The sequence below is a fragment of the Bacillus sp. FF-1 genome (assembly GCF_028548245.1).
In the GTDB taxonomy this organism is placed as follows: domain Bacteria; phylum Bacillota; class Bacilli; order Bacillales; family Bacillaceae_G; genus Bacillus_A; species Bacillus_A paranthracis.
Genome location: NZ_JAQQGG010000009.1, coordinates 1 through 57671, shown reverse-complemented (window position 1 = coordinate 57671; position 57671 = coordinate 1). Strand labels below are relative to the sequence as shown.

54 protein-coding genes, 1 tRNA gene, 1 other RNA gene, 1 riboswitch and 1 other annotated feature (1 of these 58 running past the window's edge) are annotated in these 57671 nt (G+C 35.6%); of the genes, 19 read left to right on the top strand and 37 right to left on the bottom strand.

All coding sequences use genetic code 11. From position 1 onward, the window contains the following. Positions 1 to 272: the end of an NAD(P)-dependent oxidoreductase gene (locus PQF83_RS23595; protein ID WP_000689898.1), read on the top strand. It extends 367 nt beyond the left edge of the window; 272 of the gene's 639 nt are visible here — the last part of the coding sequence; the start codon falls outside the window, past its left edge; the stop codon is at positions 270 to 272. A 41-nt stretch (positions 273 to 313) separates the two neighbouring features. Here the strand turns inward: PQF83_RS23595 and PQF83_RS23590 are convergent, their stop codons facing one another. The 4 genes from PQF83_RS23590 to PQF83_RS23575 all read right to left on the bottom strand — a co-directional run bounded on the left by PQF83_RS23590 (position 314) and on the right by PQF83_RS23575 (position 8330). After that, positions 314 to 4717, bottom strand: a complete 4404-nt coding sequence (locus PQF83_RS23590) for a putative mucin/carbohydrate-binding domain-containing protein (protein WP_000038276.1) — start codon at positions 4715 to 4717, stop codon at positions 314 to 316. A 563-nt stretch (positions 4718 to 5280) separates the two neighbouring features. After that, complete coding sequence (locus PQF83_RS23585; protein ID WP_001022550.1) at positions 5281 to 6201, bottom strand: thioester domain-containing protein; 921 nt, start codon at positions 6199 to 6201, stop codon at positions 5281 to 5283. 109 nt (positions 6202 to 6310) lie between these two features. Continuing rightward, positions 6311 to 7150, bottom strand: a complete 840-nt coding sequence (locus PQF83_RS23580; protein WP_000793541.1) for an aldo/keto reductase — start codon at positions 7148 to 7150, stop codon at positions 6311 to 6313. 16 nt (positions 7151 to 7166) lie between these two features. Further along, the gene (locus PQF83_RS23575; RefSeq protein WP_163262942.1) at positions 7167 to 8330 is read right to left on the bottom strand and encodes an MFS transporter; all 1164 of its coding nucleotides are present in this window, start codon (positions 8328 to 8330) and stop codon (positions 7167 to 7169) included. A 373-nt stretch (positions 8331 to 8703) separates the two neighbouring features. Here PQF83_RS23575 and PQF83_RS23570 point away from each other — a divergent pair, with 373 nt between their 5' ends. The 3 genes from PQF83_RS23570 to PQF83_RS23560 all read left to right on the top strand — a co-directional run bounded on the left by PQF83_RS23570 (position 8704) and on the right by PQF83_RS23560 (position 11147). Beyond that, positions 8704 to 9048: a winged helix-turn-helix transcriptional regulator gene (locus PQF83_RS23570; protein WP_000816344.1), complete on the top strand. Its 345-nt coding sequence runs from the start codon at positions 8704 to 8706 to the stop codon at positions 9046 to 9048. A gap of 435 nt (positions 9049 to 9483) precedes the next feature. Continuing rightward, positions 9484 to 9924, top strand: a complete 441-nt coding sequence (locus tag PQF83_RS23565; RefSeq protein WP_001115309.1) for a DUF1641 domain-containing protein — start codon at positions 9484 to 9486, stop codon at positions 9922 to 9924. Between the two features lie 44 nt (positions 9925 to 9968). Next, complete coding sequence (locus PQF83_RS23560) at positions 9969 to 11147, top strand: NAD(P)/FAD-dependent oxidoreductase (RefSeq protein WP_000043203.1); 1179 nt, start codon at positions 9969 to 9971, stop codon at positions 11145 to 11147. 460 nt (positions 11148 to 11607) lie between these two features. Here the strand turns inward: PQF83_RS23560 and tyrS are convergent, their stop codons facing one another. From tyrS to PQF83_RS23535, 5 genes are all read right to left on the bottom strand, one after another. Next, positions 11608 to 12867, bottom strand: a complete 1260-nt coding sequence (gene tyrS / locus PQF83_RS23555; protein ID WP_001021076.1) for a tyrosine--tRNA ligase — start codon at positions 12865 to 12867, stop codon at positions 11608 to 11610. Between the two features lie 51 nt (positions 12868 to 12918). Beyond that, positions 12919 to 13134 (bottom strand) — a binding site (T-box leader). 96 nt (positions 13135 to 13230) lie between these two features. Next, positions 13231 to 14148 (bottom strand): UDP-N-acetylmuramate dehydrogenase, encoded by a 918-nt coding sequence (murB, locus tag PQF83_RS23550; protein WP_001057091.1) that lies wholly within the window; start codon positions 14146 to 14148, stop codon positions 13231 to 13233. A gap of 389 nt (positions 14149 to 14537) precedes the next feature. Next, positions 14538 to 14933 (bottom strand): SET domain-containing protein, encoded by a 396-nt coding sequence (locus tag PQF83_RS23545; RefSeq protein WP_000573649.1) that lies wholly within the window; start codon positions 14931 to 14933, stop codon positions 14538 to 14540. A 166-nt stretch (positions 14934 to 15099) separates the two neighbouring features. Continuing rightward, entirely contained in the window at positions 15100 to 16602 is a 1503-nt protein-coding gene (locus tag PQF83_RS23540) for a DUF4077 domain-containing protein (protein ID WP_000455054.1), read from the bottom strand. Between the two features lie 25 nt (positions 16603 to 16627). Continuing rightward, positions 16628 to 17686: an endonuclease/exonuclease/phosphatase family protein gene (locus PQF83_RS23535; RefSeq protein WP_000734834.1), complete on the bottom strand. Its 1059-nt coding sequence runs from the start codon at positions 17684 to 17686 to the stop codon at positions 16628 to 16630. A 217-nt stretch (positions 17687 to 17903) separates the two neighbouring features. Then, positions 17904 to 17963, top strand: a riboswitch (Fluoride riboswitch). Positions 17964 to 18017: 54 nt separating this feature from the next. Between PQF83_RS23535 and crcB (PQF83_RS23530) the strand changes: the two genes are divergently transcribed. Both crcB (PQF83_RS23530) and crcB (PQF83_RS23525) read left to right on the top strand, forming a co-directional pair. Beyond that, on the top strand, positions 18018 to 18422 hold the full coding sequence (gene crcB, locus PQF83_RS23530) for a fluoride efflux transporter CrcB (RefSeq protein ID WP_000639335.1): 405 nt from the start codon (positions 18018 to 18020) through the stop codon (positions 18420 to 18422). After that, complete coding sequence (gene crcB / locus PQF83_RS23525) at positions 18419 to 18775, top strand: fluoride efflux transporter CrcB (protein ID WP_000568597.1); 357 nt, start codon at positions 18419 to 18421, stop codon at positions 18773 to 18775. Before crcB (PQF83_RS23530) ends, crcB (PQF83_RS23525) begins: the two co-directional genes overlap by 4 nt. Positions 18776 to 18807: 32 nt before the next feature. Here crcB (PQF83_RS23525) and PQF83_RS23520 read toward each other — a convergent pair whose 3' ends face one another. The 4 genes from PQF83_RS23520 to PQF83_RS23505 all read right to left on the bottom strand — a co-directional run bounded on the left by PQF83_RS23520 (position 18808) and on the right by PQF83_RS23505 (position 21225). Beyond that, the gene (locus tag PQF83_RS23520; protein WP_033671843.1) at positions 18808 to 19047 is read right to left on the bottom strand and encodes a DUF3947 family protein; all 240 of its coding nucleotides are present in this window, start codon (positions 19045 to 19047) and stop codon (positions 18808 to 18810) included. A gap of 103 nt (positions 19048 to 19150) precedes the next feature. Beyond that, on the bottom strand, positions 19151 to 19666 hold the full coding sequence (gene speG / locus PQF83_RS23515; RefSeq protein WP_001071086.1) for a spermidine N1-acetyltransferase: 516 nt from the start codon (positions 19664 to 19666) through the stop codon (positions 19151 to 19153). Between the two features lie 142 nt (positions 19667 to 19808). After that, complete coding sequence (gene psiE, locus PQF83_RS23510; protein WP_000834704.1) at positions 19809 to 20213, bottom strand: phosphate-starvation-inducible protein PsiE; 405 nt, start codon at positions 20211 to 20213, stop codon at positions 19809 to 19811. Positions 20214 to 20262: 49 nt separating this feature from the next. Next, on the bottom strand, positions 20263 to 21225 hold the full coding sequence (locus tag PQF83_RS23505) for a nuclease-related domain-containing protein (RefSeq protein ID WP_046198744.1): 963 nt from the start codon (positions 21223 to 21225) through the stop codon (positions 20263 to 20265). Positions 21226 to 21665: 440 nt separating this feature from the next. Between PQF83_RS23505 and PQF83_RS23500 the strand changes: the two genes are divergently transcribed. Then, complete coding sequence (locus tag PQF83_RS23500; RefSeq protein WP_001036619.1) at positions 21666 to 22631, top strand: DUF4822 domain-containing protein; 966 nt, start codon at positions 21666 to 21668, stop codon at positions 22629 to 22631. A 219-nt stretch (positions 22632 to 22850) separates the two neighbouring features. Here the strand turns inward: PQF83_RS23500 and PQF83_RS23495 are convergent, their stop codons facing one another. The 7 genes from PQF83_RS23495 to PQF83_RS23465 form a co-directional block, all read right to left on the bottom strand. After that, positions 22851 to 23603: an iron ABC transporter ATP-binding protein gene (locus tag PQF83_RS23495; RefSeq protein ID WP_000590073.1), complete on the bottom strand. Its 753-nt coding sequence runs from the start codon at positions 23601 to 23603 to the stop codon at positions 22851 to 22853. Further along, complete coding sequence (locus PQF83_RS23490) at positions 23600 to 24664, bottom strand: iron chelate uptake ABC transporter family permease subunit (RefSeq protein ID WP_000631129.1); 1065 nt, start codon at positions 24662 to 24664, stop codon at positions 23600 to 23602. Before PQF83_RS23490 ends, PQF83_RS23495 begins: the two co-directional genes overlap by 4 nt. Beyond that, positions 24661 to 25677 (bottom strand): ABC transporter permease, encoded by a 1017-nt coding sequence (locus tag PQF83_RS23485; RefSeq protein ID WP_000041830.1) that lies wholly within the window; start codon positions 25675 to 25677, stop codon positions 24661 to 24663. Before PQF83_RS23485 ends, PQF83_RS23490 begins: the two co-directional genes overlap by 4 nt. Positions 25678 to 25696: 19 nt before the next feature. Continuing rightward, entirely contained in the window at positions 25697 to 26710 is a 1014-nt protein-coding gene (locus PQF83_RS23480) for a siderophore ABC transporter substrate-binding protein (RefSeq protein ID WP_000753457.1), read from the bottom strand. A 346-nt stretch (positions 26711 to 27056) separates the two neighbouring features. Beyond that, positions 27057 to 27734, bottom strand: coding sequence for a response regulator transcription factor (locus PQF83_RS23475; protein WP_001250242.1), 678 nt, complete (start codon positions 27732 to 27734; stop codon positions 27057 to 27059). A 272-nt stretch (positions 27735 to 28006) separates the two neighbouring features. After that, entirely contained in the window at positions 28007 to 29032 is a 1026-nt protein-coding gene (locus PQF83_RS23470; RefSeq protein WP_000021844.1) for a sensor histidine kinase, read from the bottom strand. Next, positions 29029 to 29700, bottom strand: a complete 672-nt coding sequence (locus PQF83_RS23465; protein ID WP_000866334.1) for a response regulator transcription factor — start codon at positions 29698 to 29700, stop codon at positions 29029 to 29031. Before PQF83_RS23465 ends, PQF83_RS23470 begins: the two co-directional genes overlap by 4 nt. 136 nt (positions 29701 to 29836) lie before the next feature. Between PQF83_RS23465 and PQF83_RS23460 the strand changes: the two genes are divergently transcribed. Further along, a complete protein-coding gene (locus tag PQF83_RS23460) occupies positions 29837 to 30604 on the top strand; it encodes an ABC transporter ATP-binding protein (RefSeq protein WP_272792347.1) in 768 nt (255 codons plus the stop codon). After that, positions 30591 to 32513, top strand: coding sequence for an ABC transporter permease (locus PQF83_RS23455; protein WP_000187481.1), 1923 nt, complete (start codon positions 30591 to 30593; stop codon positions 32511 to 32513). Before PQF83_RS23460 ends, PQF83_RS23455 begins: the two co-directional genes overlap by 14 nt. 28 nt (positions 32514 to 32541) lie before the next feature. On the opposite strand, the gene PQF83_RS23450 is transcribed toward PQF83_RS23455, so the two are convergent. Continuing rightward, positions 32542 to 33678: a VanZ family protein gene (locus tag PQF83_RS23450; RefSeq protein WP_000501568.1), complete on the bottom strand. Its 1137-nt coding sequence runs from the start codon at positions 33676 to 33678 to the stop codon at positions 32542 to 32544. Between the two features lie 367 nt (positions 33679 to 34045). Between PQF83_RS23450 and PQF83_RS23445 the strand changes: the two genes are divergently transcribed. The 6 genes from PQF83_RS23445 (at position 34046) to PQF83_RS23420 (ending at position 39898) form a co-directional block, all read left to right on the top strand. Next, on the top strand, positions 34046 to 35101 hold the full coding sequence (locus PQF83_RS23445) for a DUF418 domain-containing protein (RefSeq protein WP_001100769.1): 1056 nt from the start codon (positions 34046 to 34048) through the stop codon (positions 35099 to 35101). 12 nt (positions 35102 to 35113) lie between these two features. Then, a complete protein-coding gene (locus tag PQF83_RS23440; protein ID WP_272792346.1) occupies positions 35114 to 35875 on the top strand; it encodes an ABC transporter ATP-binding protein in 762 nt (253 codons plus the stop codon). A gap of 16 nt (positions 35876 to 35891) precedes the next feature. Next, positions 35892 to 37742 (top strand): FtsX-like permease family protein, encoded by a 1851-nt coding sequence (locus PQF83_RS23435; protein WP_000924824.1) that lies wholly within the window; start codon positions 35892 to 35894, stop codon positions 37740 to 37742. Between the two features lie 130 nt (positions 37743 to 37872). Next, on the top strand, positions 37873 to 39009 hold the full coding sequence (locus tag PQF83_RS23430; RefSeq protein WP_033671959.1) for a hypothetical protein: 1137 nt from the start codon (positions 37873 to 37875) through the stop codon (positions 39007 to 39009). Between the two features lie 185 nt (positions 39010 to 39194). After that, on the top strand, positions 39195 to 39314 hold the full coding sequence (locus PQF83_RS23425; RefSeq protein ID WP_000662451.1) for a DUF4027 family protein: 120 nt from the start codon (positions 39195 to 39197) through the stop codon (positions 39312 to 39314). A 206-nt stretch (positions 39315 to 39520) separates the two neighbouring features. Then, positions 39521 to 39898: a YxeA family protein gene (locus PQF83_RS23420; RefSeq protein ID WP_000734548.1), complete on the top strand. Its 378-nt coding sequence runs from the start codon at positions 39521 to 39523 to the stop codon at positions 39896 to 39898. A 168-nt stretch (positions 39899 to 40066) separates the two neighbouring features. On the opposite strand, the gene ssrA is transcribed toward PQF83_RS23420, so the two are convergent. The 7 genes from ssrA to PQF83_RS23385 all read right to left on the bottom strand — a co-directional run bounded on the left by ssrA (position 40067) and on the right by PQF83_RS23385 (position 46114). Then, positions 40067 to 40421, bottom strand: a transfer-messenger RNA (tmRNA) gene (gene ssrA, locus PQF83_RS23415). Positions 40422 to 40547: 126 nt separating this feature from the next. Beyond that, positions 40548 to 41015 (bottom strand): SsrA-binding protein, encoded by a 468-nt coding sequence (gene smpB, locus PQF83_RS23410; RefSeq protein ID WP_001123901.1) that lies wholly within the window; start codon positions 41013 to 41015, stop codon positions 40548 to 40550. 248 nt (positions 41016 to 41263) lie between these two features. Then, positions 41264 to 43684 carry a ribonuclease R gene (rnr, locus tag PQF83_RS23405; RefSeq protein WP_000391094.1) on the bottom strand — a complete coding sequence of 807 codons (2421 nt, stop codon included), beginning with the start codon at positions 43682 to 43684 and terminating at the stop codon, positions 41264 to 41266. A gap of 142 nt (positions 43685 to 43826) precedes the next feature. Next, a complete protein-coding gene (gene estA / locus PQF83_RS23400; RefSeq protein WP_000761976.1) occupies positions 43827 to 44567 on the bottom strand; it encodes a carboxylesterase in 741 nt (246 codons plus the stop codon). A 161-nt stretch (positions 44568 to 44728) separates the two neighbouring features. Next, the gene (gene secG, locus PQF83_RS23395; RefSeq protein ID WP_000557262.1) at positions 44729 to 44962 is read right to left on the bottom strand and encodes a preprotein translocase subunit SecG; all 234 of its coding nucleotides are present in this window, start codon (positions 44960 to 44962) and stop codon (positions 44729 to 44731) included. A gap of 94 nt (positions 44963 to 45056) precedes the next feature. Next, positions 45057 to 45749, bottom strand: a complete 693-nt coding sequence (locus PQF83_RS23390) for an LrgB family protein (RefSeq protein ID WP_000078304.1) — start codon at positions 45747 to 45749, stop codon at positions 45057 to 45059. Then, positions 45746 to 46114: a CidA/LrgA family holin-like protein gene (locus PQF83_RS23385; RefSeq protein ID WP_000673222.1), complete on the bottom strand. Its 369-nt coding sequence runs from the start codon at positions 46112 to 46114 to the stop codon at positions 45746 to 45748. Before PQF83_RS23385 ends, PQF83_RS23390 begins: the two co-directional genes overlap by 4 nt. A 275-nt stretch (positions 46115 to 46389) precedes the next feature. On the opposite strand from PQF83_RS23385, the gene PQF83_RS23380 reads away from it, so the two are divergent. Then, complete coding sequence (locus PQF83_RS23380; RefSeq protein WP_001125027.1) at positions 46390 to 47340, top strand: nucleoside hydrolase; 951 nt, start codon at positions 46390 to 46392, stop codon at positions 47338 to 47340. Positions 47341 to 47390: 50 nt separating this feature from the next. On the opposite strand, the gene eno is transcribed toward PQF83_RS23380, so the two are convergent. The 9 genes from eno to PQF83_RS23335 all read right to left on the bottom strand — a co-directional run bounded on the left by eno (position 47391) and on the right by PQF83_RS23335 (position 56447). Next, positions 47391 to 48686 carry a phosphopyruvate hydratase gene (gene eno, locus PQF83_RS23375; RefSeq protein WP_000103957.1) on the bottom strand — a complete coding sequence of 432 codons (1296 nt, stop codon included), beginning with the start codon at positions 48684 to 48686 and terminating at the stop codon, positions 47391 to 47393. A 30-nt stretch (positions 48687 to 48716) separates the two neighbouring features. Continuing rightward, positions 48717 to 50246, bottom strand: coding sequence for a 2,3-bisphosphoglycerate-independent phosphoglycerate mutase (gene gpmI / locus PQF83_RS23370; protein WP_001231150.1), 1530 nt, complete (start codon positions 50244 to 50246; stop codon positions 48717 to 48719). Beyond that, complete coding sequence (gene tpiA / locus PQF83_RS23365) at positions 50243 to 50998, bottom strand: triose-phosphate isomerase (RefSeq protein ID WP_001231036.1); 756 nt, start codon at positions 50996 to 50998, stop codon at positions 50243 to 50245. Before tpiA ends, gpmI begins: the two co-directional genes overlap by 4 nt. Positions 50999 to 51030: 32 nt before the next feature. Further along, positions 51031 to 52215: a phosphoglycerate kinase gene (locus tag PQF83_RS23360; protein ID WP_001036343.1), complete on the bottom strand. Its 1185-nt coding sequence runs from the start codon at positions 52213 to 52215 to the stop codon at positions 51031 to 51033. Positions 52216 to 52354: 139 nt separating this feature from the next. Beyond that, positions 52355 to 53359: a type I glyceraldehyde-3-phosphate dehydrogenase gene (gene gap, locus PQF83_RS23355; RefSeq protein WP_000161231.1), complete on the bottom strand. Its 1005-nt coding sequence runs from the start codon at positions 53357 to 53359 to the stop codon at positions 52355 to 52357. A gap of 26 nt (positions 53360 to 53385) precedes the next feature. Further along, positions 53386 to 54414: a gapA transcriptional regulator CggR gene (gene cggR, locus PQF83_RS23350; protein ID WP_001258187.1), complete on the bottom strand. Its 1029-nt coding sequence runs from the start codon at positions 54412 to 54414 to the stop codon at positions 53386 to 53388. 135 nt (positions 54415 to 54549) lie between these two features. After that, positions 54550 to 54795 carry a glutaredoxin family protein gene (locus PQF83_RS23345; RefSeq protein WP_000869738.1) on the bottom strand — a complete coding sequence of 82 codons (246 nt, stop codon included), beginning with the start codon at positions 54793 to 54795 and terminating at the stop codon, positions 54550 to 54552. 9 nt (positions 54796 to 54804) lie between these two features. Next, positions 54805 to 56112, bottom strand: a complete 1308-nt coding sequence (rpoN, locus tag PQF83_RS23340) for an RNA polymerase factor sigma-54 (RefSeq protein WP_000647974.1) — start codon at positions 56110 to 56112, stop codon at positions 54805 to 54807. A gap of 259 nt (positions 56113 to 56371) precedes the next feature. Continuing rightward, positions 56372 to 56447: transfer RNA gene (locus tag PQF83_RS23335), tRNA-Arg, on the bottom strand. Between the two features lie 205 nt (positions 56448 to 56652). Between PQF83_RS23335 and PQF83_RS23330 the strand changes: the two genes are divergently transcribed. The 3 genes from PQF83_RS23330 to PQF83_RS23320 form a co-directional block, all read left to right on the top strand. Beyond that, positions 56653 to 56859, top strand: coding sequence for a DUF1657 domain-containing protein (locus tag PQF83_RS23330; RefSeq protein WP_000216166.1), 207 nt, complete (start codon positions 56653 to 56655; stop codon positions 56857 to 56859). 91 nt (positions 56860 to 56950) lie between these two features. Then, a complete protein-coding gene (locus tag PQF83_RS23325; RefSeq protein WP_001170598.1) occupies positions 56951 to 57436 on the top strand; it encodes a YhcN/YlaJ family sporulation lipoprotein in 486 nt (161 codons plus the stop codon). Positions 57437 to 57465: 29 nt separating this feature from the next. Further along, positions 57466 to 57671: SpoVA/SpoVAEb family sporulation membrane protein (locus PQF83_RS23320; RefSeq protein ID WP_000095400.1), on the top strand; the 206-nt coding region annotated here is incomplete at its 3' end.

Here is a 57671-nt window from a genome sequence, read left to right as displayed (position 1 = left end):
AAGAATACCTTGCAACAGCTCAAAACCAAGGTAAAAACTTAGAAATTCTGCAACAAACTAACGATATTACTTGGACATTCATCAGCCCTTCTGCACTATTCGCATTAGGAAAACGCACTGGTTCTTATACAGCTGGTAAAGACAACCTTCTTGTGAACGCAAAAGGTGATAGCTACGTAAGTTACGAAGACTTCGCAGTAGCAGCACTTGATGAAATCGAAAATCCAAAACACGTAAACGAACGCTTCACAGTTGTTTCTGAAGCTGAATAATAAAAAAAGCTCGTAAAACATAGTGTTTTACGAGCTTTTTATTATTGTACTTGTTCTAAACCATTTGGAGTAATCTTGAAGGAAATCTCTTTAAATTTCTTCGCATCTCCTTTTCCAAGTAACTCACCAGTTTTATACCAACTTAAACGATCAGATTCTGCATGATACACTTTTATCGTATCCCCATACTGGAATGGCGTACCGTTTACTTGCTCAGCAAAATTCTTTGAAGTTTCTTGTCCTTCTGCTGTTACATGTTTTTTCTCTTTTCCATTTCCATCATAAATTGTAAGACCTATATACTGTTCATTTACAAAACGGTAATGGATCGTATCATTTGTAAATGTTGCATGTAATTTCTTTTCATCATGGTTTAATGTAACAATCGAACGCGTTACATTGGACACACCTTGATATACTATACTATCTCCATATGTAACTTCTACAGGAACTTCTGTCACTTTCTTATTTCCAAAGCGATCTTTCGTTTCTACTTTCGCTGTTTGTTTACTAATCTTCGATGTATCTAGCATCCCTACAAAACCGACTACTTCTCCACCTTTTACTTCAACAAACTTCTTCGCATCTAATGTTTCACTGTTTGTTCCGATTACCACTTTTTGTGGCAACGCTTTTACTTCTTGCTGCGCTCCCATTTGTTCAAAACCTTGCGTTGTCACTTTAAAGAACACTTCGTTAACACCATACTTCGCATCAATGAATTCATTCTTTTTATACACTTTAAAACGATCAAATTCTTTTTGATAAATTTTTACTATATCACCATATTCAAAGGCCATACCGTTGAATTGTGCTGCAAATTCTTTTGTATTTTCAGATGCTCTTACTGATAAAGCTTTCTTTTCTTTTCCATCTTTATCATATACATTCATTCCCATATACTTCTCATCTGCAAATGAAGTATGCATTGGACCTTCTGAATCTGTTGTACTGAATTTCTTTTCTTCATGATTTAATGTAACAATCGATTTAATATTCGTTCCGTCGTGCCATGTACCGAAGAACATAATGCTATCTCCGTAAATCACTTCTACTGGCACTTCTGTTATTTGCTTATTTCCGAAACGATCTTTCGTTTCTACTTTTACTGTTTGTTTACCGATTTTTGTTGTATTTGGTTTCTCCGCAAATCCAACTACTTCTCCGCCTTTTACTTCAACAAAGTTTTTCGCATCTAGCTTTTCAATTTCTGTTCCGACTACTACTGTTTGTGGCTTTGCTGTTACTTCTTGTAGCATGTCCATTCTCTCAAAACCTTTTTCTGTCACTTTGAAGAATACTTCTTTCGTTCCTTGTTTCTCACCTTGACCAATAAGATTGTTATTTTGATACCATTTCAAACGATCTGGTTCCGCATGAAATACTTTCACTACATCTCCATACTCGAACTGCATACCATTCACTTGCTTCGCAAAGTCCTTTGAAGTTTCTTGCCCTTCTGCTGTTACATGTTTTTTCTCTTTTCCTTCTCCATCGTATAACGTCATTCCCATGTATAGCTCTTTATTAAAATATTTATGGATTTGACTATCCATATCAGTCGCATGGAATTTCTTATCATCATGCTTTAAAGTTACGATTGAAGCAATGTCATTGTTATATCCCACATATGCGATACTATCTCCATACGTCACTTCTAATGGTACTTCTGTCACTTTCTTATTTCCGAAACGATCTTTCGTTTCTACTTTTACTTTTTGTTCACCGATTTTTGTTGTATTTGGTTTTTCTACAAATCCAATTACTTCTCCATCTTTCACTTCAACAAAAGCTTTTGAATCTAACTTTTCAACATCTGTTCCGACTACTACTTGTTGCGGTTTCGCTGTTACTTCTTGCAACATATCCATTCTCTCAAAGCCTTTTTCTGTCACTTTGAAGAATAGTTCTTTTGCCCCTTTTTTCTCACCTTGACCAGTAAGGTTATTATTTTGATACCATTTCAAGCGATTCGGTTCTGCGTGGAATACTTTCACTACATCTCCATACTCGAACTGCATACCATTCACTTGCTTCGCAAAGTTCTTTGAAGTTTCTTGCCCTTCTGCTGTTACATGTTTTTTCTCTTTTCCTTCTCCATCATATAACGTAATCCCCATGTATAGCTCTTTATTAAAATACTTATGAATTTCGCTATCCATATCAGTTGCATGGAATCTCTTCTCTTCGTGCTTTAAAGTTACGATTGAAGCAATATCATCGCCATATCCTGCATATGCAATACTATCTCCATAAACCACTTCTACTGGAACTTCTGTTACTTGCTTATTTCCAAAACGATCTTTCGTTTCTACTTTTGCTGTTTGTTTTCCGATTTTCGTTGTAGTTGGTTTTTCTACAAAGCCAATTACCTCTCCGTCTTTCACTTCAACAAAGTTTTTCGCTTCTAGCTTTTCTACTTCTGTTCCGACTACTACTGTTTGTGGCTTTGCTGTTACTTCTTGCAATGATTTTACTCTTTCAAATCCATTTTCAGTAATTTTGAAGAATAATTCTTTTATTTCTTTGTTTTTCCCTTCTCCCACATATAAACCTTTTTGATACCAATGTAAACGTGAAGACTCTGCATGATATACTTTCACCACATCACCATATTCAAATGCTAGCCCATTTAATTCCTTGGCAAAAGCTTCTGTATTCTCCAAGCCTTTTACCGCTACATTTTTCTTCTCTCTTCCTTCTTTATCGTACAGCGTGAACTCAAAATACTTTTCATCTTTAAAGTAATCGTGAATTAAATTTTTTGTATCTGTTGCACTAAATGTTTTCGTACCATGATGTAGAGTTACGGTTGACTTCAAGTCTCCCCCCCAGGTATAGTTCAATCCATATACAAGTAGGCTATCCCCATATCCAACATTCACTACAACTGGAATGAAATTCTTATTTCCTTTTCCATCTACAATTTCTACTTTTACAGTTTTTTCTCCAACTTCAGGCTTATCTTGCATAATCACACCTGTTGTCTTTACACCTTCTCCTAAATTCTGTACAAGTTCCTTTGCTTTTTCCTCATCATATGTAGTACCGATTACTATATTTTGTATTTTTTCATTATTTGGCTCGCCATATGGAGCTTCGTATAACTCAATTTGTTTTTCACGAATTGGATTACTATCTGTAGATAACCAAATTTCTTTTTCTAATTTTGGTAAATTTAATTTTGCAATTTTTTCTCTTGTAGCATCATTTGCACTTAATCCCCATTTATCAAAGAAAGGAATTAAATTTTGTCCTGCCACTTTTGACGTCATATAAATAAACATCTGCTTTTTCTCTTCATCCGATTTAGGCCGTTCCGTATCATGTAACAAACGATACATTTGATGTAAATTCGGATAGAATTGATCCCCATAGGCTAAATGCAACTGCCAAAACATAACTAATTTCTCAAATTCATTCATCTTTTCTTGTGCATCCGGTTTACCTAAATAAGCAAATGCAGCTTCATAGCGCCCCTCTTGCTCTAACCTTGTTTTATGCCCGAATGTAGTTTGAACTGCCAAAGAATAAATATTAACGGTTACTTCTCCAAGTCCATCCCATAACCAAGTTTCTTGTTGATGTTGATGTCCAACTTCATGCCAAGGCCCCCATCCATCATTAGTTAACTCTTCTAGATTTAGTACTGACCCTAAATTGCCTTTACTATAGGCTGTTCGATAATAAGTCGCATACATATAATCGTCTGTATACCAGTCTTCAACAAAATGAATGGAATGTTTACCTTGATTCGCAACACCCGCACCATCTTTTGATAAACCTGATATCTTATGTTCTATATTAATTATTTCATCGTGCTTCTTTAATAGCGCAGCTGGATCTTCTTGCTTCAAATGTTCCGCCACAGTTTCAGGATGCATAGTTAATAAACTATTTTCTCCCTTCATTTCTATTGCATATGGATCAGGGTTTTCTGCCAACATACGCTTCCAATCTTTTGTCGTATGCTTTCCTAAAATAAATAAAGGATTTGGTGTACCACCTTTTTTCACTTTAGCGACTACTTCTCCTGTGTTGTGATAATTGTAAAAGTATAATAGTCCCCCATTTGAAGAAGAAATTTTATTCTCACCAGGATGTAAATTGAATTGTTTAGGTTCTTCCTTTTCATAAGAATATGTACCAATATAAGCTTTAATCTGTTGAGTCCCTTCTACTTGAATAACTACTTCTTCATCTGGCTTTACATAAATGCCCGTTGGTTCATAAGGAGAAAAACTCATTCCCCGCTGATGCAACTCACGCATCCCTTCTACATCACCTTTTGGCAGCAATTGGTACACTCGCTCTTCTTGCTGTTTCTCCTTGTCTTCAACTGCCATCTCTGCATACACCTTAGGTAATTCAAGTCCATATGGCGTTAACAACGTAGCTAAACAAATACCAGCTACTAATACCCTACTCTTTTTCTTCTTCGACATAATCTGTGTCCCCTGTTCCTTTATTTAGAAAAACCATCCTATATATTTATTTAATGAAAAATCCTATTATTTTTATAAAAACATGTAATAAATAGACGAATACCTCGCGCACCTGTATCTATTACTACCGCATTTCCCTCCATGTATTCGCTTTCTTACTTTGTAAAATTTTTATGTAATATGTCCTCCTCACTTCTCTCTATTTGTGATGAGTTCTATTCGTACATAAAAAGAGAATAGCAAAAGATATCATTATAGTATTGTCATCTATACATCTAAAAATAAAAATAGCAATAGAATCTTATATTTTCTTCATATATGACCATCTATAGGTAGTTTTTCCAACTGAATTGTACATGCTTTCTACTTTGTTTGATAGCCTTTTCAATTAGAATAATGTTACAATTTTGTGAATTTAATCAGTTAATCTTAACGTTCGGATTTTATTATATTTGAATATCTTTCACAACATAAAAACAATGTTTTATTTGGTTAATAATTATCTTGATATAATTTCATGTTTCATAGATAAAAAGCATTGGTGTTAACCAATGCTTTTTATCTTACCTTTTATATTGATTCGGTTTATGCGGTTCGTTTGGAGTATGTGGTTTATTATTATCATGACCATTTCCTTTTTTCCAACTCACTGATAACTCCGGACTTGTTTCTTCTTCACTACGCTCAAGTAATACAACTGCATTTTGAATTGTTGGTGTACCTTTATGCGCAATGCCTTGTAGCTTCGTTAATTTCCCGATTACTTTAAAGCTAAATCCACCAGCTGGTGTTTGTTTCGGAACTAAAATGCGGAACTTTTCTCCTACATTAAATTCCGTTTTTGCTTCGCCTTTTTCATTTACAAATTTCGCTCCCGCTGGTGCACCTGTTGCTTGCACTTTATACGTTCCACTTTTTGCATTTGTTTCTACTGTATATAAGCCTGTTTCAAAGAAATCATTTTTCAATACTGCTTCTTGTTCTTCTGTAGGAGTTACACTCATTGTAATTTCTTGTAACTCTTCACTAGCACTTGCTTTTGCAACGATATCTTTCGTTACCTTTTCTACATTTTTATTGCGGAAATCTAAATCATTAATATCGATTTGTTTTAACGCATTCCATACTGCAAGCTGCGTTGCATAATGAGCTTCTCTCCAATCAGAAACACCTAATTCTTGCGGGCTCTTTTGTGGATATCCATTTAATAATACACGGTATACGTTAATATCCACTTTCCCCATTTCCGGTAAATCTTGACCGCTTGGAGATTTTAAATCTACATTTAAGCAAAAAGCAATTTTGCCATCTGCCGTTTTAATAAGCTCTGTTCGGATTGGTTTCTTCTTAGACTTACTGTAACTCCAATCCATTTGATACTTTGTATGGTCCATGACTTCTGCGAATGCTTTTTGAAGCGGGAATAACACAAATAAAACACTTAAAAACATAACTAAAAGTTTGAACGATTGCTTTATATTCATGTTTACAGCCCCTTATAACAAACTTGATACTAAGTAGTATTTATTTAGAAACTATTTTTATGCAAAAAAAAAAGAGTGCTTTTACGCACTCTTCTTTCTTACCCTAATCTTAGAAATCGAAGTTATCAGGATCTGGACCAACGCGGTGATTTTGGTTTAACGCATCGATTTTTTCCATATCTTCTTTCGTTAATTCAAAGTTAAATACATCAGCATTTGCAATGATACGGTGTTCTTTCGTTGATTTTGGAATTGTGATTACTCCATTTTGAAGATCCCAACGTAAAATAACTTGCGCTGTTGTTTTGCCGTGTTTCTCAGCAATCTCTTGTAATGTTTCGTTATCTAATAATTGACCTTGCATTAATGGTGACCATGCTTCCATTTGAATACCTTGTTCTTTACAGAAAGCTTGTAGTTCTTTTTGTGTTAAACGAGGGTGGTATTCTACTTGGTTAATCATTGGTTTAATTTCTGCATCTTTCATTACATCTTGTAAGTGATGGATTTGGAAGTTACTTACACCAATTGCACGTACGCGCTTTTCTTTATAAAGTGTTTCTAACGCTCTCCACGTATCTTTATATTTTCCTTCTGAAGGCCAGTGAACAAGATATAAATCTAAATAATCTAGTCCTAATTTTTTTAGACTCTCTTCGTATGCAGCGATTGTTGTTTCATATCCTTGGTCTGCGTTCCACACTTTTGAAGTGATGAATAAATCTTCTCTTGAAATACCAGTTGCTTCGATACCTGCACGAATTCCTTCACCTACAGCTTTTTCATTTCCGTAAATTGCAGCTGTATCGATGCTGCGGTATCCTGCTTTAATCGCTGATTTTACAGCTTCTACAAGTTCTGGTCCTTCTTCTACTTTAAATACACCTAAACCGAACCAAGGCATTTCTACACCGTTATTTAATACTGCTTTACTTTGTAAGTTTTTCATTTTATTTTCTCTCCTTTTATTTTACTTGATCTCTTTTTTCTAATGTCATGCTCCACGCTGTTAAAATAACAGCGGCTACTACCATAAGACCGCCTACCCAAGCCGTATGGATTAATCCTAACGAATTCGTTACAAGGCCACCTATATAAGAACCTAAAGCGATTCCTCCGTTAAATGCGGCAATATTAATTGCTGAAGCAACATCAACCGCACTCGGAACAAAGCGCTCTGCCAATATAACTACATATACTTGTAGCCCCGGAACATTCATAAATGCGAATAGTCCCATGAAAATAATTGTGATTAATCCAGCTACTTTAAATGGCGCTGTAAATGTTAAAACAAATAGTATAATCGCTTGAATTAAGAACATGTAAAATAGCGCTCGGATCGGATTATGATTCGATAATTTTCCGCCAACCATATTCCCTATCGCAATTGCAATTCCATACACTAATAAAATGATGGTAACGGTACTTGCTTCAAACCCTGTTACTTCTTGTAATAGTGGTGATAAATACGTAAATGTTACGAACGTACCGCCGTATCCAAGTGCAGTAATAATGAAAACAAGTAACAGTCTTCCATTTTTAATTAGTTTGAATTGATCACGAAACGATACAGGTACACCATTTTTTAAATTAGATGGGACGAGTATACTGTTTGCGATAAAAGCAATAATTCCAATTACGACAATCGCCATAAATGACGCTCTCCAGCCAAATTGTTGACCGATAAACGTTCCAATTGGTACACCTGTAATAGTCGCAACTGTTAATCCAGTAAACATAATCGCAATGGCGCTAGCACGTTTATTCTCTGGGACGATTGCGGCCGCAATTGTAGATCCTATCGACATAAACACACCATGTGCAAACGCAGATACAACCCTTGCGATAATTAATATAGTGAAACTTGTTGCTACTGCCGCGATCCCATTACCAATAATGAAAATAACCATAATCCACATTAATAATGTCTTTCTCGACATACTAGCCGTTAGCGCTGTTAAAACAGGAGCCCCTACTGCCGCACCTAATGCATATAGGGAAACAGTTAAACCAGCTGTTGTAACAGAAACATTTAAATCTTTTGAAATAGATGGTAATAAACCGACACTAATAAACTCGGTCGTACCAATCCCGAACGCACTAATTGCTAGTGCTAATAAAGCAAACATACTTCTTCGATTCGTCTGAACTTCCGAAGATGGTACTGTATATGAACTCAATTGAATTCCTCCTTATTACAAGAAATCCAATCATAATAGTGCGATAAAAAGGCCCTTTTATCTTCTAAAAAAAATATTTAATCTCTACAAATGCTATTATGAATGGTTTCATTCTTTTTTTGAAGAACGCACTTTAAAGTACGATAGGCACCAAAAAGTAACATAGTCACTTTTGAGTACCGTACTACTCATTTGCCTCTTACATGTGCTATTATGAAACATATTTAACATGATAAAAAGTACGTACTTTAAAGTGCTATAGGTACTAAAAAGTAACATTTGTATGATTTAACTTATTTTACTCACAATGGGAGGGTTTCATATGAAGCAATACAATATTCCTGTAGAGGCAACTTTAGAAGTTATCGGCGGCAAATGGAAAGTTGTTATCCTTTGTCACTTAACGAAAGGTACAAAGAGAACGAGTGAATTAAAACGCTCAATGCCTGGTATTACACAAAAAATGTTAACACAACAATTACGTGAATTAGAAGACGACGGCGTTATTCAAAGAAAAGTATACAACCAAGTCCCGCCAAAAGTAGAATATTCTCTTACTGATTACGGTTGGTCTTTAGAATCCATTCTTGATTCTCTTTGTTCTTGGGGCGAATGCCATCTTGAAAAAGAAGGTAAGACATCGATGCTAATTGCGGAAGGTGAATAATAGGAAAAAGGAAAAAACGAACATGAATTTGTTCATTTTTTCCTTTTTTTCTTATTATATATGTACATTTCTAATTGAAACAAAATATTTTATACGCTTTCATACCTTGTCAGTACTACGTTATACGCTCGATATGAAATAATTAGGAATCATTTTTATGTTAACATAGGTGTATATAGTATATAATATAGGATATATATTATATACACTTTCCGGTAACGGAGCTTTTCCATTATGCGGACAAGCCATATATCGGACAGTTCATAAATAATAAGTAAGACGTTATGGTTTTAGATTTATGTTTGCAGCTTACTTGCTGTCATAAATTTAAAGGCATTTTATTGTGTTTTGTGAAACTTTGTATAAAGTTTCGTAACCGTTTACTATCTTACTTATCAAAAATAAGAGTATTGCTATCGTAAAGGAGAATTGGAGATGCCAGAAACTATGACTCAAACAAAGCCAGAACAAGAAACTGTACAAATTTCTGCTAGCCAAGGACAACTTGATGTACTTGATCAGTTGTTAAAACCTGAGGTACAAGAATCATTAACAACACTAGTAGAACAGCTTCCAAAGCTAACTGAGCTTGTTAACATTTTAACTAAGTCTTATGACTTCGCTCAAACTGTTGCTACTGATGAAGTATTAAAAAGCGACACTGTTGGTGCAATCACAGAGCTTGTAGAACCTGTAAAAGATACAGTGAAAAGCATGGCTGCTACTGCAATCGAAGCGAAAGATCGTGCTGACGAAAGCAACGAAGTTATCGGCCTATTCGGTCTTTTAAAATTACTAAAAGATCCACAAGCACAAAAAATGTTCCGCTTTGTGAACGCATATCTTCAAATTAGTGCAGAACGTAACAATAAATAAGTTAACTTATAACAACAATTAGTAAAGACGGGGGATATCATACTATGTCAAAACAAATTGTCATCTTAGGCGCTGGTTATGGCGGTCTTCTTGCCGCTTTAAACGTACGTAAATATTACAGCAAATCAGAAGCACAAGTTACAGTGATTAACCAATACCCAACACACCAAATCATCACTGAACTACACCGCCTTGCAGCTGGTAACGTGTCTGAGCAAGCAGTTGCAATGCCACTTACAAAGCTTTTCAAAGGTAAAGATATCGATCTAAAAATCGCAACAGTTGAGTCATTCTCAGTTGATAGCAAAGAAATCAAACTAGCTGGCGGCACTACTTTATCTTACGATGCACTTGTAGTTGCTTTAGGAAGTAAAACTGCTTACTTCGGTATTCCAGGACTAGAAGAAAACAGCATGGTATTAAAATCTGCTGCTGATGCAAACAAAATCTACAAACACGTTGAAGATCGTATTCGTGAATACGCGAAAACGAAAAACGAAGCTGATGCTACAATCGTAATCGGTGGTGGCGGATTAACTGGCGTTGAGCTAGTTGGTGAGCTTGCTGACATTATGCCTAAACTTGCAAAAAGCCACGGCGTAAATCCAAAAGAAGTGAAACTTCTTCTTGTTGAAGCAGGTCCAAAAATCCTTCCAGTATTACCAGACCACTTAATCGAACGTGCAACTACTAGCCTAGAAGCACGCGGCGTTACATTCTTAACTGGTCTTCCTGTAACAAACGTTGCTGGTAATGAAATCGACTTAAAAGACGGTCAAAAACTTGTTGCTAACACATTCGTTTGGACAGGCGGCGTACAAGGTAACCCACTAATCGGTGAATCAGGTCTTGAAGTAAACCGTGGTCGTGCAACAGTTGATGCATACCTACAATCTACTTCTCACAAAGACGTATTCGTTGCTGGAGACAGCGCTGTTGTCTTCGCTCCAGACGGACGTCCATACCCACCAACTGCACAAATCGCTTGGCAAATGGGTGAGTTAATTGGATACAACTTATACGCAGCACTAGAAGGCAAAGCATTAGAAGAGTTCGCACCTGTAAACTCTGGAACACTTGCTAGTCTAGGACGTAAAGATGCTGTTGCTACAATCGGAGCAAGCAATACTCCACTTAAAGGCTTACCAGCATCATTAATGAAAGAAGCAAGTAACGTTCGTTACTTATCACACATTAAAGGTCTATTCAGCTTAGCTTACTAATCTGAATATAAGCCCGAATCATGCCCTGCATGGTTCGGGCTATTTTTATCCCACTTTAATGGGCAGTAAGACCCCCACCTCAAAATTCAGCGAAAGCAAAGCAGTTAGGTGGGGGGCGGGCTGCCCATTAAAGTCCGATTGGTGAGGGCTGATAATCAGTGGGGATGAGGAAAACCCCCACTGATTAAAGTTTCACTTTATCCGTAATTTTCTCTAACTTATTTATTCGGCAAAAAAATTATATACCCTTTAAATTTATCTAAATATACTGACTTTTTATAATGAAAGCTGTCCCGTTCGGAACAGCTCTTATTGTCGCTTTTTGTCGGTAAATCGATATATCGGGGAAATCGCTGATATATTCGGATTTGCGCTGATATATTTTGAAAATCGCCGATATGTTTCGAGTTACGGTCGATATATTCAAAAAATCGCCGATATAACTTTTAAACCTTCTTCATTATCCTAACTTCACAAGGCTGTAGTTCTTCTTCCCTTTACGAATAATAATAAATCGTCCATCAAATGAATTCTCTACCGTAACATCCGTACCTACATCCGTTACTTTTTCGCCATTCATAGAAATAGCTCCGTTATTAATATCTTCACGCGCTTGTCGTCTAGATGGTTCAATTCCTAAATCAACTAGCCATTCTACGATGTTTTTCGTCTCTTTTGAAGACTGGAATGTTGGCATTTCTTTAAAGCCTTGCTCAATTTCATCAGCTGTTAACGATTTAATATCTCCGCTAAATAACGCTGCTGTAATTTTCACAGCTTGTAGCAATGCTTCCTCTCCATGAACGAATTTCGTCATTTCTTCCGCTAATACTTTTTGCGCTTCACGTTTATGAGGCTCTGTTTCTACCTTCACTGCCAATTCATCGATGCGCTCTTTCGTTAAGAATGTAAAGTATTTCAAGTATTTAACGACATCACGATCATCTGTATTCACCCAGAACTGGTAAAACTCAAATGGTGTTGTTTTTTCAGGATCAAGCCAAACTGCACCACCTGCTGATTTACCAAACTTCGTACCATCTGATTTCAATAATAACGGAATCGTCAATCCAAATACTTTTGCTTCGTGCCCTTCTAACTTACGAATTAAATCTAAGCCACTCGTAATATTTCCCCATTGGTCACTACCGCCAATTTGCAGTTGAACATCCTCTTTCGTGTATAAATGATGGAAGTCCATCGCTTGTAAGATTTGGTACGTAAATTCTGTGAAAGAAATTCCTGTATCTAAACGACTTGCTACGATGTCCTTTGCTAACATGCTATTAATGCTAAAGTTTTTCCCGTAATCACGTAAAAACTCAATAATATTTATTTCATGTGTCCAGTCGTAGTTATTTACCATCTTCACTTCGCTATTTCCGCCAAAATCAAATAGCTTTTTCATTTGCGCTGTTAACGCATCCACATTATGTTGAACTACTTCTAACGTTTGAAGTTGGCGCTCTGATTGACGCCCACTCGGATCACCAATTGTTCCTGTTGCTCCGCCAATTAAAATAACTGGATGATGGCCAGCTAACTGGAATCTTTTCATCATCATAAACGGAATCAAATGTCCGATATGCATACTATCACCAGTCGGATCAACTCCGCAGTATAGCGAAATCTTTTTCTCTTCTACTAGCTTACGTAAACCTTCTTCGTCAGTCTGTTGATTAATGGCACCGCGCCATTCTAATTCATCAATAATGTTCATCTTTTGTCATCCCCTTTATTTTTTAAAAACAAAAAATCCCTATGTCTATGACATAGGGACGATGATTCACCGTGTTACCACCCAGTTTGTATAAATAGCATAGCTACTCATACCACTCTTAGCAATAATATCGATTGCCAATCCGCTTAGCATTACCTAAGATACTCCAGAGTGTAATTCGCAAATTTGTTTGTGCTAGGTTCCAGCATCCCCTAGCTCTCTCATTAACAGTGACAAACTGCTACTGGGCTCTTTCAACGTATGTTATTTGTTAAATTATTAGCCATTATATTGAATTGAAAACAAATTGTCAACAATACCCAAATATTATTTTAAAATAATTCGCAGTTTCATACGTATATGTTATTCTTTATCTTCTCCAATAATCCTTACTTCACGCTCTAACTTCACGCCAAATTTCTCTTCAACTGTTTTTTGTACGAAGTGAATTAAATCGATGTAATCTTGTGCTGTTCCGTTATCAACATTCACCATAAATCCAGCATGTTTTAGAGAAACTTCCACTCCACCAATTCGCTTACCTTGTAACCCTGAGTCTTGAATCAATTTACCAGCAAAGTTATTTGGTGGGCGTTTAAATACACTACCACATGAAGGATATTCTAGAGGCTGTTTTGACTCACGTTTAAACGTTAAATCATCCATTTTTGCTTTAATTTCTTCATGTACACCTTCTTCAAGTTCAAATCTCGCTTCAAGAATAATGTAATGATTGTTCGCAAATACACTCTTACGATATCCAAATTCAAATGCTTCTTTCGTCAAAGTACGTAGCTCTCCATCACCTGTCATTACGACAGCTTCTGTTAATACATACGAAATTTCACCGCCGTATGCACCTGCATTCATATATAATGCTCCGCCAACTGAACCTGGAATACCACAAGCAAACTCAAGCCCTGTTAAGTTATGTTCTAATGCAATACGTGATACATCAATAATTGCTGCACCGCACTGTGCTACAATCGTCGTTCCTGTTACAGTAACACCTGTAATATGAATTAAACTTACTGTAATCCCGCGAATTCCACCATCTTTAATAATAACATTCGATCCATTTCCTAAAAACGTAACTGGAATATTATATTTGTTCGCATATTTAATAACTTCTTGAATTTCATCATAATTTGTCGGCGCAACGAACACATCTGCTTTTCCACCAACTTTAATATGCGTATGATTCTTTAACATTTCATCTTGTTTCACATGACCTTCAGGCAATACCGTACTTAAATATTCATAAACCTCTTGCATATTCATTTTACGATTCCTCTATTTCTATATTCTTTTTATCCCGTTATACGGGCCCATAATATCCCCACATACATGAACGAACTTAAAGTGGTGGATACAGTGTACCCAAAATCAATTCGAGACACCTATTAACCTCTTAATTTATAAGAGGTGCCACTCATATTAAAATATATATTGCATAATAAAGCAACCCAAATGGGCTACTAAACTTGACATGTCATCAGAAAGACAACAATTTGTAAAATATATTACTTTTTCAAAACACTACCCTTCAGTATCTTACTATACCACACGAAAATAAAGTGGTATTTTTTTGTAATCTTTACTTTATTTTCATCAACAAAAAAAGATGCTTTTACATAGGTAAAGGCATCTTTTTCATTACTTATTTTAAATTACTTTTCGTTCTCTTCTTTTTCTTTATCAAACCATAATAGTTCATCGTTATCCACTTCACCATTATAATTGATTAAGATTTCTTCTCCTGCTTTTATATCTTTATAAGCATAGAAGTTAAATGTATGATTCTCAAAGACAATATCATACGTCGCATTCGGTGTATATGAATGATTGAATAACATGCCGTATCCTAAAAGGATTGCCGTATGATTAATCCCATACTCAAATGCGTAGTCAGCAAGTAATGTTTTCTCAATGTGTTCATGCTGTTCATTCGGATAAGAGATAACTGGCGCTGCGTGTATCAACTCACCTTTTTTAATATCACGAGTTGCAAATACACCTCTATTAAATTCTCCATCACTAAGTTCAGAAGTCTTAACTTCGATCATATACGTCACCTATTTAATTCTTTCTTTGAAGTATTTTAATTCCGCTATTAGCTGAATTTCATCTTCTTAAGCTTGGCAGAAAACGAGCAGAAAAGCAATTAAAATCCGAGCAAGTCTTCGTTTAAATGAAAAAAGGGCACAAACGTTGTGCCCTTTTTAAGTGATATTACTTTTCTAAAATATCTTCTAACAATTTCACTTGCTCGCTAACAGTATGTAATGTCTTCACAGATGTATCATTTCGATGTTTTTCTTCTTCCACACTTGCTAACACTTCTTCTGTAGCCGCAGAAGTTTGCTGGATTACATTGGAAGCATGTGTAACATCCTTTACGATATTCGTCGTTTTAACTTGGAAACTTTCTTGATGACCGACGATTTCTCTCATTACATCATTAATTTCATCAATAAATTTCCCTAAATCCGTTACATTTGTTAAAACACTTACTAGCATTTCATTACATTCTTCTTGTACTCTTTCTGATTTCTCTACTTGCACTTCTACCTTACTTGCTTGATTACTAAAATCCTTCAAAATCCCTTGAATTCTTCCCGCAGAACGATTCGATTCTTCGGCAAGCTTTAATACTTCATTCGCTACAATCGCAAATCCTTTTCCATGCTCACCTGCTCTTGCAGCTTCAATATTTGCATTTAAAGCTAGCAAACTCGTCTGACTTGAAATATTCGTTATTACATCTACAATCTCATTAATTTGTTTCGATTGCATCATTAAATCTCTAAATATAATTCCTGATTGTGAAACAACATCATTTAAACTTTTCATATTTGCTTCAAAGTTTCTTAAAGTATGTACACTACCCTTTGAAATTTCTAAGCTTTCATCAATACGAATCGATGCATTTCTTACTTGAGAAATGATTTGTTCAATATTTCCCTCCATATCATTCAATACTTCTACCGAACGATGCATCATCTCTGATTGTGATTGCGTACCAACTGCTACCTCTTCAAAAGCGAAATTGATTTCACTCATTGACTCCATCGATGTATTCATATTTTGTCTTAAATAATTGAAATTACGATCTAGTTTTACAACCGTTTCCTCAATAAGTCTTTGCGTTTCTTCTAATTCCTGAGCTTTTCTCATTACTTCTTGCTTCTCATCACTTAAACGAGCTAGCAAGTTAGAACCAATTTTCGTGACGCCCCACATAGCGATTGTTACGATTGCTAACAAGCTTGCAAAGTTTGCAGCTTCAGATGCAGCTGTATAAGCAAAAAATTGCTCTGGCCAATAACTACAAAGAATAAATGTGATTACAACTGCCACTCCGCCTAGAATTACAACGAGACGTTCACTTAAATAAATAAGTGAAACGGCTAGTGTAAAATAGACCATTTGAAATACAGCTGGGCTTTCATTAAAAGCTTGTACCATAATGAAAGACATCATAAGCAACATAAATGTCATGATATATTTATACGTCGTTTCCATGCTTTTTATAAAAGTAAGAAGTGTTCCAAATACAACGACAGAAATGCCACAAACCCAAAACGCGATTGCTCTCTCTGTAAAAATATATCCGTAATACCCAATTGCGATGATTCCAAGGAAGAAACTACAAATCGTAATAAACAGCAATAAATGATTTTTCTGTGATTCTTTCTCAAGGTTAGAAAAACAAGTTTTCTTTAACCATTCCATATATAGTCCCACCTTCTGCACTTAATTACTTCAGCTTAAATACCGCACTCACTGGGTTATGATCACTATTTTCAAACTTTAAATCTTTTCCTTGCACATTTACAATCTCAACATTCGGTGAAACGATAAAGCCATCAATAATCGTGACGAAATTTTCACCTTCTACATATTTCTTCACATCGTCTCTCACTGTCATAACAGACGGGTCTACAGCCCATTTAAAGCCACCATCAGTAAAGTCCTTCGGTAACTCTACTAACCACTCAGGACGCTCCTTCACAAACTTCGGATCACTTAATTGAACATCAGAAACTAATTGATTCCAATCTCCGCCCATTATTACGTAATCACCATTTTTATAATGCTTGTTCATATATTCTTTTAAAAACTCTACTTGCTGTTTTCTAATTTTCCCGCCTTCATCGTACGCAGACAAATGTAAGTTTACGAGTCTAACATGCTTTCCATTATTAACAGGGATTGTATGTTCAACAATCGCCCGATCTAAATCAAATAAACGCTTCGGCCAAGGCTCCATTCCAGGAAGCTGGAATCTCTTCGCTTCTTGAACAGTGTATTTAGAAAATGTACTTAATCCAGCCTCCGCATATCCCATTGGATTTGTTATTGGCACTGGAACCCATTTCGTATCGTAGTTCTTGCCAAATGACGAAACATAATCAGGTAATCCTTTTTTCAAAAATTCATGTTCATTCACATCAAATGATCGAAGTGATTTTATATCAACTTCTTGTAGTAGCGCAAAATCACTATTCTCATTTTGTAAAAACGAAAGCATATTCTTTAGGTTAACTTCCGTTTGCTCTTTACTACTTGAACCAGATCCCTTTCCCCCATCCATAAAGAAATCTTGCTCCTTATCTAATCCACCATATCCAATATTAAATGTTGTAACTTTAAATTCATTTCCTGTCGCTAATACGCGCTCTTTATTATTTTCCACCTTCAAACTTACAATATCCGCAGGCTGTTCTTTAGTAAGTGTCATATACCCTAAAAAAACACCTACAACTCCCAATGCTACTAAAATACATATAAGTGCTATTTTTAATAATTTCTTCAAATAAACGCCCCTTTTCTAAAACACACAACTTAATTTTCCTTATTTTCAGTTAACTAAAACCGAATGACAGACATAAGAAATATTTTATCATACCAAAAACCTTATATCACTATATTTAGTTTATAAACAATAACTCTTGCTCTTACATTATCAAAAATACAAAATCCCCTAACTCCTTCACTGGAAATCAAGCGCAATGTTTAGTACACTATATGTAATAATCATAGGCGATGGAGTTCGCCATAAACGCTGCTTAGCTAATGACTCCTACCAGTATAACTACTGGTAGGAGTCTATTTTTTTGAGCAAGCTATTTAAAGAGGTGAGAAAATTGATTTATATTATCGTCGGCATTGCCGGTATATTAGGGGCCCTTTCTCGTTATTATTTAGGTCTTACTATTCATGAATCTTGGCATTATACATTTCCACTAGCTACATTACTGATTAACTTAGTCGGCTGCTTCTTATTAGCGTGGCTGACTACGTATATCGCTAAGCTCAACATCTTATCTTCAGCTGTAATCACAGGCATCGGGACAGGATTCATTGGTTCTTTTACGACGTTTTCAACATTTAGTGTAGAAACTATTCAATTGATCAATCGTTCTGAGTGGAGCATAGCCTTCTTATATGTATCATGCAGCATACTTGGTGGCCTCATTATGTCTGGACTTGGCTATACACTAGGTAATTTCTTACTTAAGAAACATCTTACGGAAGGTGATCACTTATGATAGAAGCTTTATTAGTCGCAACAGGAGGATTTTTCGGTGCGATTACGCGATTTGCAATTAGCAATTGGTTTAAAAAAAGAAATAAAACTTCCTTTCCAATTGCTACATTTCTCATTAATATAACAGGAGCGTTTTTACTCGGATATATAATTGGCAACGGAGTCACTACAGGTTGGCAATTATTATTAGGTACTGGATTTATGGGTGCATTCACAACATTTTCAACGTTTAAACTAGAATCTGTTCAGCTTCTCAATCGTAAAAGCTTTAGCACATTCCTTTTATATTTAAGCGCTACTTACATAGTTGGTATCCTCTTCGCATTCCTTGGAATGCAGCTAGGCGGAATATAAAAAAGAAAGCGACTCTTATCAGTCGCTTTCTTTCATAAGAAATAAGTCCCACCATATGGAATGGAAAAGAAACTAGCTGGATACACATCATAATTCACACTTTGCATCGGAAATTGTGAGTATGGCATATACTGTCCTTGCATCATTTGTGCCAAATATGCTTGTTGCTGCATTTGAATCGCTTGATTCATAGCATGAATGGTCTCCTGCGCCCCAGCAAGCGTAATAGCTGCTCCCACTTGTCTACCACTATAAAAATAATGATTCATTATGATTCAACTCACTTATTATTTTTCTTCCATATCGTATGTTTCTATTTCATGGTGAGTGTTTTATTTCAATTAACGGATTCCCTACTATAGCTCTTCCAAACGGTTATTTTGTGCCAAAGTATGCCTTTTGGAACATACACATTCTTATCGCATTATGATAGTTACCGTCAACGAAAAACTCGTCTAACAGTTCACCTTCTACCATAAATCCAACCTTTTTATAAACATGTACCGCTTTTTCATTTTCCTTATCCACCACTAAATAAATCTTATGCATATTTAATACAGAAAAAGCATAATCCATCGCTAAACGCGTCGCTTCCGCTGCATAACCATATCCTTGATAATTTGGATCAATAATAATTTGGAATTCTGTTCTACGGTGAATATAATCGATTTCCACTAACTCGACTAATCCAACCATTTCATTGTCTTTTTCAACGATAAATCGGCGTTCACTTTGATCATGTATATGTTTATCGTATAAGTCTTGTAGCTCCACAAATGCCTCATACGGCTCTTCAAACCAATACGACATAATATGTGCATTATTATTAAGTTCATGTACAAACTTTAAATCTTCTCGCTCTAATGGACGCAATTTCAATTCCTGATTCATTTCTATAACCTCCAAGTAAAAGAAACCTCTTCACTTAATTTCTCAATTTTTTTCAATTTCAAACGCCCTAATTTTATTGTAAACCTTTAAGTAACTTGAAGGTCAAGATGTAAAAAAGTAGTGCAAACTTATGTCTGCACTACTACTCTTTTCTCAAATCTCTCATATTTGATATGTATAAAGCAATAACTAAAACAAGAATCGCTCCTGCGTATAATAACGTCTCCATCGGTTCCTCATGAGACACAATAATTAATCGAATTAAAGCCGTAATTCCGATATAAATGAAATAACGTAACGGGAAATGATAATTCGATTTAAAATACTTAATGATTAATGCTATGAACTCGAAGTATAAGAAATAGACGATGATACTTTCAACTAATTTATATGACGTATACTTCTTCGCTGAAAATATGTATTGAATAAAAGTAATCGTCTCATTAATTAAAAAGATAGATAAGACAATGGATAATATAATTAGCGCTATATTTAATATCCACTGTAAAACACTCGCGATAAAATGATCAATATTGAATGATTTCATTTTCTCATTAAACTCCCCTTCGTATAAGTACTTATTCATTATAGCAAAATTATAATTGGAGGTGGGTTAAATCATAGGTTCGTCCTTTGTTGGTGCCGGTGTGTGGGATGTTCATTGTTTGGAGGAGTCTTTTAACCGCAGAACTAGATTGCATATTAAGAAAATCCCTCAACTTGCTATTAGTAGTTATCATTCCAAACAGAAGTGTGTAGTCTTGTAAAGCACGTAAATGAGCATTTTTAGACGTACTATTACAGTTTGAGCAGCGCCATCCCTGTTTTTCTTTTAACATTGCCATTGTAAAACATTCCTCACATTGCACGCCCTTTAGCAATTCCTCTTTTTTCACTTTATATTGTGCAAGAATATTTTGTCGCTGCGGAATGTGCTCATTCATAATTTGATTTATAAGTCCATCTACATTATCAATTACGTCTTCTTTATATTGACTTTCCATTTGCTTAATTCTATTAGGTAAATTTGCACCGTGGATAATTTTATTAGGAAGCATTTCATCTGAAGTTTTAATAATTGTACGAGGAGAACTAATTACAACGAGAGATTCAATCGGAATATTATATAAACCATGCAAACTCAGCCATTTTCTCAGCTGCATCTCTTGCCGTTTCACTTGTAAAAGCGGATCTGGAAAACCCTCTTCTGAAGTACCATCTGCGATTCGAATGAGTTGATTAAACTTTGCATCAAAAATTAACGTACCAATGATATTTTTTATTTCAAGAAAAAGAAGAAAACATGAGGAAACTATGAGGGCATCAATTTGAAAATAATGTTTCTGATCAAACAATCTGATGTCATGTAAAATGCTATATTTTGTTTCAGATAGAAAACTAAGCGGATATTCAATTGCCTGCTCTCCTTTATAGCCAGCCATAAATTTCGCTAGACTTTCAACCACCACATTCCTTTTTGGATGATGAGCAGGCAATCTTCTAAGTAAAGCTTCTAATTGAAGCAAATGTACGGACATTTTCCGTTCTTTCACAATCATCTTTATTCCCCTCCAAAATATATCAGCGATTTTTCAAATATATCAGCGCAACTCAAATTATATCGGCGATTTTCGAAATATATCGTCGCAATCCAATTTATATCAGCGATTTTCATAATATATCGACTTACCGACAAAAAACGACACAACATACACACATAAAATCCTATACACAGTATAGCATCACATCTAAAATCGCACTGTAAGCATAATATGAATCCGCCCATTTAATTACGTCGTTTTCAAAATGAGAGATTTACATTCACCTCATGTAAAAGATTTTTTTATAAATATGAAAATTTTTTAGGAATTAGTTTATCTTTTTTTAATGTTTTATTTAGAGGCAGTTTATACTCGAATATTAACATAATAAACATAGTAACTATTACTATAATCACAAACCGTACAACTTACATTTATAAAATGAGGAGACGATAAAAATGAACAAAAAAACGAAAGCACTATCATCTATATTGCTCGGACTCACAATCGCACTAACAGGGTGCGTTGGTACTAAAGCCGAAGAAAATCATAGTAAGCCGAAACAAGAACAAGCTGCTAAAGAAACAAAAAAGGAAAACAAGTTAACGAAAGGCCAAAAAATGGCTAACATTCTTAGCGACACAAATTGGCAAGGTACACGAGTATTAGATAAAGATAAAAATGACTTAACAAAAGAAAATGCAAACTTCATTGGTCTTGCAAAATATGATGCAAAATCAGGAAGATATGAATTCTTTGACGCTAAAACAGGTGCAAGTCGTGGCGATAAAGGAACTTTCTTTATCACAAATGATGGGAAGAAGAGAATATTAATTTCAGAATCAATGAAATATCAAGCTGTTGTTGATATGACAAAGCTAAATAAGAATATATTTACTTATAAACGAATGGGGAAAGATGCTAACGGTAAAGATGTAGAAGTTTTCGTTGAACATGTTCCATATAAAGAAAAAGAGCTTTCTTTCACTGATCCGGACAAGCAGCTGAACACGACTACAGGCGATATCGTTAAAAACGTTGATGGAGATAAGATTTTAGGTGGAACCCTTTGGCACGGAACAAAAGTATTAGATGAAACTGGTAATGACGTAACACAATTTAATTCGAATTTTATAAGTCTAGCAAAATTCGATGACAAGTCTAATAAATATGAGTTCTTCAATAGCGAAACAGGCCAAAGCCGCGGTGACTATGGCTACTTCGATGTGTTGCACGAAAATAAAATAAGAGCTCATGTTTCAATTGGAAATAATAAATATGGTGCGGCTCTTGAACTTACTGAACTAAATAATAAGAAATTTACTTATAAAAGAACTGGTAAAGACCAAGCAGGGAAAGACATCACTGTATTTGTTGAACATGAACCTTATACAGGTGATATGAAACCAAAATTTAGTTTTTAATTTGTTTGATTAAAAATCTATATTTGATATTTAGAACATGAAGAAGCATAAGCTGACCAAAACGGTCAGCTTATGCTTCTTTTTACATGTAACAACCACTACAGCTCTTCAATTACCTTCGTTAGCTTTTGAAGCGCTGATAAAAGGTTTGTTAATTCTTCTGATAAAAAAACTGCTGCCTACAAAATCTAGACAGCAGCTACAGTATACATTTTATAACTAATAAACAGCAATCGGCCCATAAGGACCTTTAATAATTTCTATTCTTGTTTCAAAAATATCTGTCAAAAGTGTTGAGTCCATAACTTCTTCTACTGTTCCAAAAGCAGCAATTTGTCCATCTTTCATCGCACAAATTTTGTCAGAGTATTTAGCTGCAAAATTTATGTCATGCATAACAGTCAAAATTGTTCTTCCAAATTCATTAGCCGCACGTCTCAAATGCTCCATCATTTGAACAGATCGAGCAACATCAAGGTTATTTAGCGGCTCGTCCAAAAGTACATATTCAGTCTCTTGGCACAATACCATCGCTACATATGCCCTTTGTCTTTGACCACCAGAAAGCTCATCTAAATATCTATTCTCTAAATTCGTTAAATCTAGGAAGTCGATATATTTAGAAATTATAACTTCATCCTCTTTCGTTAATCTTCCCCTTGAATAAGGAAAGCGCCCAAATCCAACTAATTGTCTAACAGTAAGCCTCGTTACAAAATGATTTTCTTGTCGCAATATAGTCAAAACTTTTGCTAAGTCTTTTGATTTGGATTCAGAAACATCCATATTTGCTACTTGGATTTGACCTTCATCCATATCTAAAAGTCTTCCTATCATCAAAAGTGTCGTAGACTTTCCAGCACCATTTGGTCCAATTAAAGAAGTAAAGCCCGCTTTTGGTATTTCAATATCCAAAGGTCCTATTTTTACCTTATCCGTATAGAACTTTTTAACATTATCAATTTTTATCATAAAGCCCTCTTCCTTAAAACTATAGTTAAGAATATAATTCCACCAAATAATTCAATAATAACTGAAACTACACCTTGAGCATGGAATACATGATACATTAAAAAGTATGCGCTCGTCATTATTAAAAATCCGATTGCAAAAGCCATTGGGAAAATATATCTGTGATCATACGTCGATGCCGCCTGATAACTCAAAGTTGCTACTAAAAATCCATAGAAAGTAAGTGGCCCAATTAGAGCTGTTGAAATAGACATTAAAATAGCTACTAATACAAGCGTATAAATTACACTAGGTTGATATTTAACTCCAAAAGAAGTAGCAACATCCTTTCCTAGCGACAAAACATTCAAATTCTTAGAATGAGCAAAAATTAATACTGCTACAATTATGATCATCGGAATTACAATAGGAAAATAGGCAGGATCTGCATGATTAACAGAGCCAAATAATTTCGCTTGCAAAATATCAAACTCTGAAGGCGCAAGTAGTTTTCTCATGAAAGTTGACATAGAATTTAGTCCAGTGCCAATGATAATCCCGACTAAAAGCATAAGTTGTAAATTCCCGTATTTACCGGAAAGTAGCCATCCATAAAGTATCAAACTCATGAGGACCATAACAACGACTTGAAATAAAAATGATCCAATTCCATTAAAATTGATCAATGCACTAGCACCAAAGAAGAATATTGTGCTCGTGTGAATTGCTGAATAAAGTGATTCGAAACCTAAAAGCGAAGGAGTAATAATCTTATTATTCGTAATGGATTGGAAAGCAACTGTCGACAAGCTATGGCAAACAGCTGCAATAATCATTGCAACAATAGCTACAATCCTTCTCTTAACAACTGGGATAAAAGAAGGTGAATCTATCGGAACTGGATTGTTATACACTAAAAGTCCATATGAAGAAAGGAGGCCTAAAGCAATCAATGTTATCAGTACAATCCAATAACGTCTTGCTTCCTTCTTAGAACGAAAAGCGCTAGCTGATCTACTTTCATTATGAAGGCTAGAATCGACTTCGACATTTTCTTTATTTCTATAATCTAATGTGATCATCGTAGCCTCCTTGGTTTTCTTTTTCTCAATAAAATAGTAATAAACACGACTGCTCCCACTGATGCAAGTATTAAAGAAACAGGTAATTCAAAAGGCTTTATAATTGTTCGAGAAATGATATCACAGGCAGTTATTGTCCCCATTCCGATCAGACACACCCAAGGTAAATTACTTCTAAGATCATCACCTCTAAACATGGAAACAATATTTGGAACAATTAACCCTAAGAAAGGTAAATTTCCAATAACAGCTGCAACAATTCCAACGGCAAAAGAAATAAGGGCCGTTCCAAAAAGAACAATTCGGTTGTAATTAACTCCAAGGCTTGTTGCAACATCTTCTCCTAGTCCAGCTAAAGTCAATCTATTCGCATACATAAAAATAAGCAAAGTAACGATAACAATCAGCCATAAATATTCGTATCTTCCCACCTGAATGTTAGCAAATGAACCTACAAACCAAGTTTCAATACTTTGCGTCATTTGAAAAAGGAGTCCCAAAAAAGTAGACACTGCAGAAATAACTGCTCCAAGCATCAATCCAATAATCGGGACAATTAAAGACGAACGGAGCTTAACTCTTCTTAAAAATAGAAAGAAAATCATAGTTCCTATAAAAGAAAAAATGATTGCACCAGTCATTCTTTGAACTAAAGTTGGGGCAGGAAATAGTAAATACACAAAAAGCAGGCCTAAGCCTGACCATTCAATAGTCCCCGTTGTAGTAGGTTCAACAAATCGATTTTGTGTAATAAGTTGCATGACGAGCCCTGCCATCGCCATTGCAGCTCCAGTAAGCATTAATGCAACTGTTCTCGGAACACGAGTGATGAAAAACATCTCCATTCCGTCCTCTTGTCCACGTATATCATAAACGCCAGTAAACAGTGATATAATCCCTAAAATTATAACAACTATAATCGCTATTATAAAAGATTTTGTCCATAATTTATTGTGATTATAAAACTGGGGTTGAGAAATATTCTCAACCCTAGAAATTATATTTTTTGACACTGCTTCGTACTCCTTTACACTACTTAGCTAAAGTTTTTGCAAGATTTCCAAATAACTCTATATAAGTTTGAATTGATTCATTTGTGTAAGTATCTGCTGGTGCATAAATAACTTGTTTTTTAGAAACAGCAGTTGTGTTTTGAAGAGCTGGTGATTTAGAAATAACATCCTGAGCAGGAGCTGACTTAGCTGCATCAGATGTTGCAGCATCACGATCTAATACGAACAGCCAATCAGGATTTGTTTGTGCAATAGCTTCAACAGAAACGTCGTCACCTTTATGACCTGCAGTAGAATTAGAAACTTCTAATGCTGGAGTCCAACCGAAAATTTCATACATTGGTCCCCAAACACGGCCAGAGTGCGGCGCAGCAAAACCGATATTACCACCAGTAACGATAACACTCATAACTTTATCTTTTCCGTTATAAGCAGATTTTGCATTTTCAATAGATTTATCAAAATCAGCTACTAATTTTTTAGCTTCTTTCTCTTTATCAAAGATTTTTCCTAAAGTAACAGTAGAATCTTTAAGTCCTTTTACTAAGTTTTCTCCAGGCTTAGTAGCCTTCTCAGAAACATCAACATTAAGATCAATAACTGCTGCATTTGGTACTAATTTTTTGATTTCTTCGTAATGGCTAGCAAATCTTTGACCAACAATTACAAGGTCAGGGTTTGCAGCGGCAATAATTTCAAGATTTGGCTCACGGTGATTCCCAATATTTTGAACTTTTTCATCCTTTTTATATGCTGAATCAGCAGGCATGATATCCTTTGGAGCAGCCGCTAATTTAATTCCCCAATCAGCTAAAGTTTCAAACGTTCTATTATCTAAAGCAACTACATTCTTTGGATTTACAGGAACAGTAACTTTTCCATGCGCATCAGTGATTTCAACCGTTTTTGGCTTATCACTACCATTATCTTTAGTAGCCTTCGAAGTTTCTTTACTTGAATCTGAGCAAGCTACTAACATTAAAGTGAAAATTGCTAGAATACTTACTAATTTTAAAAGCATAGTTTTTTTCATACGTATACTCCTTATTATGTAATTTATTTCGAAAATGATGACTTCCAAAGATTGAATTAGATAATAACTGCTATTCACCTAAATCAATATTGATAATCATTTTCATTTGAATATCCTGTAAATAAGTATAGTCATTAATTATGTGAAAATCTTGTGAATGGTGTGAGTTAATAAAATTAAAAATAAATTTGATACGGTCTCAACTAATGCGCAGCAGATCCATCCCCCACACCTTATAAAACATGGTTTTTACTGCAAAAAAATGACTATTTCCTGATAGCAATCTTCTTTTTATAGTTTCTGTCTTTTCATATTTCACAGAAACTACTTTATGATCTTATTTTTATCATTCAACCATTGAATAGCCTCTGCCATGTATTGTTTGAATATATCTATTTTTCTTCTCACACTTTAACTTTTTTCTTACATACCCAATATATAAGTCTACTACATTTTGATTTACGACTACGTTATGTCCCCAAACTTGGTTCAAAAGCATTTCACGGCTCAATATTGTATTTTTATTCTTGATTAAAAATACAAGTAAATCGTACTCACGCTTCGTAAGCGAGAGATTTTTACCACCTTTTTTCACAATATTGCTAGATGCATCAACAAAGAGATCTTTAAACTGATAAAAGGTTATCTCATTTTGCTGGTTACAGTTACTTCTCCTTAAAATAGCTTGCACCCTTGCTACTAATTCTTCTTTCGCAAATGGTTTTCTTATATAATCATCAGCTCCTGCTTGTAACCCTGCTACGCAATCCTCGCTAGAAATATTGTCGGTCACAATAATGATGGGTGTCATTTTAACAAGTCGTATTTTCCTGCAAATTTCTGGTCCAGATATGCTTAATGAATCCCAATCTAATATAATAATATCCCAATCTTGTTCATATGCTATATTTAAACCTTCGTTTTCATTGTGAAGTTTTAAAATGAAATGGCCTTCTTCCGTTAAACCGCTTACGATTTTCTTTGCTAAAGACCGTTCATTTTTAATTACTAACACCTGCCTCACCGATGGTTCACCTCTACTTCAATATAACTTAGTCACATAAAAAATTATTTAAGATTTATAAATATTAAACCCCTAAAAAATCCATTAAAACAGTTTATTAGGAGAACTCTATATAATCTTACAATAGGTATAGATAGAAACACAAAACATATTAAGATTTGAATAAAATGAATTTTCAATTTAGCTCAATCGGACTTTTACAGACATCTCGGCAGATAATAGGATAAAAGAAAATATAACAAAAGCACTTATCCATAGAATAAGTGCTTTTGTTATATTTTCGCGATTGTATGATATTGATTTCCTTTAGGGAAATGTATAGTCACTTTTGTATATTCATTCTCTTTCGATTCGATAGAAATATCATGCCCTAATTTATGAGATAAACGTTTCGCTAAATATAACCCTAATCCCGTTGACTTCGTATGGACTCTCCCGTTCGCTCCTGTAAAACCACGCTCAAATACACGCCCAATATCTTCAAGCTTAATACCAATTCCATTATCTTGAATAATGAGTCGCTTTTCTGCTTTGTCTTCTTCCCCAATAAACTTAATTTCTCCATGCGAATCAGTATACTTCAATGCATTTGCCACAATCTGATCGACAATAAAAGATAACCATTTTGTATCACTCTCTACTAAAAGTTGCAAGTTTGTGCGTTCAAATTGAATGCGTTTTGAAATAAATGTCTTAGCATATTTCTTCATACTAGCACCCGTAATCGCCTCTAGAGAAACTTCTTGAATGAAATAATCTTTTGAAAAGGAATCAAGCCGTGAATAATACAAAGCTTGTTCAACGAAGTGATCTATTTTCCCTAACTCATCCTCTAATTTATCAATTAAAATATCCGCTGGTTTATCGCTGCGCATCAATAGTTGACTAGCAGCAATCGGTATCTTAACTTCATGAATCCAAGACATAATAAAATCATGATATTCTTTCTTTTCCTCATGCAATACGTACATTTTCTCTTGTTGCTCTAAATACAGTTTTTTTAATATATCTGTATACATTTCCTGTTCATATGTGTGTGGATTTGGGATTGCAATCACTGTATCCTGCTCTAAATGAAGAGCAATATGAAGTTCTTTATAAAATCTTTTATGATAAAAATACCCGATTATAAGATAGATAAGAATAAAAATTGCACTTACAACATTGATATATATAAGATTTGCTTTTGTATTACTTAATCCCTCACTTAAATAAATCATGGTAGAAATAAATAACATAATCAAAAAGTAAAGAAGCATAAAATACCGGCGTTCTTTTATGTAACGAAAAATACTCATGTAATAATGTAACCTTGCCCTTTCTTCGTATGGATAAATTCCTCTTTTCCAAGTTCAGCAAGCTTCTTCCTTACACGAGCGACGTTTACTGTTAATGTATTATCATCAACAAAACTTTCATTTTCCCAAAGTTTACGCATAATATTATCTCGACTTACAATCGATCCTATATTCTGCATTAATATCTGTAAAATTTTAAACTCATTTTTTGTTAATTCCAATATTTGATTATGATAGGTTACTTCCCCGCTCTGTAAATTTAATACGACACCTTCATATTCAACAACATTTGTTTCCGTTTGTGTATAAGAATATGTACGTCTCATAAGAGCCTGAATTTTAGCAACTAAAACATCTGTATAAAATGGTTTCTGCATAAAATCATCTCCCCCCATATTCATAGCCATTACCATATCCATAGGATTATCACGAGATGACAAGAAAATAATTGGTACTTTCGATACTTCACGAATTTTTCTACACCAATAAAATCCATCAAAATAAGGAAGATTAATATCAAGTAAAACAAGTTGCGGAGATTGCGCCAAAAAATCGTTTAAAATATGTTCAAAGTTTGTACTCGTCCATACTTTAAATCCCCATTTCTCTAACTCATCGGCAACCGTTTCACGAATGGTTGGTTCATCTTCAACTAATAAAACTTTCATAAAAAGTTTGCCTCCTAGCACTATTTTAACCTTACAAGTTTGTAAGGTTTGAATTATAATTTGTAAGGTTGTCCTATGGTTTAGGGTATAAAATTACCATACAATAAGCTTATCATACAATAGAGGAGGATCCATATTGAACCCCGTATTACAGGCAAAACACGTAAGGAAGGTCTTTAGTAATAGAGGTAACATATTTACTGCCCTCCATGATATTGATCTAACAATTTTTGAAGGTGAATTCGTTGGCATAATGGGTCCATTTGGATCTGGAAAATCTACTTTATTAAATATATTATCAACAATTGATATACCAACCACTGGAGAAATTATTGTTGATGGAAAAGATGTTATAAAAATGAAAGATGAACAACTTACTGCATTCCGTATTGACACATTAGGCTTTATTTTTCAGGACTACAATTTACTTGATACATTAACGATAAAGGATAATATACTTTTACCACTTGCTTTAAGAAATATAAATGCACAAGAAATTGATGCACGCGTAGATGAAGTTGCAACAATGTTTGGCATTCAAGAACTGCTAAATAAATATCCGTATCAAATTTCTGGTGGACAACAACAGCGTACTGCGGCAGCGAGAGCTATTATAGGAAAACCGAAATTAATTTTAGCTGATGAACCTACAGGTGCACTAGACTCTAAATCAGCAGCTGATTTACTACACAGCCTACAAGCGTTAAATAAAAAACAACTTGCCACCATTTTGATGGTTACGCATGATCCCTTTGTAGCAAGTTATTGCAAACGCATCCTCTTTATTAAAGATGGAAAACTCTTCACAGAACTTGTAAAGGGCGAGATGCCACAAGAAGAATTCTCCCAAAAACTATTACGTATTCTTTCTGCTCTTGGAGGTAGCGGGCATGACACCATTTAGTATCATCAAAAAAAACTTACAAAGAAATCTTAAAAATTATGTACTATACTTTGCATCTATGATACTTAGTATTGTCATTTATTTCATTTTTGTATCCTTACAATATAACGATTATATCGTAGAACAAACAAATACAGCCAAAGGAATTGCAGATGTTTTTCAAGCTTCTTCTGTTATTCTAATCATTTTTGTAGCAATATTCATCTGGTATTCAAACTCATTTTTCACAAAGAAAAGAAAAAAGGAAATTGCACTATATTCCTTACTAGGTGTTCCAAAACGGCAAATTGGTACCATGTTATTTTATGAAAATCTCATCATAGGAATTATTGCACTCATTATAGGAATGAGCATCGGGGCTTTACTCTCAAAGGTATTTTCCATGTTACTTTTAAAAGTAATGCAATTATCAACCACTATTTCATTTTCTTTTTCTTTAGAAGCAATAATACATACCACGCTTGTATTTACCATTATTATTTTAATAACATCTTTTCACGGTTATAGCATCATTTACAAGTTCAAATTGATTGAATTACTTCAGGCTGAAAGACAAGGTGAGCTCATTCCAAAAGGATCCATATGGACCGCTTTATTAGGAATTATTTTAGTTATCTCTTCTTACTGGTTCGTACTTCAACCTATTTTCTCTTCTACATGGCTGGATCATAAGACACGGAATATGTGTATTATTTTAGGTGGTTCTATAATCGGTACATATTTCATATTTCGTTCTTTTACTGTTTTTTTATTACTTGGCTTACAGAAGAATAAAACACGCTATTACCGCGGGATTAATGTGGTTAGTGTATCTCAACTATTAGCACGCATTCAAGCAAACGCAAAAACACTAACTGCCATTGCACTATTAAGCGCAGTCACACTATGCGGAATCGGTGCTTCTTATAGTATGTATTATAAAAATAAAGTAATGATTGATAAAACAGAACCGTTTAGTTTTATGTATGTAAAAACAGATTCACAAGTAGATCAACAAATTGAAAATACAATAAAAAATTCTAATCATACAATAAAAGAGAAGATTACTATTCCTTTAATAAAAGTAAAAGCGGATTTACAGGTGAATGGTCTCATGCCAATTAATTTTGAAAAAAATCCTAATGAGTTAAATTTATTATCTGAGAGTACATTCAATATGCTAGCCGATAAGACTAATAAGGATATAAAAGTATCCCTTCAAAATACAGAAGTGGTTGCTCTCGATGCAAATAAAAGTCATACGTTTCAAACTGAATATAAAAACGGCAAAGTAGACCTGCATCTTTCAAATAATGATTATTCATTGCAATTTGTAGGAAAAATTCAAGACAACATCCTAAATGATTCATTACACGAATTCACTATCGTCGTGCCCGACCAAATTTTTTATGATATGAGCAAACAACAAAAACCTTATATGCTACAAGCATATAAAGTATCCGATGACAAAAATACAGAAAAGTTAACGAAAGCAATTCAAATACTCCTTAAAGATATCAATTTAATATCCAAATACGGTGCTTATAAAAGTGCTGTGGAAGCCACAGGATTAGTCATCTTCGCTGGTGTATTTTTAGGACTCGTCTTTTTAGCTGCAACTGGAAGCATCATTTACTTTAAACAATTAACAGAAGCAACTATAGATCAAGACAAATATATCATTTTACGTAAATTAGGTGTAAGTAAGCAAACCATTTTTAAATCGATTGCAAAACAAATTGCCTTTATATTCATTTTGCCACTTACTGTCGGTAGCTTGCATAGTATTGTCGTTTTAAAGGCACTTTCTAATACACTTGGCATAGATATTTTCATTCCAGTTTTAACTACCATAGTTGCCTATACATTGATTTATTTTGCTTACTATATACTGACAGTAAAATCCTATAATAATATCGTGAATAAATAAAAAAGCATCTCAACAGATGCTTTTTTATTTATTTGTTCTTTTTAAAAGTTATCACATTATACGTTTTACTCATTTTCTCATAGAATAAACGCTTATCTCGTTTGAAAATATGCAATACAAAATGCAATAAAATTAAACCATTGAAAATAAAGAATAATAAAAGGAAAATTATCTCTAATTGCTCATTCAATATTCTAGAAGCAATTAAAATATAATTGATACCACCAATCCCGTAATATAACAGGCCATAGCGTTTACATAATTCAATGAAAGTAATTCTCTCTCCTTGCCCTTTTACTCTAAAATGAAGAATCCATTTCCCAATTGTTTTCCCATTTGTGAAATAAGGAACAACAATAAAATAAACGAATATCCAAACGAAGCCAAGTAAAAGCTCGTCCAATTTTTCAGCAGGGTTAAATATAAATGCTATGGAAACTTTCACATTGAATATTAAAGAAGTCACAATCCCAATAACAAACCAATCCATCCAAAGAGCAAGGAAACGTCGTGTCATACGAACTGGTTTATTTTCAAAATCAACTTTTTCATCCATCGCATGTACATCTGGTAGGAAATAAGTAAATATTGGTGCAATCATATATCCAGCAAATCCACCAAGCGTATTTAAGAATAAATCATCAACATCAAATAAACGATATGGACAATTATATAGTCCATATAACCCAGTTAATTGTGTAACTTCGAAGAATAAGGAAACAAAAAATGTAATAATAACAGTTTGTAACAGATTACGACGGAAATAATATCGTAAATAAACGCCTAATGGTAACAATAAAAGAAAATTAAATGCTACCTGTAAAAATGCACGCTCTTTCAAAATTCCAATGTATGACATTGGATTTGCAAAATTCACCTTTGTTTCTCTCAAAATGTCCATGATTGAAGTAAAAGGTGTTATTTGATAATGCTGTGTTCCTGGACGTTGCATACTACACGTATCAAACGTAGCCGGAAACGGTAAAATAATTAAATAATAGGCCGCCATTGAAAATAATAATAAAGAGTACAAAACAAACATACGTAAATAATTAATATACCCATGCTTCCGATACTGCCAAATTAAAAAAGGAATTAATAAAATAAACCCAGCGATTGGAAAGGTAATTATCGCTGTCTTAATCGGGAATAAATAAGCACCCAATTTCTTCACCTCCAAAATATACAACATTCGCTATTATAACAAATTTTTCTTTTTATTCCATTTTCAGTTTTATTTGTTTTTTCATTCAATTTATTTGGTTTTCAAGTTAACTTATTACTCATCAAAAAGACCCTAAAGAATTACTACTTACCAGTAATTCTTTAGGGTCTTTTCATGTATGCAAAAAAACATCTACATGAAGGTTCCTTACAAAAATGTAAGATTCCAGTTAGATACATCGATGTTTGCAACTTTTAATCACTTGTACACTAACAATAGTTAACCAAGCAACACTTCGACATTAATCTGCTGTCATCGCAAATTTAATACATGCACTAAAAATCATTATAGAAAGGATAGGTAGATTATGAATGTAATAAAACAAAGCTTACCTCAAAAAAATCGAATTGTTGATTTAGATGTCATACGAGGTTTTGCCTTAATTGGTATTTTCTTAGTGAATATAGCTGAATTTAGTCAGAGATCGGGTGCTGGACAATTAAGCGATGCTAATTGGATTAACATTTTAGCAACAGGGAAGTTTTATGCTATCTTCTCTTTACTTTTTGGAGCAGGTTCAGCTCTTTTCTTAAGCCGTGCGAAAGCCAAAGGGCAACCTTATTCCTTGTATATACGTCGTATGATTATATTAGTTGTCATTGGGCTCTTACACGCTAGTATTTGGTCAGGAGATGTACTTGTTCCCTATGCAATTGTAGGATTAGTGCTACTATCACTTCATAAAATTCCTGGTAAATGGTTATTAGGCATTTCTCTAACCTTCCATGTAATCGGAATTATTGTGAGTATTATGTCTTATGATTATTTGTACGGAGGGAACTTGAATGTACCTCCACTCTTGAATGTTCTTCAAGTCATTACTACGTTAACAGGATTTCTAATTTATTTTATTGAGGGTTTTTCACTCATGCAGATGGATATTTTCACAAAATTAAGGAAGAATCCAAAGCTTCATACAATACTTTTAATTGTAGTAGGCAGTATTTCAATCACTGGAGTAACTTTCCAATTTCTCACAGAAGGCGCCAAACTGTCATTCATCATATTGACCATTTTACAGCCTTTCCTAGCACTAACTTATATTTTAATTTTAATGGCTCTGTTAAAAAGTAAACTAGGAAGCGTTGTACTCCATCCGTTACAAGCCTATGGAAAAATGGCCATGAGTAATTACTTGGGACAAACTTTTGTAGGAATTTTTATCTTACCATTATTCGTCAAAAGCATGGATCTCGCTTTCCTTATGATTAATGTCTGCCTATTAACATGGATTGTTCAAATTATACTGAGTAACGTTTGGTTAAAATATTTTAATTTTGGACCTATAGAATGGATTTGGCGCTGCTTAACTTATTGGAACTTAGTGCCTATCCGAAAAAATAATAGAAAAAATAACATATAGGAGGCTATAAAAATGCAAAGACCTGTTGTAGACGTAAAAAATGTTCAGAAAGTATATGGTAAAAAAGGTGAGAATCAATCATATGCCTTAAAAGGTGTATCATTTTCAATCCGAGAAGGTGAATTTGTCGGTATCATGGGACCATCTGGATCTGGAAAAACAACATTACTAAATGTAATTTCTACATTAGATAATGCAACGGACGGAAAAGTTGAAATTGCTGGAACTGATATTACAAAAATGAAGCAAGGTGCACTCTCTGATTTCCGCTCCAAAAAATTAGGATTTATTTTTCAAGACTTTAATCTTTTAGAAAATTTATCAATCTATGAAAATATTGCATTGCCACTTTCCTTGCAAGGTGTTCCTTCTCGAAAGATTGGACCAAAAGTAACGAAAGTAGCAGAGATGTTAGGAATTTCATCATTACTGCAAAAGTATCCTTCAGAAGTATCTGATGGACAAAAGCAACGTTCTGCTGCTGCACGTGCACTCGTTCATGAACCAGCGATTATTTTAGGAGATGAACCAACAGGAGCACTTGATTCTAAAAATGCAACGAGCCTTTTAGATGCAATGAAAAGTCTTAATGAAGAGCAAAATGTTTCAATTATGATGGTTACCCACGATCCATTTAGCGCAAGTTACTGCCAGCGCATTTTGTTCATTCAGGATGGAGAGCTGTATAAAGAACTACATCGTACAACAAACCGTGAAATGTTTTATAAAGAAATTTTAAATGTACTTGCTGATTTGGGTACACAAAAAGCATAAGAAAGGAATTTACAACATGTTACTCAAACTTTCCATGTCAGGACTAAAAAGTAAAATAAGAGACTACATTGTCTTATTAATTGGGCTTGTTATGTCCATTTCAATCTTTTACATGTTCCAAACACTAGCAATGAATGATTCATTTATTAAAGCAAATTCGATGATTAGCTCTATTGGGATCATCTTCCAAGTTGGTTCATTTTTATTGGCAACTATCACGTTTTTCTATATCCTATATGCCAATTCATTTTTACTGTCATTAAGACAAAAAGAGTTCGGTATGTATATGATGTTAGGTGCGAAAAAATATAAAATTACGCTACTCATGTTTATGGAAACTTTAGCTATCGGGATCACTTCACTTATTATTGGGATTGGAATCGGTATCGGACTTTCTAAAGGAATTGGACAACTTCTTATGAAAGAATTAGAATTTGCTTCCGATGGATACCACGCTCTTTATATTCCATCTATTCGTGTAACAGTAATATTTTTCTTCATCCTGTTTTTCTTAGCTGCCATTATGAATATAGCGAAACTATCTCGCATTACAATATTACAACTCGTTCATTCTGAGATGAAAATAGACAAGCCTTCCGTAAAAGGGATTAAAACATTCTTTGTAGCAGTAATTGGTGCTGGTTCATTAGCAATTGGATATGCAGCATTAATAAATATAAAGGCTTTATCATTAGCTGGATTTCCTATCGCTACAGTAGCAACGACATTAGGAACATATCTTATTTTCATCTCTTTATTACCGCTAACTATTAGATTACTGAAAAAAATTAAACCATTAAATGAAAAAGGATTAAACTCATTTACTTTTTCTCAATTAAGCTTCCGCGTAAATGATTTAACAAAGGTATTAGCAACTGTAGCAATGTTAATTGCACTTGCAGTTGGAGCAATTGCTGGCGGAATGGCTTTTAAAAACAATATTAGCCTAACTACTGATATTGCTAGCCTATACGACGTATCAGTTCATAATCCAACAGCAGATGAGAAAAAAATATTAAACAAGATCAAATTTGAAGAAAAAGCGAACTATCGCTACAAAGTAGATCAAAAATTCGTTTATTACTTGAAAGAAGACTTAGAAAAAAATCGCCCTCTTGTTCAAAATGGTTTCGGGCAAAAGAAAGTCGGTCAAGTAGAACGAACTGCAAATGAACTTCCAGTCGGAGCAATTGTAAAGAAAGGTGCAAATGATACAATTGGTGGTCTTGCTCTTTCTGAAGAATGGAAGAATGCATTCAAAGAAATACAACCTGAATACTTATACAAACAACAACATATAAAAATTGTAGACCAAAAAATGTACAATCAAATAACAACAAAGGAACAAAATGTTGTAATTGGAAAAACAAATGATTTCGCAGCGTATAAGAAAGAATGGAAAGAACTTGATCAATTACAATTAGCAAAATATAAACATATAACTAAAGATCAATTAAATAGTAAATTTAGCTTTTACGAAATTATGTACACTTTCACAAGTGGTACAGTCTTTATGGGCTTTTTCTTAGGAATTGCTTTCTTAGCTATGATGGCAAGTTGCTTAATGTTCAAAATCCTATCTGGTGCAACGAAAGATACAAAGCGCTATCAAATGTTACGTAAAATAGGAGTTCGTCGTGAGCTATTAGCGAGATCAATCTATAAAGAGTTATTATTAGTATTCTTATTCCCAGCTACCATTGGTATCTCCCATGTAATTGTTGGTATGAATATGTTCTCTTTCATTTTGATTGACCCATACTTCCGCATTTGGGTTCCACTGGCAATTTTTGCGGTGATCTATACTATTTACTACTTAATTACAGTTCAATTGTACAAAGGTATTGTACTTCCGAAAGAAAGATAATAAAAAAGCTGGTGACATGCTGTCATCAGCTTTTTTATCCCCTATATCCATCATCCATCTACTATGCTAATATATGTACTTGATTCTATTTTTAATTTTCAACACCTGAGTTGAATAAATGAAAGGAGCTATGTTATTGCAACATGTGAAACAACTACTGAGAAATTTTTTATATTTTTTCTTCAGTAAACAAATTGAAAAGTTTCTAACCTATAATTTAAGAAAAAAAACAAATACATTTATTCGTATCGCTATTTATATTTATTTGGGAACCAAAATTATTTCCCTACTCTTTAATTTTAAGACATCTTACGGAGTAGGGCTCTTTAATATCGGCTGGCTTATAAGCATGTCACTCTATCTATATTTCGCTAAAAATATTTACTTCGAAATGAAACAAGAGCATCAAAAAGTGAAAGAGCTAACCTTCTTTTCTCTCTTTGACTCCAATAAAGATTTACCTTATCGAAGATATATTTACAAGTGTTATACAAAAATATTGTATAGCTTGCTTATCGCTGCATCAAGCTTCAATAGCTTATTACAAATTAATGCATCCATCTCACCGTCTATTTCAGACCTAGTCTCTAATGTGATGCATATGATTTTACTTCTAAGTGCAGTCACAGTAACCAGCCTTTATCTTGCACTACAATGGACAAATATATTAATGACAATACTATTAATACTCTCTTCTGTTATCACTGGAGCGATAATAAGTACTGGTTTATTATCAACAATAGGCAGTTTAACTCATTTTAATCTTTTAAATAACTTTTCCATCATTTTAACAATTTTCATTGGCATTATTGTTCAAATGGGAATTGTATGGATACGCCCTCCCTATCAGCTAAGTCGTACAGAAAATGCTTTTTTTATATCCAATTCAATGATTGCTACAACGCTATTATTACTAGTTATTTTTATTCAAGATATTTCTGTACTAACTGGCGGAGAAACGAATTTAGAAAAGAAAGCTCAATTAGCCTTATTACCTTATACAATTGGTGCAACCATTAATTTTATGTATATAAAGTTTAAATCTAATCGTATCGCCCAAAAAGCAGAAAAAAACATGCTAGAAGTTATTTATTTGTTAGAAGAAAATGATATCAATCGTCTTTCTCCTACACAAAAACAAAAAATAGTTACTAAAATCAAGAAATGTGTCTATTACGGTGGCACATCCTTCCGCTTACTTCTCCTTATGAGTCCAGAAACGAAACGATTTATAAAAAACATGAAGTTAGATGAGAGAACTCCATAAAAGCATCTATCTCCGGCCTCGGCTATTCTTTCAATAGAATAGCCTTTTTTCATACTTCTGTAAGATTCCTTACAATACTGTAAGCCAATCGTTAGTTACTTCGATGTTTCCAATCTTACATTTTATATAAACTAAAAGTAGATAATCAATCAACAATAAAAACACTTTTAAAGGAGCGAATTCTCATGAAAGAAAACCAAGACTTATTATTCAACCAAATTGTTACCGTTTCTTGCTTAGGCGGCTTCGTTTTACTATCTGGTGTTGCGGCTATTACTAAAATTGCTCAACAACTTTTCATGTAATATATCTTCATTACTACTTTAAATTTAAAATCATTCAAGATGACTAAAAATCACTTTTTATATAGATAGATTTCAAAATAAGGGTTCCTTACAAAAATGTAAGTTTCCAGTTAGATACATCGATGTTTGCAAACATTTATTCCTTGTAAACTAATAACTAGTTAGTCCAATTTAAACACACAAATAACTTATAGAGGAGTTTTCATATGAAAAAATTACTTGCTTCATGCGCTACTTTTGCACTATTCGCTAGCTTTGCGGTTGGTTGTGATTTATCTTCCCCAATCAAAATGGGTTCAAAGGAATACTACGTTCAAATCCAAGGTGAGGGTAAAATGGAAGATAATCAACGCCTTTATACTTTACCTACTTACGATGAAAACGGAAATGAAAAAACAGTTACATTTAGTAGCCAAAAGAGAGAAAATGATAAAAAACTTAAAGAAAATGCATTTTTACGCCTTTACATTAAACAAGAGGATGAAAAGAAAACAGATATACCAAACACAGAAGTTAAATCTTATGAAGAAGTACAGAAATCAGATTTACCTGCAAAAACAAAAGAGAAATTAGGTATAAAATAACAGATGATTATCAAAAAAAAATAAAAGGAGTAGCTCTTATTAAATAAGAGCTACTCCTTTTATTTTTTGGAAGCATTAGTTTACCACAAACAAAAAGAACCATAACCTCACCAACCTGGCAAGATTATGGTTCATATCATACAAAATAAAAAACCACCAAATATGTATTGGTGGAGACGGTGGGAGTCGAACCCACGTCCAAAAATATCGGCACTTAAGCTTCTACGAGTGTAGTCGATATATTAGCATTTCGCGAACTCTTCAGCCTATCGACAGGCTTCCAAGTTGCTAGTCTGGTTGTTCTCTTCCTTTGTCCTCAGACGGCGAACTCCGGCGTAGTCCACTTAGTTTGAGTCCCTTACCCTACCACATGGACGATGGAGGGAGGAACCTTTAGTGCAATTAAGCAGCTAAAGAAAGATTGTTTTGTTTGCCAATTATAGGCTTTGACGTTTTAACGAGGCCGATCCCCTCGACTCGCAACCTAAGCTCGAACTATCCCTGTCGAATCCGTAACGTCCCCATGATAAAAATGGAGCATACGAAGAAAATTTCGTGATAGCTACTAAGAGCTGTTTTTCAATGTGCAACAATCTTACATAAGTTATTATAACATACGCGCGCCGTTTTACAAATGTAAATATCTGTATTACATCTTTTGGCGATCACGGAACGCGCGTGCAATTTCACGTTTAGCTTCTTTCTCTTTTAAATCGTGACGTTTATCGTATTGTTTCTTACCTTTTGCTAAACCAAGTGCCATTTTCGCAAATCCATTTTTTAAATAGATTTTAAGTGGAACTAATGCATATCCTGTTTCTTTTGCAGCTCCTGCTAATTTATCAATTTCTTTTTTATGCAGAAGTAACTTTCTCGTACGAAGCGGATCGTGGTTGAAACGATTTCCTTGTTCGTACGTACTAATATGCATATTATGAACCCATACTTCACCATTATGTACACGTGCAAACGCATCTTTCAAGTTCACTCGTCCAGCGCGAATTGACTTAATTTCCGTTCCTTGAAGGACAAGCCCTGCTTCGTATGTTTCTTCGATGAAATAATCATGAAAAGCTTTTTTATTTTGTGCAATAACCTTACCTGAACCTTTTGGCATATAACGTCCCTCCTCTATTTTTACTATTGTAACAAATGTTGATAAAAAGCGGAAGTGGCTCGTTCAGAATGTGAGGTGGATGGAGCTTCTGACCTTGAGGCGTTCTTTGCCTCTAGAGAAGAAGCGAAGCCGCCGAACATTCTAGCCACTGGAGCTGGATTCCAATAAAAAGCGAAAGTGGCTCGTTCTCCAGCCACTAAGAAAAAAGAAAAAGCCCCGCTTTTTATCAAAGCGAAGCCATCCTTTTCTTACTTACGCTTTTTCTTCTTCTTCTTGAATCCTGGTACGTTTTCGAAGAATGCTTTTTTCTTCTTGCCGTTACCATCTTTTTTCCCTGGTTGGCTAGCGGACGCGGATGCAGATCCTCTTCCTTTACCTTTGCCACCACGGTCAAATTTTCTACCTGTGCCACGTTCTCCGCCGCGCTCATTACTGCGTTCGCTACGTCCGCCGCGTTTCTTTCTGCCTGTTCTTGGCTGTTCAATCACGACTGGACGATCTTTGAACTTACGACGAGGCGTACCTTTCATGCCAACGATTTCAAAGTCGATTGCTCGCTCGTCTTTGTTTACGTTAATAACGCGAATTGTAATTTCGTCACCGATGCGGAATACGTTACCTGTACGTTCTCCGATCATTGCGAAATGCTGCTCATCATAACGATAGTAATCATCCGTTAAGTAGCTAACGTGTACAAGACCTTCAATTGTATTTGGAAGCTCTACGAATAAACCGAAGTTTGTTACAGAGCTAATCATACCGTCATACTCTTCGCCGATCTTATCAAGCATATATTCTGCTTTTTTCAGCTCGTCTGTTTCACGTTCTGCTTCAACTGCACGACGCTCCATATTAGAAGAGTGCTCTGCAATCTCAGGTAATTTTTCACGCCATTTTGCTTGTGTTTCATTGTCGACTTTACCGTTAATGATGTATTCACGAATTAATCGATGAACAATCGTATCTGGGTAACGACGAATTGGTGATGTGAAATGTGTGTAGAACTCAGTTGATAAACCAAAGTGACCTAAACTTTCTGCATCGTAACGCGCTTGCTTCATAGAACGAAGCATAACTGTTGAAATGACTACTTCTTCAGGCTGCCCTTGAACCATTTCAAGAATTTGTTGCAGCGCACGAGGATGTACTTCATTTGCACGTCCTTTTACTGCATATCCAAAGTTCGTTACAAACTCAAAGAAACGCTCTAGCTTATCTTCTTTCGGATCTTCATGGACACGGTACATGAATGGTACGTTCATCCAGTGGAAATGCTCTGCTACTGTTTCGTTTGCAACAAGCATAAATTCTTCAATTAACTTCTCTGATACAGAACGATCACGCATAACAACGTCTGTCGGTTTTCCTTCTTCATCTACTAATACTTTCGCTTCTTTAAAGTCAAAGTCGATTGCACCGCGGCGCATACGTTTTTCACGTAAAATTTGTGCTAATTGCCCCATCTCTTTAAACATAGGCACTAACGGCTCATAACGCTTAATTAGCTCTTCGTCCTCATCTTCTAAAATGCTTCTTACGTCAGCATACGTCATACGCTCTGTCGTTTTAATTACACTTTGGAAAATCTCGTGTTTGACAACGTCACCTAAATTGTTAATTTCCATTTCACAAGATAACGTCAGACGGTCTACTTTCGGATTTAATGAACAAATACCGTTAGATAGACGATGCGGAATCATCGGGATTACACGGTCAACAAGATACACACTCGTCGCTCTCTCCGCTGCTTCTACATCAATTGGAGAACCTTCTTGAACATAATGGCTTACATCCGCAATGTGAACGCCAAGCTTATAGTTACCGTTCTCAAGCTTCGTTACTGTAACAGCGTCATCTAAATCTTTCGCGTCTGCACCGTCAATCGTTACGATCATTTGGTCACGCAGGTCACGGCGATCTTTTAAATCTTCCTCTGAAATCGTTTCTGGTACACTGTTTGCGTGTTCCATCACTTCTTCAGGGAACGCTAAAGGTAAATGATGTTTATGAATAACAGATAAAATATCTACTCCTGGGTCATTTTTATGACCTAGAATTTGAACAACTTCACCTTCTGCACTTAAACGATTCTCTGGATAGCTCGTAATTTTCACAACTACTTTATGACCTTCTACAGCACCCATTGATGCGCTTTTCAATACGAAAATGTCACTTGTCCAGCGTTTATTGTCAGGTATAACAAATCCAAAGTTTTTCGATTCTGTATATGTACCAACTAATTCTTTCGTTCCGCGTTCTAAAATGCGTACAATGGAACCTTCTTGACGCGAACCACTCGATTGGGAACTAAGGCGTGCCAATACTGTATCGCCGTGAAGTGCACCGTTTAATTCTGTAGGCGGGATGAAAAGATCATCGTCTCCTGTTTTCTTCTCGTCTGGTACAACAAATGCAAAACCACGCGCATGTCCAATTAACTTACCACGTATTAAATTCATCTTTTCAGGAAGACCGTAACGGTTGCTACGAGTACGAATAACAAGTCCCTTTTCTTCCATCGTTACAAGTGCTTTTACGAAATCTTTAAAGCCCTCAGAACCTTCAATCCCAAATGCCTCTTCTAACTCTTGTATCGTTAGCGGTTTATACGCTTCTTCTCTCATAAATAATAACAACTTATCAATATGTTCTTGTATGATTTCTTCCAAGCAAAAATACCTCCTTTAAAACCTTATATTATTTAGTGTATCCGAAAGATAGGGGATGTATAAAGCGAAACTTCAATACTCCCCTTATGATTTTTACAGTTTTCACAAAAAATTCCTTATGAAAAAAAGAGGCAACTAGATCTTACCAATCTAGTTGCTCCAAGAAGTTATATACATCCTCATGTAGCTCGTCACGCTGCTTATCAAGTGTAATGACATGCGTAGAGTCTTCATACCATTTAATGTCTTTTAACGTTGATTCTACACCGTTATAAATAATGTTCGCACTATCTGTATTAATCATTTCATCATGACGCGCTTGTACAACAAATGTTGGTGCATAAATCATGTCCACATTGTTACGTACGTCAGCAATTAATTGTTGTAATGCTTTTAATGTATTCATCGGTGTCTTTTGGAATTCCAACATTTCTTGTTCGATTTGCTCTGGTGATTTTTGCTCACGCTTTTTATATTCGCGGGCATATGCCAATATACCTTGGTACATCGTTTCTTCACTCTTAATATACATTGGTGCACACATCGGCACTACACCTAAAACCGGTACTGTATAACCTAATTTTAGTGAAAATACTCCGCCAAGTGACAATCCAACCACAGCAATTTTCTCAAAACCTTTATCTTTTAAAAGCTGATATGCCTCCGTTACATCTTGCCACCAATCTTCAGGACCTGTATGAACAAGCTCTTCTGGTGGTACACCGTGCCCTTTATAAATTGGGGCATGACAAGTGTAGCCTTTCTTTTCTAAGAAACGCCCTAACATACGTACATCAGCTGAGTTTCCTGTGAATCCATGTAGTAATAAAACAGCGCGGTCTCCACCCTCAAATGTAAATGGTTTCGGAGATGCTAATTTCATCATGTACTTCTCCTCTTTCTCTTCTGTAATCTAGTCGTATTCTTTCTATATCTAGTGTACCATATTTATATTTCTATAATCTAATTAGAAACATCTTTCAAATGGCAAAACAAAAAAAGAAGAACCATTAGTACATCCTACTAACGCTCCTTCTTTCAATTCTATAAGTTTAAGTACGTAACACCAATTGTTAATGCGAAGAACAATACAGCTAAAACAATTGTAATACGGTTTAATACCGCTTCAATTCCACGTGCTTTTTGCTTACCAAATAATTGCTCTGCACCGCCTGAAATTGCACCTGAAAGGCCTGAGCTATTACTAGACTGCATAAGTACCATAACAATCATTAAAATCGATACAATAATAAGTAAAACGGATAATAACGTATGCACTTGGCGTACCTCCTACAAAGATTCAGTTATTGTAACTGTAGCATAAATTCTATAGAAAAGCGAGAGCTATAAGGTTGCTCTCGCTTTTCTTCTATTACATGAACATCATTGCAAATAGCGGCCCGAGCAAACATGTCAAAATGGCTGTTAATGTCATTGTTACCGATCCAATAACACCTTCATGTTCATTATTTTTCATCGCTCTCATCACGCCCATAATATGAGAAGCACATCCAAATCCGATACCTTTACCAACTGAGTTTGTAACGCGGCTCCATTTTAATAAAAGCGGGCCGGTAATCGTTCCAGTAATACCTGCAATAACAACGAAAGCTGCTGTTAATGACGGTACACCACCAACTTGCTCCGAAACACTCATTGCAACTGGCATTGTCACCGATTTTGGTAAAGAAGATAAAATCAAGCTTTTATCTGTTCCCATAAGTGATGCAATAGCAAAGTCACTTGCAATGGCAACTGTTGTACCTACTAATACACCACCGGCAATCGGTACAACATACTTTTGCAGAACGTGACGTTGTTTATAAAGAGGAATTGCAAATGCTACAACACCGGGTCCAAGTAGCTTTGCAATCCAGCCGCCACCACTTTCCATATAATGTTGATATGGTATATCAAGCACGATAAATAGGAAAGCCATTAATCCTGTTGCTACAAGCATTGGAATGGTGAATGGTGTTGGAAATAATTTATAGATTTTTTTAGATAATTGATATAATAGCACCGTAAAAAGAACCCAACCGATCCCGATTAATATTTGACTCATCGCGACTCTCTTTCCTTTCTATTCGCAAGATATTGTCCTGTATGTCCTGCGACAATAATGATTAAAAATGTACTCGCTACAACTGTAATGAAAAGAGAAATTCCTTTACTCATAAAAAAAGCACCGTAATTCATTAGGCCAAGCGTTGGCGGAATTAATAAAAACGGCATAATAGCAACGAGTGTTTCTGCTCCTAAATCGAACCATTTCACTGGAAGAACTTTTAGGCTAAGTAAAACAAGTAAGAGGAACATTCCAATCAAACTTCCTGGAATCGGAATATTTAACATTTCTTGTACCCAAGTTCCAACCATATAAAAAACGTAAAGAGCAGCAATTTGGACAAGAATCTTTGTAAATTTCATGTTCATCATCCCTCTTGTTTATACGATCTTCTGTTAATATCTTTATCATAGTATAAATTGTAAAAAGCTGCAATTTATCAACTTGACATCAAAAAACGCCTATGTTATACGCTTACAACCTTGATATGACTACATTTCTAAAAGAAAATTAAGTCAAAAACCTTGACCTAATATAAGAAGTTTTTATTTTCTGAATTTTAAAGGTTGTTATTTCAATAAAATAATCTTTTTACCTTTAAGCTTACATATATATAAACAAGATAGGTGGTGAACATATGCCCAAAAAAGTTCTTATTTTTTGTGATCCTGGCATTGATGATACGATGGCTCTCCTCTTAGCATTCTTTATCGATGAAATAGAAATCATCGGTATTGTTGCTGATTACGGCAATGTTCCAAAAGAGATGGCCGTACAAAATGCTCATTTTCTTAAGAATGAAACAAGGAATAGAAATATTAAGATATTTGGTGGTTCAGAACGCCCTCTTACTGGTGCCCCGCCTGCTTTTTTTACAGATGTACACGGGAAACAAGGACTTGGGCCAATTATTCCAAATGGGAATGTGACTAACGGAGAAATGGAGAATTTCTTTGAAGTGATTCCTCTTATTGAACAGTATAAAGATGAATTAATTATTGTAAGTTTAGGAAGACTTACCTCTCTAGCAATTTTATTTATCATGTGCAAACAGTTAATGAAACAAATTAAATCTTACTACGTAATGGGCGGTGCCTTTTTACATCCTGGTAATGTCACCCCTATTTCTGAAGCAAACTTTTATGGTGACCCTACTGCCGCTAATATAGTCCTTCAATCCTCACCTAACATGTACATCTATCCATTAAACGTCACCCAATATTCCATCATTACACCAGAAATGGCTGAATATATTGAAGCAAAAGGAAAAGCCCCACTCGTCAAACCGTTATTCGATCATTATTACTACGGCTATTATAAAAATGCTCTACCACATTTAAAGGGTAGCCCCTTCCATGACACAATGCCAATACTCGCTTTACTTGATAACTCTATGTTTACGTATCACAAATCCCCTATCGTTGTCATGACAGAATCCTCTGCACAAGGAGCAAGCATAGGGGAATTTCGTTCTTTAGTGAACCAAAAGCCATTTATTGATTGGCCGGGTCATCAAATTGCAATTGATTTTGATTATAACAGTTTCTTTAAACATTTCATGTCACTTATGACGGGGGAACAATTTTAGCATAAAAAAACAGACCGTGATTTCTCACGGTCTGTCGTTATTTTCTACAATTATCGTTTGATGTTGTAGAAAGATTTGATACCATCGTAAACAGCGATTTCGCCTAGTTCGTCTTCGATGCGTAATAATTGGTTGTACTTAGCAATACGATCAGTACGGCTCATAGAACCAGTTTTGATTTGGCCAGCGTTAGTTGCAACTGCGATGTCAGCGATTGTAGCATCTTCAGTTTCACCAGAACGGTGAGATACAACTGCTGTGTAACCAGCACGTTTAGCCATTTCGATAGCTTCGAAAGTCTCAGTTAAAGTACCGATTTGGTTAACTTTAATTAAGATTGAGTTAGAGATACCTTTTTCGATACCTTCAGCAAGTTTTTGAGTGTTAGTTACGAATAAATCGTCACCAACTAATTGTACTTTGCTTCCAAGACGCTCAGTTAATAATTTGTGACCATCCCAGTCGTTTTCGTCTAAACCATCTTCGATAGAGATGATTGGGAAGTCTTTGCAAAGCTCTTCGTAGAAATCAACCATTTCTGCAGAAGTTAAGCCAGTACGGCCTTCGCCTGCAAGGTCATATTTACCAGTTTCTTTGTTGTAGAACTCAGAAGAAGCAACGTCCATTCCTAAGAATACGTTCTCGCCAGCTTTGTAACCAGCTTTTTCGATAGCTTCGATGATTACTTCTAATGCTTCACGGTTAGAACCAAGGTTTGGAGCGAATCCACCTTCGTCACCTACTGCAGTGTTAAGACCTTTGTCATGTAATACAGCTTTAAGTGCATGGAATACTTCAGCACCCATACGGATTGATTCTTTGAATGTTGGAGCACCAACTGGTAAGATCATGAACTCTTGGAAGTCTACGTTGTTATCAGCGTGAGAACCACCGTTGATGATGTTCATCATTGGAGTTGGTAATTGTTTTGCATTGAATCCACCAAGGTAACGGTATAATGGAAGACCTACGAAGTCAGCTGCTGCGTGAGCTACTGCCATAGATACACCAAGGATAGCGTTAGCGCCTAGTTTACCTTTGTTTGGAGTGCCATCTAATTCGATCATAGCACGGTCGATACCAGCTTGGTCAGTTACGTCGAAACCAACGATTTCTGGAGCGATAATTTCGTTAACGTTGTTTACTGCGTTAACAACACCTTTACCAAGGTAACGAGATTTGTCACCGTCACGTAATTCTACTGCTTCGTGTTCACCAGTAGATGCACCACTTGGTACGATAGCGCGTCCGAAAGCGCCGCTTTCTGTGTAAACTTCTACTTCTACAGTTGGGTTACCACGAGAGTCAAGGACTTCGCGAGCATAAACATCAATAATTGTTGACATAATAAATTCTCTCCTTTTTATATAAGCAAATTATTTAATAATTGTTTTACCTGTCATTTCTTTCGGTTGCTCAACACCAAGAAGTGTAAGCATAGTTGGAGCGATATCACCTAAGATACCACCTTCACGTAATTCTACGTCGTTCTTAGTAACAATGAAAGGAACCGGGTTAGTTGTATGAGCTGTCATTGGCTCTCCGTCAGAAGTTAATTCTTCGTCAGCATTACCATGGTCAGCAGTAATAAGTGCTACACCATCTTTTGCAAGAATCGCTTCTACAACTTTTCCTAAACATTCGTCAGTTGCTTCTACTGCTTTAATTGTTGGTTCCATCATCCCAGAATGGCCAACCATATCACAGTTCGCAAAGTTAAGAATGATAACATCATGTTTATCATTTTCGATTTCATTTACTAAAGCGTCCGTTACTTCGTAAATGCTCATTTCAGGTTTCAAGTCATACGTTGCAACCTTCGGTGAGTTAATTAAGATACGCTCTTCTCCTGGGAATTCAGCCTCACGACCACCGCTAAAGAAGAATGTAACGTGCGGATACTTTTCAGTTTCCGCGATGCGAAGTTGCTTTAATCCCGCTTGCGCAACAACTTCACCTAAAGTGTTATCAAGGTTCATTGGCTTGAATGCCACGTAACCATCTACTGTTTCACTAAAGTGTGTCATACATACGAATTCTGGAATGTGAGGTACTTTTTCACCACGATCGAACTCACGGAAGTCTTCGTTTGTAAATACACGAGCAATTTGAATTGCACGGTCTGGACGGAAGTTATAGAAGATAACTGCATCATCATCATTGATTGTTGCAACTGGCGTGTTATCTTCGTTAACAATTACAGACGGCAATACGAATTCATCGTAGATACCATTTGCATAAGAGTCTTCTACACACTCTTCTGCTGATTTATAAGTAGGTCCTTCACCATTCACCATAGCACGGTAACATTTTTCTACGCGATCCCAACGCTTGTCACGGTCCATGGAGTAATAACGACCAGAGATAGTCGCGAATTGTCCTACTCCTGTTTCTTTAATTACTTCATTTGTTGCATCGATATAGCTTTGTGCTGTTTTTGGTCCAACATCGCGGCCATCTAAGAATGCATGAATGTATACTTTCTCAACGCCTTCTTTAGCTGCTAAGCGAAGAAGAGCAAACATGTGGTTCATGTGACTGTGCACACCACCGTCAGAAAGTAAACCAAATAAATGAAGTGCAGTACCTTTTTCTTTTACGCTTTTAATTGCACTTTGGAACGTTTCGTTCTTATCGAACTCACCTTCACGAATTGCAACGTTTACGCGTGTTAAGCTTTGATATACAATGCGGCCAGCACCGATATTTAAGTGACCAACCTCAGAGTTACCCATTTGACCTTCTGGAAGACCTACTGCCTCGCCACAAGCTGTAAGCGTTGTGTGAGGGAATTTGTTCCAGTAACCATCAAAATTAGGTTTCTTAGCTTGTGCTACAGCATTCCCGTAAGTTTCTTCACGAAGTCCGAAACCGTCAAGAATAATTAGAGCTGTTGGCTTTCTCATTTTACCGCCTCCAGAAGACCTAAGAACGAAGCAGGCTCTAAGCTAGCACCGCCAACTAAAGCGCCGTCGATGTCAGATTGTGCCATGTACTCTTTAATGTTTTCTGGTTTTACGCTACCGCCGTATTGGATACGAACAGCTTCTGCAGCAGCTGGAGAAACAGCTTCTGCAACAACTTTACGGATGTGCGCACATACTTCGTTTGCATCTGCAGAAGAAGAAGATTTACCTGTACCGATAGCCCAGATTGGCTCATAAGCGATAACAGTTGCTTTAACTTGCTCTTCAGTTAAACCTGCAAGTGCTTTTGTTACTTGACCTGCTACTAGATCAAATGTTTTTCCGCTTTCGCGCTCTTCTAAAGTCTCACCACAACATACGATTGGTGTTAAACCATGTTCAAATGCTGCGATAGTCTTTTTGTTTACTGACTCATCTGTTTCAGCAAACATTTCACGACGCTCAGAGTGGCCAAGTACTACGTAGCCTACTTTTAAGTCGCTAAGTGCTACTGGGCTAATTTCGCCAGTGAATGCACCATTTTTTTCGAAGTGCATGTTTTGTGCACCTACTTGTAAATCAGTTCCTTCAGTCGCTGCTACAAGGCGCTCTAAGAATAGAGCTGGAGAGCAAACTACTGCATCAACAGCTGAAGCTGCTGGGATTTGACCTTTAACTTCCTCTACGAAGCTAACTGCTTCAGATAGAGTTTTATTCATTTTCCAGTTACCTGCGATAATTGGTTTACGCATGCTTTGCACCGTCCTTTTTCTTTGGCTGCTACTTATTTGTCGTTAAGACAAACTACACCTGGAAGCTCTTTACCTTCCATGAATTCTAATGACGCACCGCCGCCAGTAGAAATGTGGCTCATTTTATCAGCCATACCGAATTTTTCAACAGCTGCTGCAGAGTCACCACCGCCGATAACAGAGTATGTACCTTCTGCATCTGCTAATGCTTGTCCTACTGCTTTTGTACCTTGTGAGAATGGAGTCATTTCGAATACACCCATTGGTCCATTCCATACAACAAGCTTAGAGTTTTTAATTACATCTGCATAAATTTCACGTGTTTTAGGACCGATGTCCACGCCTTCCCAGTTAGAAGGGATAGAATCGATATTAACGATTTTAGTTGTTGCAGTTTCAGAGAATTCCTCAGTGATTACAACATCAACTGGCATGTAGAAGTTTACGCCTTTTTCTTTTGCAAGTTGCATAAATTCTTTTGCTAGTTCGATCTTGTCGTCTTCACATAGAGATAGACCAATTTCATGACCTAAAGCTTTAACGAATGTGTAAGCAAGTCCGCCACCGATGATTAAGTTATCTACTTTGTCTAATAGATGACGAATTACACCGATTTTATCTTTTACTTTCGCCCCACCGATGATAGCTGTGAATGGACGATCTGGGTTAGAAAGTGCTTTTCCAAGAACATCTAACTCTTTTTCCATTAGTAAACCAGATACTGCTGGTAGGTAGTCCGCGATACCTGCTGTAGAAGCGTGAGCACGGTGAGCTGCACCGAATGCATCGTTTACGAAGATGTCAGCAAGAGCTGCAAATTCTTTCGCAAGTTCTGCATCGTTCTTTTCTTCGCCCGCATAGAAACGTACGTTTTCAAGAACTAATACGTCGCCTTCGTTCATTGCTGCAACCATTTCTTGTGCAACTGGTCCGAATGCTTCGTCTGCTTTTTTAACGTCTTTACCAAGAAGCTCGCCTAAACGTGCTGCTACTGGAGTAAGACGTAATTCTTCTACTACTTGACCTTTTGGACGGCCTAAGTGGCTTGCTAAAATAACTTTCGCACCTTGCTCTACTAAATATTGAATTGTAGGAAGAGCTGCACGGATACGAGTTTCATCTGTAATTTTGCCTTCTTTCATAGGTACGTTGAAGTCAACGCGGCAAAATACACGCTTACCTTTTAAATCTACGTCACGAATTGATTTTTTGTTCATTGGATTTCCCTCCGACTACTAGTTAGGATTGACAAAACCCACTCAAAAGCTTAACACATTTGCTTTTAAAACGAAAGAAGAGAGAGAGGGAACAAACCCTCTCCCTCGTTTTGTCATTGATAACTTATATAATTAAGAATTAAAGACCTTTTGAAGTCATGTAAGCTGCTAGGTCTACTACGCGGTTAGAGTAACCAGTTTCGTTATCGTACCAAGAAAGTACTTTAACCATGTTACCTTCCATTACCATTGTAGATAATGCATCGATTGTAGAAGAAGCTGTACATCCGTTATAGTCGATAGATACTAATGGCTCTTCGCTGTATCCAAGGATACCTTTTAATTCGCCTTCAGCTGCTGCTTTGAATGCTGCATTTACTTCTTCAACTGTTACTTCTTTGTCAAGTTCAACAACTAGGTCAACTAGAGAAACGTTAGCAGTTGGAACACGTACAGCGCCACCGTTTAATTTACCTTTAAGTTCTGGTAATACTAATGCTACTGCTTTAGCTGCACCAGTAGATGTTGGGATCATGTTTTCAGCTGCTGCACGAGCACGACGTAAATCTTTGTGTGGTAAGTCTAAGATTTGTTGGTCGTTAGTGTAAGAGTGAATTGTTGTCATCATTCCGCGTTTTACGCCGAATTTTTCGTTTAATACTTTAGCGAATGGAGCTAAGCAGTTTGTAGTACAAGAAGCGTTAGATACTACGTTGTGGCTAGCTGCATCGTATTGTTCGTGGTTAACCCCCATAACTACAGTGATATCTTCGTCAGAAGCTGGAGCTGAGATGATAACTTTTTTAACTGATCCACCTAAGTGTTTTTCAGCGTCTGCTTTTTTAGTGAAACGGCCAGTAGATTCTACTACGATTTCTACTCCGTAGTCGCTCCATGGTAATTGTGCTGGGTCACGCTCAGCGATAACTTTAATTTCTTTACCGTTAACAACGATGCTGCTTTCGTTAGCAGATACTTCTGCGTTTAAAGTTCCGTGAACTGTGTCATATTTTAAAAGGTGAGCTAAAGTTTTAGCATCTGTTAAGTCGTTGATTGCTACTACTTCTACCTCTGGGTTGTTAAGTGCTGCGCGGAATACGTTACGTCCGATACGTCCAAATCCATTAATACCAATTTTAGTCATTTGAATTTCCTCCTTGGGGGATTATATTAAAGGGTAATACCCTTTGTTAACTGTTTTGCTGCACCTTCATCTGTAATTAGAATTGAAGTGTGCCCTTGTTTAATTACAGCCTGTATTGCCTTTGCCTTTGAAGAACCTCCAGCGACTGCAACAACGTGAGATACATTTTGTAAATCCTCTAGTTGCATACCAACTGTTCTTACTTTATGAACAACATTTCCTTGTTCATTAAAGTAGTAACCGAAAGCTTCGCCAACTGCTTCGCTTGCCTGAATCTTTAACCAATCTGCTTCTGAAGTATTTCTGCGACGTGCCATTGTTAACGCATCACCTATTCCATGAATGACGATATTGGAAGATCGAATCAACTCAAGAACTTCTTTCACGGAAGGCTCTGTCACAATAGACGCATATGCTTCGCTGCTAACATGGTCTGGAACATACAATAAGCGATAATTACTCATCGTATTTTGCGCCATCTTGGCACAAATAGTATTGGCTTCTAACTCGACGCCTTCTCCAATTCCACCACGTGCTGGGACAAATAGCATATGTAAATCTTTGCAATCAAGCTGCATCATGTCCGCAACAGCAGCTAGCGTAGTTCCTCCAGCCACAGCAACGATATTATTCGCTGTCAGACGGTCTTTTATACAAGTCACACAAGCACGGCCCATCTCCAGTTTGACCCAAGGCGATTCATCACTATCACCAGGGACAACGAAAACTTCATCCAAGTCTAATGTTTCCTTAAGTTGCTTTTCTAAAACCTTTAACCCGGAAATTTCTTTCATAAAGTCTTCCAAAGCAAGAACTAAAGCTGTTCCTTCTTCTGTCAAAGTCATTCCAGAAGAAGCGACGTGAACTAAGTTTTGTTCTTTCAAAACTTGAACTTCACTTCGCAATACTCGTTCTGTCATACCGAGACTTGCTGATAAATTTCTTCTTCCAATCGGCTGCATAAGCCTAATGTATTGAAGAATTTGCATTCTCGTTTGCATAACAGGTAGCAGATCAGGTAATAATTTTTTTGTGTTCTGAATCCATGAGCGCATATCTTTTCTCCTCACTACATCGGTTCATTTTCCCTCATGGTCACTTTACGTCCCGTAGTGACATTTTGTGTCCCACATAGGTTAAAAAAATAATCCCTGCTACGTGTATTATTGTAACAGGAGATAGAAACTTATTCAACTCTTAACTGCATTCTTTATATAGTTTATTATGACACCTTTGTGAATGTTACCATATTCTACTTGTTTTCCGTCTATTTCTACAACCGGAATCATTAGATGATATTTTTCTAAAAGGTCATTATCTTCATATATATCTATTTCCTCAATTTGAAAAGAATATTCACATTGTACTTCCTGTAAAACTTGTTTCGCCTTAACGCAAAGGCCACAATCATTTTTTGTATACAGTACAACTTTCATCTTCTTCACCTATCCGATCGTTTTTCGTAATGACGACGCTGGGATGTGCATTTGCTCTCTATACTTCGCCACTGTTCTTCGAGAAATAACGATTTCATGCTCTTCTTCTAACAATTTTGAAATCTTTTGATCTGAAAGTGGCTTTTTCTTATTCTCTGCCTCAACAAGCGTTTGAATAAATTGTTTTACACGCTTTGTAGAGACTGCTTCATCTTCAGTAGTCGAAACGGCATTACTAAAGAACGATTTCATCTCAAATAAACCGTGTGGTGTTTGCACATATTTATTTCGCGTTGCGCGACTAATTGTCGATTCATGCACACTTAACTCTTCAGCTACTTCTTTTAAAGCAAGTGGCTTTAAATACTCCGGACCTTTCCAGAAGAAATCACGTTGTTTTTCCATAATAATGGTCATTACTTGCAAAAGCGTTTGTTTTCTCTGTTTCAAACTACGCATAATCCACTGCACATGCTGATACTTTTCTGAAACGTAAGATGCTACTTCACTTTCACTATTATTAAGAAGCGCACTATATTCAGAATGAATTTCAATTCTCGGCATATTTCTCTCATTCATTTGTAAAACGAGACGATCACCATCTTTTTTCACCGCCATATCAGGCACAATATAAAGTGGTTTATCAGAAGAAAACGCAAGACCTGGTTTCGGCTGTAATGACGTAATACAGTTCACCGCCGATTGCAATTCCTCATTACTACACTTCAACACTTGAACGAGCTTTCGCCAATCTTTCTTCACGAAATAAGCGAAATGGTCTTCTACAACCTCTTCTGCTAATCCATTCCGTCTTTGTAAGCGCTTCAATTGTAAAGTTAGACATTCCTGAATATTACGCGCTCCTACCCCTGCTGGCTCCAGTGATTGGACAAGCTCTACAGAGCGGTCGACTACATGAAGTGGTACGGAAAGAAGATTTGCTAACTCTTCATTCGTTTCTTGTAAATACCCATTTCCATCCATGTTCATAATAATGAAAGAAGCTACTTTTCGCTCTTCTTCCTCTATTTTATAATACTGTATTTGATTTAATAAATGTTGCTGAATCGTTGTAGAATCCACACTGTAGATTTCCATCTGATTCTCGACTTGTTTGCTGGTACTTTTACTGTTGTTAGAGCTCTTTTTCTTCTCCCTCTCAAAACCACCTAACTCAATAAGGGGATTCTCTAACGATTGCTCATACAAAAACTCCGATAATTCTTGTACATTATACTGGAGCATTGTAATCGCTTGCCTTAACTCTTGTGTCATTGCCAAACGTAAGCTTTGTTCTTGTAAAAGACTTGCCTTCAAACTAATCTCCCCCTTGTTTCTATTGTACAATAAGTTTGGTAAAAGGAGAATGCTATCACAGACACCCATTCCAAAATATTATTAATTTATATGTATTAATGAGATTTACAACTTACAACCGAAATTTGAATAATATTGAAAGAAAATAATAACGGAATTAAATCATAACCAAGTACTAATAGTAAATCTTATTATCAGATATAACAAGAGGGAAATAAAAAAAGTCCTAACCTACAAAACGTAAGTTAGGACTTTTTGACGCGCCCAGAGGGATTCGAACCCCCGGCAGACGTGGTACCGGAAACCACCGCTCTATCCGACTGAGCTATGGGCGCATGATAATAGAAAACACTTCATTTTCTTCTCATAATAATAGCAATAAAATCCATCTAAATCAATAAAAATATCCCCGTAATCCTTTATGACGCTTAGTTATGAGTATATTAACAAAGCACCCACCCCTAAATTTTCCAATCATAAATTCACCCCAACTCACAAATTATAATCTTTGAATTGATATTCCAAAGGGGGCTTCATTCAATGACTGTAATTACGAAATTAAAACAAACTGTTTCTGGATTAAAAAGTGCACAAGCTAGCTTAGAGGGATTCGCTCTTGATACGGATAATCAACAAGCTAAGCAACTTTTCCAAACAGCTGCACAGCAAACACAAACGATTATCGATTCTTTAAACCCACGCGTTGAAGAAGTCCAACAAGAAGAACCACAATACTCACAGCAATAACGAATCAGTCTTGCTGTGAAATAGAAAAAGGATGATATGCAGTCATCCTTTTTCTATCACATTACATATTGCAATAAATGGAATGATAAATATGCAAAAACTCGGACTCATAACCGTATTATTTGCCCTTCTATTTAGCTCTTTTACCGGATGTGATAATAGTCCTTTAGATAAAAAAGTGAAAGAAGAAGCAAAACGAACGGAGAAAGAGAAAGGTCCAAAGTTAACAAAAACGAGTATGGAATCCTTTAATCAATCTATATCACAAGGAGCCAAGAAAAGAGCTCTCACTATGGATGAAATTATAAAAAGTACAGCAGTAAATTCAAATTTAGATCTCTACATAGCAGTTACACCTGAGCATCACGAAAGATTTGGATTAAAACCTCTCCGTAAGAAGCTCCAAAAGCAGCTAAGTGATGAGCACCCCACTTTCGATGTTCGTGTAAGTACAGATAAAAAAATCTTTATGTTACTTGAAAAGCTTGAAAGAAAAATTAAGGAAAAGAAAGTATCTAAAGATGAAATTAATAAACAATTAAAATTCATTGGTAAAAAAATGGAGTCTAACACTTAACGCTTTTTAAAAGAAAAGGAAGGTTTGCAATGTCTAGTAAAGATAAAAACTTAACCCCTGTGCAACAGGAATATAAAAAATTCGAGCAAGAACGCGAACCGAAGCGTCCTGTCTTAAAAAACTGTATAAAAGCCTTTTTCGTTGGTGGTTTCATTTGCCTAATTGGGCAACTCATTTCTACTTTTTATATTACGTATTTCGATTTCACTGAACGCTCAGCAGGGAATCCAACAGT

What these genes read in the sequence shown, in the direction of transcription:
- gap (WP_000161231.1), bottom strand. Translation starts at nt 53,359, where the DNA reads ATGACTAAAATTGGTATTAATGGATTTGGACGTATCGGACGTAACGTA.
- PQF83_RS23490 (WP_000631129.1), bottom strand. Translation starts at nt 24,664, where the DNA reads ATGATCACATTAGATTATAGAAATAAAGAAAATGTCGAAGTCGATTCT.
- PQF83_RS23565 (WP_001115309.1), top strand. Translation starts at nt 9,484, where the DNA reads ATGCCAGAAACTATGACTCAAACAAAGCCAGAACAAGAAACTGTACAA.
- PQF83_RS23420 (WP_000734548.1), top strand. Translation starts at nt 39,521, where the DNA reads ATGAAAAAATTACTTGCTTCATGCGCTACTTTTGCACTATTCGCTAGC.
- PQF83_RS23440 (WP_272792346.1), top strand. Translation starts at nt 35,114, where the DNA reads ATGCAAAGACCTGTTGTAGACGTAAAAAATGTTCAGAAAGTATATGGT.
- PQF83_RS23330 (WP_000216166.1), top strand. Translation starts at nt 56,653, where the DNA reads ATGACTGTAATTACGAAATTAAAACAAACTGTTTCTGGATTAAAAAGT.
- PQF83_RS23390 (WP_000078304.1), bottom strand. Translation starts at nt 45,749, where the DNA reads ATGAGTCAAATATTAATCGGGATCGGTTGGGTTCTTTTTACGGTGCTA.
- PQF83_RS23590 (WP_000038276.1), bottom strand. Translation starts at nt 4,717, where the DNA reads ATGTCGAAGAAGAAAAAGAGTAGGGTATTAGTAGCTGGTATTTGTTTA.
- smpB (WP_001123901.1), bottom strand. Translation starts at nt 41,015, where the DNA reads ATGCCAAAAGGTTCAGGTAAGGTTATTGCACAAAATAAAAAAGCTTTT.
- PQF83_RS23465 (WP_000866334.1), bottom strand. Translation starts at nt 29,700, where the DNA reads ATGAAAGTTTTATTAGTTGAAGATGAACCAACCATTCGTGAAACGGTT.
- PQF83_RS23345 (WP_000869738.1), bottom strand. Translation starts at nt 54,795, where the DNA reads ATGAAAGTTGTACTGTATACAAAAAATGATTGTGGCCTTTGCGTTAAG.
- PQF83_RS23435 (WP_000924824.1), top strand. Translation starts at nt 35,892, where the DNA reads ATGTTACTCAAACTTTCCATGTCAGGACTAAAAAGTAAAATAAGAGAC.
- PQF83_RS23360 (WP_001036343.1), bottom strand. Translation starts at nt 52,215, where the DNA reads ATGAACAAAAAATCAATTCGTGACGTAGATTTAAAAGGTAAGCGTGTA.
- tyrS (WP_001021076.1), bottom strand. Translation starts at nt 12,867, where the DNA reads ATGAACATTATTGATGAATTAGAATGGCGCGGTGCCATTAATCAACAG.
- PQF83_RS23560 (WP_000043203.1), top strand. Translation starts at nt 9,969, where the DNA reads ATGTCAAAACAAATTGTCATCTTAGGCGCTGGTTATGGCGGTCTTCTT.
- PQF83_RS23500 (WP_001036619.1), top strand. Translation starts at nt 21,666, where the DNA reads ATGAACAAAAAAACGAAAGCACTATCATCTATATTGCTCGGACTCACA.
- PQF83_RS23425 (WP_000662451.1), top strand. Translation starts at nt 39,195, where the DNA reads ATGAAAGAAAACCAAGACTTATTATTCAACCAAATTGTTACCGTTTCT.
- murB (WP_001057091.1), bottom strand. Translation starts at nt 14,148, where the DNA reads ATGAATATGCAAGAGGTTTATGAATATTTAAGTACGGTATTGCCTGAA.
- PQF83_RS23430 (WP_033671959.1), top strand. Translation starts at nt 37,873, where the DNA reads ATGTTATTGCAACATGTGAAACAACTACTGAGAAATTTTTTATATTTT.
- crcB (WP_000568597.1), top strand. Translation starts at nt 18,419, where the DNA reads ATGATAGAAGCTTTATTAGTCGCAACAGGAGGATTTTTCGGTGCGATT.
- speG (WP_001071086.1), bottom strand. Translation starts at nt 19,666, where the DNA reads ATGAATCAGGAATTGAAATTGCGTCCATTAGAGCGAGAAGATTTAAAG.
- psiE (WP_000834704.1), bottom strand. Translation starts at nt 20,213, where the DNA reads ATGAAATCATTCAATATTGATCATTTTATCGCGAGTGTTTTACAGTGG.
- PQF83_RS23575 (WP_163262942.1), bottom strand. Translation starts at nt 8,330, where the DNA reads ATGTTTGCTTTATTAGCACTAGCAATTAGTGCGTTCGGGATTGGTACG.
- PQF83_RS23545 (WP_000573649.1), bottom strand. Translation starts at nt 14,933, where the DNA reads ATGATCGAAGTTAAGACTTCTGAACTTAGTGATGGAGAATTTAATAGA.
- PQF83_RS23570 (WP_000816344.1), top strand. Translation starts at nt 8,704, where the DNA reads ATGAAGCAATACAATATTCCTGTAGAGGCAACTTTAGAAGTTATCGGC.
- PQF83_RS23495 (WP_000590073.1), bottom strand. Translation starts at nt 23,603, where the DNA reads ATGATAAAAATTGATAATGTTAAAAAGTTCTATACGGATAAGGTAAAA.
- PQF83_RS23585 (WP_001022550.1), bottom strand. Translation starts at nt 6,201, where the DNA reads ATGAATATAAAGCAATCGTTCAAACTTTTAGTTATGTTTTTAAGTGTT.
- PQF83_RS23580 (WP_000793541.1), bottom strand. Translation starts at nt 7,150, where the DNA reads ATGAAAAACTTACAAAGTAAAGCAGTATTAAATAACGGTGTAGAAATG.
- PQF83_RS23385 (WP_000673222.1), bottom strand. Translation starts at nt 46,114, where the DNA reads ATGAAATTTACAAAGATTCTTGTCCAAATTGCTGCTCTTTACGTTTTT.
- cggR (WP_001258187.1), bottom strand. Translation starts at nt 54,414, where the DNA reads ATGCGCTCATGGATTCAGAACACAAAAAAATTATTACCTGATCTGCTA.
- PQF83_RS23540 (WP_000455054.1), bottom strand. Translation starts at nt 16,602, where the DNA reads ATGGAATGGTTAAAGAAAACTTGTTTTTCTAACCTTGAGAAAGAATCA.
- gpmI (WP_001231150.1), bottom strand. Translation starts at nt 50,246, where the DNA reads ATGAGAAAGCCAACAGCTCTAATTATTCTTGACGGTTTCGGACTTCGT.
- estA (WP_000761976.1), bottom strand. Translation starts at nt 44,567, where the DNA reads ATGAAATTAGCATCTCCGAAACCATTTACATTTGAGGGTGGAGACCGC.
- PQF83_RS23455 (WP_000187481.1), top strand. Translation starts at nt 30,591, where the DNA reads ATGACACCATTTAGTATCATCAAAAAAAACTTACAAAGAAATCTTAAA.
- tpiA (WP_001231036.1), bottom strand. Translation starts at nt 50,998, where the DNA reads ATGCGTAAACCAATTATCGCAGGTAACTGGAAAATGAATAAAACTCTA.
- PQF83_RS23505 (WP_046198744.1), bottom strand. Translation starts at nt 21,225, where the DNA reads ATGATTGTGAAAGAACGGAAAATGTCCGTACATTTGCTTCAATTAGAA.
- PQF83_RS23325 (WP_001170598.1), top strand. Translation starts at nt 56,951, where the DNA reads ATGCAAAAACTCGGACTCATAACCGTATTATTTGCCCTTCTATTTAGC.
- eno (WP_000103957.1), bottom strand. Translation starts at nt 48,686, where the DNA reads ATGTCAACAATTATTGATGTTTATGCTCGCGAAGTCCTTGACTCTCGT.
- PQF83_RS23380 (WP_001125027.1), top strand. Translation starts at nt 46,390, where the DNA reads ATGCCCAAAAAAGTTCTTATTTTTTGTGATCCTGGCATTGATGATACG.
- PQF83_RS23445 (WP_001100769.1), top strand. Translation starts at nt 34,046, where the DNA reads ATGAATGTAATAAAACAAAGCTTACCTCAAAAAAATCGAATTGTTGAT.
- PQF83_RS23480 (WP_000753457.1), bottom strand. Translation starts at nt 26,710, where the DNA reads ATGAAAAAAACTATGCTTTTAAAATTAGTAAGTATTCTAGCAATTTTC.
- PQF83_RS23470 (WP_000021844.1), bottom strand. Translation starts at nt 29,032, where the DNA reads ATGAGTATTTTTCGTTACATAAAAGAACGCCGGTATTTTATGCTTCTT.